The sequence below is a fragment of the Kineococcus sp. AC630 genome (assembly GCF_979255925.1).
In genome coordinates this window covers 1-57,671 of record NZ_CEEDMJ010000022.1, presented here as the reverse complement: position 1 = coordinate 57,671, position 57,671 = coordinate 1, and the positions used below count along the sequence as shown (strand labels likewise).

Here is a 57,671-nt window from a genome sequence, read left to right as displayed (position 1 = left end):
CAGGACGGTGGCGCCCCGTAGGCGGCGAGCTCGTCGGCGACCCCGGACGTCTCGCTCGAGCGACCCCAGCCGCGGTCCTCGTCGATGCCCCCGCCGAGGGTGTACATCACGGAGTCCAGGTCGGGGGAGATCCGCAGCCCGTGCAGGGTGATGTCGTCGGCGGTGTTGCTGATGACCGTGACCTGCGCCTCGCGCCGGGCGGGATCCCCCGAGGAGCGCAGGTGGGCCAGCAGTCCGCGCAGGAACCGGGCACCGCCGACGCCGCCGGCGAGAGCGGTGATCTGCAGGGCCCTGCTCGGTCGGTTCGCGTCGCTCACGGGCGCCATCATCCCCCGTCACCGCACCCGTCACCCGGACGGATCACGGGGAATCGTGGTGTTCGTGTGATGGATGTGGCAGAACCGTTGCAGGGAGACGGGTGAGATACCACGCTGGGCTTGACTCTGAGGGACGACACGCGTGTAATTCCACCAGTGGTGGTCGTAGTGTGACTGGCACAGCACACCGCGTGATCAGGGCGCACGGAGTGACAGACCGAGGCTGTGGGGGCCACCGAATGACTGACGACGACTTCCGGTTCATCGACGACTCCTTCCGTTCGCCGGTCGCCAGCACTGGCGATCCGGTCGGCACGGTGGACACCGTCGTCCCCCTCGACCGCGCCGCGGCCCCGCCGCAGGCCCTGGTCGTGCTGGCCCCGCTCGCGCACGAGGACGCCGACATCGAGGCTGACGACGCTGGCGACGCGGCTGACGACGAGGCCGACGCGGAAGGTCCCCTCGACGCGGACGGCCGCCCGGAGCTCTCGCTGGTGGACCTGACCGGTGGCCTCACCGGCCTCTCGGGTCTGACCCCGGAGGACCCGGGCTGGCAGGAGCTCGCGCTGTGCGCCCAGACCGACCCCGAGGCGTTCTTCCCTGAGAAGGGCGGCTCGACCCGCGAGGCCAAGCGCGTCTGCCAGTCCTGCGAGGTCCGCCAGGAGTGCCTGGAGTACGCGCTGGGCAACGACGAGCGGTTCGGCATCTGGGGCGGTCTCTCCGAACGCGAACGTCGCCGCCTCAAGCGCCGCATCAGCTGAAGGTTCGGCCCCGACCTGCCGAGACCCACGGGTGAGGGGGCCGTCTGCCTCCCGCCGAACTCGGGGAGGTACCGATGAGCCAGTCCATCTGGGAACGTCGCCAGGCCGTCGCCTCGCGGCTCGGGGAGCACGCGCAGCACGACCAGGACGTGCTCGCCGAGGTGGTGACCACCTTCGCGGCCGCGTCGCTGCGCCTCGAGGACGTGGACCCGAGGGGCTGCCTGCGGGCCTCCGTCGCCGCCGTCGCCCAGGTCGCCTCGGGGCGGCCCGGGTTCAACCTGGTGCTCGGTGCCGTCGACTACGGGATCCGCGTCCAGAGCGACGAGCAGGGACACGTCCTGCTGAGCGTCGTCGCCCTGACCGTGGGGGACCCCGCACCGCCGGCGGTCGCCTCGGAGCTCGCGTCGCTGCTCTGGAAGCGCTGAGGCTCCACCGGACCTCCCGGGTTCGACGATCGTTTCGGTACCACGCGTCACACTTTCAGCCGCTCACGGCCGCTTCCCCGCAGGACGACACCTCTTCCAGGACCGGACCGTTCCGGTCGCACGTCACCGATGACTGCTCGTGGACCCACCGGCCCGCCCGGCACCCACGTTGGAAGAGGAGAACGCATGACCTTCTTGCTGCGTCGCGTCCGAGTGGGCGCACGCTTCGCCATCGCCTTCGGGGTGATCCTGGCGCTCACCCTGATCACCGGCGCCGTCGCGTTCGTCGGGAGCCACCAGCAGTCCAAGACCCTGCGGGACGCCCAGGACGCCACGAAGCTCGTCCAGTACGTCAACCAGCAGCGCTACTACGACGCCGACATCAGCGCCTGGCAGAACGCCTACGCGTGGGACACCTACCGCATCGGCGTGGACGCCGCGCTCGCGGACGACAACCGCAACCGCGTCGCCTACCTCGACGACCGCACCACCCTCGTCACGGCCCTGAAGACCGCCCCCACGGGTCTGATGAGCAAGGACGAGCAGGCTATCAACGTCGAGCTCATCGGTCTCTGGGACCAGTTCATCGACTACGACAACCGCGCCGTCATCGCCTACCGCGACGGTCGGACGGCCGACGCCGAGAAGCACATCCTCGAGGGTGGCTACCCGGTCTACCAGCAGATCCTCACCGTGATGGACCGCTTCGAGGCGTCCGTCACGGAGCGCAGCGCCGCGGCCGAGGCCCACGCGACCCGCGTGGCGCACATCGCCCAGCTGCTCATCATCGGCTTCGCCGCCCTCGCCGTCGTGCTGGTCGCGCTCATGCTGATCGCCCTGATCCGCACCGTCGTCGTCCCGCTGCGCGCACTCACCGCCCGCGCCGAGGAGGTCGCCTCCGAGCGCCTGCCCGAGGCCATCGGCGAGATCCGCGTCCTGGCCGCCGACGGCGTGCCGCCGACGCTGCCGGCCTTCGAGGTCGCCACGAAGGACGAACTCGCCGCCCTCGCCGTCGCGTTCAACCACGTCCAGGACAGCGCCCTCGACCTCGCGCTCGAGCAGCACCGCAACGAGGTCGCCGCCGCCGAGATGCTCGTCAACCTCGGCCGCCGCAACCAGAACCTGCTCACCCGCACCCTCGCGTTCCTCGCCGAGCTCGAACGTTCCGAGCGCGACCCGCAGGTCCTCGACAAGCTGTTCCGCCTGGACCACCTCTCCACCCGTGTCCGCCGCAACGCCGAGTCGATGCTCGTCCTCGCCGGCGCGGAGCAGACCCGCACCAAGTCCCGCCCGGTGCCCGTCGTCGGCGTCGTCCGCGCGGCCCTCGCCGAGATCGAGGACTACCCCCGCGTCGACATCACCGAGCTCGACGACGCGACCCTGCACGGCAGCGCCGCGGCCGACGTCACCCACCTGCTGGCGGAACTGCTGGAGAACGCGACCGCGTTCTCGCCCAGCACGACCCGCGTCGTCGTGAGCGGTTCCCCGACCGTCGACGGTGGCTACGCCCTCTCGGTCACCGACTCCGGTGTCGGCATGAGCGACGACGAGATCGCCGTCGCCAACAACCGCATCCAGAACGCGGCGAACACCCGTCCGGACTCGCGTCTGCTCGGTCACCACGTCGTCGGTCTGCTCGCGGCCCGCTGGACCATGTCCGTCCGCCTCTCCCGCGCCCCCGGCTCCGGTGTCGTCGCGACCGTCGTGCTGCCGAACACGCTCGTCGTGCTCGGTTCCCGTGCGGCCGTTCCTGCGGCCCCCGTCGTGGAACCCGTCGTGGCTCCCGTCGTGGAGTCCGCCCCGGAGCCCGAGCTCGCCCTCGTCGGCGCGCCCGTCACCGAGGTCACGGCGGAAGCCGTGGTCGAACCCGTGGTCGAGGCCGCTCCGGTCGCGGCGCGGGTCGAGGTCCCCGTCGCGGCTCCGGTCGCCGAGGTCGTCCCGGTCCAGGCGGTCGCCCCGCTGAAGACGTCGGTCCCGCAGTCCCGCGCCACCTCCGGCGTTCCCTCCACCCGCGTCCGCGGGGCCCAGCTCGCCGACCTCGGCCGCGACCTCGGTCGCACGGCCGAGGAGGGGGTCGGGCCGCAGGTCGCGGCGCTGCCCGCCGACCTGCCGGAGACCGTCGTCCGCACCCGCGTCCGCGGTGCGCAGCTGCCCGACACCGGTGACGCCGCGGCGGCGACCGCGGCCACGTCCCGTTCCGCCGACGAGGTCCGTCGTGGCCTCTCCGGCCTGCAGAGCGGGGTCGCCCGCGCCCGCAAGGAAAGCTCCGCCGACACCTCCGCCGACACCACCACCGAGAGCGAGTGAACCCGATGAGCGTCGACTCCCAGAACCTCGTCAGCCAGACCGCGCAGGACGTCAACTTCCTGCTCGAACGCTTCGTCTCCCAGACTCCCGGTGTGGAGCAGGCCATCGGGGTCTCCTCCGACGGGCTGCTCATGACCATGCGCGCCGACCTCGACCGCGCGGACGCGGACAAGCTCGCCGCGACCGTCTCCGGCCTCACGACGCTGGCCGTCTCGGCCTCGCGGTTGCTGCACAAGGGTCCGCTGAGCCAGGTCATCACCGAGTTCGGCCAGGGGTACCTGCTGGTCTCCTCGATCGCCGGCCGGGCCTGCCTCGGTGTCGTCACCGCCGCCGACTGCGACCTCGGTCTCGTCGGCTACGAGACGACGATGCTCGTGGAGCGCGTCGGGGCGCTGCTGACCCCGGAACTCATCACCGAGCTGAAGACGTCGCTGGAGCTGTGACTCCCCTCGAGCAGTACGGCTCCGAGGAGGAGGACGAGTTCGACGAGTTCGACCGTCCCTTCCTCGGAAGTGCCGCAACGACGTCCGGGGCGGCGGCCACCGCCGCCCCGGTGCCGGCCCACCTCGCGCAGGACCTCCCCGACGAGTTCACCGAGGAGACCGGCTCCGAGGTCCGGGCCTACCTGCTGACCGGCGGACGGACCGGGGGAGGGGCTGCCGGGATCGCGATGGAGACCACGGCCGTGCTCACCCCGCAGGGTGTGGAGGTGGCGGCGAAGCGCTCGCTCGCCTTCGAACTCGGACAGGTCCTCGACGTGTGCGCCGAGGTCCGCTCCGTCGCCGAGGTCGCCGCCCTCGTCGGCATCCCCCTGGGCGTCGCCCAGGTCCTCGTCGGCGACCTCGTCGCCCGCGAACTGCTCATCACGACGTCCACCGCGAAGTCCCTCGCGTTCGACGTCTCGTTCATCGAGAGGTTGATCAACGGTGTCGCTGCACTCTGAGGTCGCGCCCCCGCGGGCGCCCGTGAAACGTCCCCCGATCCCGGTCAAGATCCTCGTCTCCGGCGGTTTCGGCGTCGGGAAGACGACGACCGTCGGGGCCCTGTCCGAGATCGAACCGCTGAGCACCGAGGCCGCCATGACCTCGGCGTCCATCGGGGTCGACTACGCCGGCGAGGCCAGCGAGAAGACCACGACGACCGTGGCCATGGACTTCGGTCGCGTCACGATCGACGAGAGCATCATCCTGTACATGTTCGGCACCCCGGGGCAGGACCGCTTCGGGTTCATGTGGAACGACCTCGCCGACGGTGCGCTCGGCGGGATCATCCTGGTGGACCCCAGCCGGATCGACGACTGCTTCGTGGCCCTGGACTACTTCGAGAAGATCGGCCTGCCGTTCGTGCTGGCCGTCAACTCCTTCGCGAACCGCAGCCAGCTCACCCTGGACCAGGTCCGCGCCGCCGCCAACGTCGACCCCGCCGTCCCCGTGGTGTCCGTCGACGCCCGGGAACGCGAGGGCGTCAAGCGGGTCGTGCTGACGCTGCTGCAGCTGATCCTGTCCCGCGCCCGCAACGCCGCCTGATCTCGGCGTGCGGGTTCGGGTCGTGGACGCCTCGCGCCGCTAGGTTCGGCGCGGGGCGTCCACGACCCCGACGTGGCGACCCCCACCGGGGCGCTCAGTCGGAGTAGCGCGGGTCGACGTCCTCGGGGGGCAGCTCCAGCAGGTGCGCGACCTGCTCGACCACGACGTCGGCGACGAGGTCGTCGAGCTCGTCACCGTCGGCGCGCGTCTCCAGCGGCCGGCGGTACAGCACCACCCGTGCCGGACGGTTACCGTGAGCCGGGAAGAGGCGGCCCAGCGGGACGACGTCGTCCTCCCAGGGCGCCGGGTCGGAGGGCGGGACGTCCTCGACGGCGAACTCCACCCCGGCCAGCTGCTCGGCCCAGCGCCGCTCCAGCAGCTCCACCGCGTCGAGCACCAGGTCGTCGAAGCGTTCGGCCCGGGTGCGCGCAGCGGGCAGCGCAGCGGGCAACAGGGGACCGCGCAGGCCACGACCGTGCCGGTCGCGGCGGCGGCGTGGACGGGTCTGCGCCCGGCGTCGGAGGACCACCGGGCGAGACTACCCACGCGGGGCCCTCCGGAGACACGCTGCGCAGACACTCCGCGGGTGTCCGACCTCACGGGGGACGTGGAGGTAGCGTGCGCGCGTGAGCACCCGCACCCCTGGAACGAACGCCTCCCGCCCGGGAGCCGGCCGCTCCGCCGCGCCCACCGCCCGGCGCTGTTCGCGCACGGCCTGCGGCAAGCCCGCGGTCGCGACGCTCACCTACGTCTACTCCGACTCCACGGCCGTCCTCGGCCCGCTCGCGACGTTCGCCGAGCCGCACTGCTACGACCTCTGCGGCGAGCACGCCGAGCGGCTCACCGCGCCCCGCGGGTGGGAGGTCGTGCGGTTGGCCCCCGACCTCGTCGAGGCCGCCCGCCACCACGACGACATCGACGCCCTCGCGGACTCGCTGCGCGACAAGCCGGCGCCCACCCGGGGCATCGACCCGGACGCGCCGGCGGTGCGGCGGGGCCACCTGCGGGTCCTGCGGGAGAGCTGACCGGCCCCCGGCATCACCCGGACGGACTCCTCAACCGCCGGGGCGACCTGCCGATGAACGGTCGTGCCCGCCGCCAACCCGCCCCGTGCGACCCGTCGCCCCCGCGCCACCCGCAGCGCCCCGCCGCTGGGGTCGCTCACCCAGGCCGCCCACCGCGAGACCGCGGCCTGCACGCACTGCGGGAGCGAGCGCGTCACGCAGCTGTCGATGTCCCTGACCGACGGCACCCCCGTCCGCTTCGTGTCCTGCCACGTCTGCGAGGAACGCAGCTGGATGTCCGCGAGCGGGCCGATCTCCGTCGACGCCGTCCTGGACCGCACCCGCAAGCAGTAGTCGCACCCCTCGTCGGCACCGCGTCCGCGGGGGTGCGCTTGTAGGCTCCGGAGCGTGACCGCCTCTTCCTCCGTTGACCTGTCGTCGTTCATCAAGGCCTACGACGTGCGGGGGACGGTCCCCGACCAGCTCGACGCGGGCGTGGTCCGGGCCATCGGGGCGGCGTTCGCCGAGGTCGTCGTCCTCCCGGAGGCCGCGACCGGCGCGACACCGCGCGCCGTCATCGGCCACGACATGCGTCCCTCCTCCCCGGAACTGTCCCGGGCCTTCGCCGAGGGACTGGCCTCCCGCGGGGTCGACGTCACCCTCATCGGGCTCTGCTCCACCGACGGCCTCTACTTCGCCAGCGGGTTCCTCGACATCCCCGGCGCCATGTTCACCGCGAGCCACAACCCCGCCCAGTACAACGGCATCAAGATGTGCCGGGCCGGCGCGAAGCCCGTCGGCCAGGACTCGGGGCTCTCCGCGATCCGCGACCTCGCCCAGGGCTGGCTGGACACCGCGAGCGTCCCCGAGGGGTCCGGGTCGATCGGCGAGGTGGACGAGCAGGACCTGCTGAAGGCCTACGCCCAGCACCTGCGCACCCTCGTCGACCTCACCGGTGCGCGCCGCCTCAAGGTCGTCATCGACGCCGGGAACGGCATGGGCGGCTTCACCGCTCCCGCGGTCCTCGGCATCGACGCCGGTCTGGCGCCGCTGCCGCTGGACGTCGTCCCGATGTACTTCGAGCTCGACGGGACGTTCCCCAACCACGAGGCGAACCCCCTCGACCCGAAGAACCTCCTCGACCTGCAGAAGGCCGTCCCCGAGCACGGCGCCGACATCGGCCTCGCCTTCGACGGTGACGCCGACCGCTGCTTCGTCATCGACGAGAACGGCGACCCGGTCAGCCCCAGCGCCGTCACCGCGATGGTCGCCCGCCGCGAGATCGCCAAGGAGATCCTCGCCGGCCGCGAACCCGTCGTCATCCACAACCTCATCACCTCCCGGGCCGTGCCCGAGATCATCACCGCCGACGGGGGGAAACCCGTCCGGACCCGCGTCGGGCACTCCTTCATCAAGGAGCAGATGGCCGAGGTCGGCGCCGTGTTCGGCGGCGAGCACTCCGCCCACTACTACTTCCGCGAGTTCTGGTCCGCCGACACCGGCATGCTCGCCGCGATGCACGTCCTCGCCGCGCTCGCCGAGCAGGACCGCCCCCTCTCCGAACTCGCCGCCGAGTACGAGAAGTACGTCGCCAGCGGCGAGATCAACTCCACCGTCGACGACGCCGCGGCCACGACCGTGAAGGTCGTCGACGCGATCACCGAACAGGCTGCGGCGGAGGGGGAGGAACTCGAGATCGACCACCTCGACGGCGTCACCGTGTTCCACCCGGCCTCGGCGGGGCAACCGATGTGGTGGTTCAACCTGCGGGCCTCCAACACCGAACCCCTGCTGCGGCTGAACGCCGAGGGCGCCGACGAGGCCACCATGACCGTGATCCGCGACCGTGTGCTCGAACTCGTCCGGGGGAGCAACTGATGGCGCTCGACGGCTGGGTCCTCGACCTGCTGCGCTGCCCGGTCTCGGGAGAGCCCCTCTCCCCGACCACGGTCGACGGCGCGGAGTTCCTCGTGACGCCCTCGGGCCTGCGCTACCCGGTGCTCGACGGGGTTCCCGTCCTGCTCGCCGACCAGGCGATCCAGCCGGGCGCGAGCGCGTGAACGCCCTCGACGAGACCCTGCTCGCCGACGGCGACCAGCTCACCGGCGCCGACTCCACCGGTGTCCTGCGGGCGCTCGCCAGCGCCGGTGCGCAGGTCCGCGAAGCCCTCGACCTCTCCGCCGAGGCGCGGGTCGTGCGCCTCGCCGAGGACGACCGCCCGCGTGCCGTGGTCATCGCCGCGCTGGCGGGGAGTTCCGTCGTCGCCGACATCGTGCAGTCGCTGGCCGGCCGCGCTTGCCCGGTTCCCGTCGTCGTCCGTCACGGGGGTCCGCTGCCGAGCTGGGTCGGCCCGCTCGACCTCGTCATCGCCGTCTCGTTGTCCGGTCGCGCGCCGGGCCCGGTGGCGCTGGCCGTCGAGGCGTCCCGGCGCGGGGCGCGGGTCGTCGCGGTCGCCGGGGACGGTTCCCCGTTGGCCGAGATCGGTTCCCGCAACGGCAACGTGCACGTCCGGCCCGCCCGCGGGGTCCGCGCCGACGGCGGCGACCCGCGCTCGTCCCGGGTCGCGTTGTGGTCGCTGGTGACGCCCGTGCTGCTGGCCTGCGACGCGATGGGTCTGCTGTCCGCGTCGGCGAGCGAACTCGCCGGGGTCGCGGACCGCCTCGACGCCGAGGCCGAGGCGTGCCGCCCGTGGACGGAGACGTTCGTGAACCCGGCGAAGGTCCTCGCCCTCGAGGTCTCCGGCGCGGTCCCGGTCGTGCTCGGTGACGGTGACCTGATGGCCGCGGCGGCCCGCCGCGCGGCCGGGATGCTGGCCCGCACGTCGCGGGTCCCCGCGGTAAGCGGCGCCCTGCCGGACGACGCGAGCGAGGTCGTCGCCACGTTCGGCGGGCCGTTCGCGGCGGGCGTCGACGACGTGTTCGCCGACCCCTTCGTCGACGGCCCCGCCGGGCCCCGCCTGCAGTTGCTGATGGTCCGCGACTCCCCGCTCGCGGTGTCGGACGAGGACCGCCGGCTCGCGAACGCCGTGGTCACCACCGCGAGCGACGCCGGGGTGCGGGTCTCCGAACTCGTCGCCGACGAGGGAACCCCCGCGCAGCGGCTCGCGCAGCTGATCGCCCGCACCGACTACGCCTCGGTGTACCTGGCGCTGGCGTCCGGGATCGACCCCGAACGCTCGCCGCAGGTCGCCGACCTCAAGGACCGACTGGGCTGAGGTCGACGACCTGCGGGTCGTCGGGTCTCAGCCGGCGAGCCAGGCCAGGACGTCGCGGTGCAGGGCGAGCTGGTAGTCGCCCTGGATGCCGTGCGGGGCACCCTCGTAGACCTTGAGGGTTCCGTCCTTCACCAGGGTGATGGACTTCTTCGCCGCGCCGTCGATGGGCACGATCTGGTCGTCGTCGCCGTGGCAGATGAGGATCGGGACCTCCAGGGCCTCGAGGTCCTGCGTGAAGTCGGTCTCGGAGAACGCCTTCACGCAGTCGTAGGCCGCGACCAGGTTCACCAGCATCCCCTGGCGCCAGAAGTCGTCCTTGTCGCCCTGGGAGACCGCGCGGCCGTGGTTGGCGCCGAAGAAGCTCTCCGACAGGTCCTGGTAGAACTGCGAGCGGTCGGCCAGGACCCCGGCGCGGATCCCGTCGAACACCTCGATCGGCAGCCCGTCCGGGTTGGTGTCGGTCTTCGCCATCAGCGGAGGGACCGCGCCGAACGTGACGACCTTCGACACCCTGCCGTTCGCGTACTTCGCGGCGTACTTGACGACTTCGCCGCCACCCGTCGAGTGACCCATCACGACGACGTCGTGCAGGTCGAGGGACTCGATCAGCGCCGCGAGGTCGCGGGCGTAGGTGTCCATGTCGTGACCGTTCGCGGTCTTCTCGGACCGGCCGTGGCCGCGACGGTCGTGGGCGATGACGCGGTACCCGGCGTCGGAGTACACCTTCAGTTCGACCTGCCAGGCGTCCGAGCTCAACGGCCACCCGTGGCTCAGCACGATCGGTCGGCCGGTCCCGGCCTCGGTGTAGTAGATCTCGACACCGTCGGGAGTGGTGAAGGTGGGCATGGACCTGCCTTTCGTCGACGAGAGCCTCAGCATGGCCTCGAAGATCACCGCCCGTCCAGGGCCTTCACGCGATGTTCAGGACCCGGCCACGACGTCCCGGCCGAGAACTCGCCGGGCCAGTCCGGCGAACCGCGGCGGAACCCCCGAGGCCCGCACCGGGTCCTCCAGGAGTTCCGCCCAGGCCGGTCGGAACCCCGGCGGCCGGGCGGCGAGTTCCACGGCCTCGGGCAGGTCGGGGGAGGAGTACCGCTCCCGCTTCCACCACGTCGGCACCGTGTCGTAGGCCCGCCAGAACGAGACCTCCCCGTCGCGGACCACGACCGCGAAGAACGACCAGCGGCCGTGCTCGGTGCCCTCCGCCCGGCGCAGTTCCCGCAGTGGTCGCAGCACGTCGAGCCGGTCGGCGTCCAGGTCCCCGTGCTGGGTCATCTTCGCCGAGTGCTCGCCCAGCCAGGCGGTGATGGAGCCGCGTCCACCGGGCGGCACCGCCGCGACGACCGGGGCCGCGACCTCGGCCAGCAACGACGAGGGGGCCGGTGTCCGACGCGGCGCCTCGTACCCGGCCCGGGCGGCGGCCTCGGCGACCAGCCACTGCTCCTCCCGCGTCATCACCGGCGCGGAGGGCCGGTCCCGGCCGTCGCCCGGGGCGGCCCAGGTCGGGGTGGTCGGGCCGGCGCCCAGCTCCGGGACGGCGCGCTCGGAGCCCGTCAGCAGCGCGGCCAGCGAGGCGGCGTCCACGAAGCCCGCGGCGGCGGCCGCCAGCACCCGGGCCCGGGGAGCGGCCTGCACGTCGGCCTCGGCCCACTCGTCCTGCACCTCGGCCAGCCCGTCGTCGGGCTCGCGCACCGAGCGCAGCAGGGTCGCCGACCCGTCACCGACGCCGTCCGGGTAGGCCGCCCGCGACCACCCGGTCCCGGGCTCGAACCAGAACGCCCAGCCGAGCTGCTCCTCCGCGACGGGCTGCCGGAGCTCGGCGAAGGGGAGCCAGTCGGGGGACCCTGCCAGCAGGTCGAGCGGCGGCGCGCAGCGGCCGACGTCGTCGTGGTCGAAGCTCGCGTCCCGGTCCCACCCGTGCAACACGGCGCGCCCGCCCTCGACGAGGGTCAACCGCATCCAGCTCCCACCGCCGTCGTCGTGCCCCGCCGCCCCGTCGGGACCCGTCCACCAGACGTCGTCGAAGCCCAGGCACCGCAACGCCGCACTCAGCGCGGCCCACCTCGCCCACAGTTCCCCGGGGGCCGGCAGGTCAGGCGTCACGGTCGGCACCCGCGTAGTCTGGTCGATGCTCCGGCGTCCGGTGATGCCGCAAGGGCCCAGAGGGGCCGCGCCGGGGGAACGTCACGAACCACGAGAGGACTCGCATGTCTTTCGAGTACCAGGTCCGGGACCTTTCCCTGGCCGAAGCCGGACGCCACGAGCTGCGTCTGGCCGAGCACGAGATGCCCGGGCTCATGGCGCTGCGCGCCGAGTTCGGCGAGGCGCAGCCGCTGGCCGGCGCCCGCATCGCAGGGTCCCTGCACATGACGGTGCAGACCGCCGTCCTCATCGAGACCCTCGTCGCCCTCGGCGCCGAGGTCCGCTGGGCCAGCTGCAACATCTTCTCCACCCAGGACCAGGCCGCCTCGGCGGTCGTCGTGGGAACGGGCACCGTCGAGGAGCCCGCCGGCGTCCCCGTCTTCGCCTGGAAGGGGGAGACCCTCGAGGAGTACTGGGCGCTCGCCGACCGGATCTTCGACTGGGGCACCGACGCCGAGGGCCACCGCATCGGCCCGAACATGATCCTCGACGACGGTGGCGACGCCACCATGCTCGTCCTCGAGGGCAAGCGCTTCGAGGCCGCCGGAGCCGTCCCCGCGACGACCGAGGAGGACTCCGAGGAGTACGCGGTCGTCCTCGAACTGCTCCGCAAGAGCATCGCCGAGGACCCCGAGCGCTGGACCCGCATCGCGGCCCAGATCCAGGGCGTCACCGAGGAGACGACCACCGGGGTGCACCGCCTCGCGGAGTACTTCCGCAACGGCGTGCTGCCCTTCCCGGCGATCAACGTCAACGACTCGGTGACGAAGTCGAAGTTCGACAACAAGTACGGCACCCGCCACTCGCTGATCGACGGCATCAACCGCGGGACCGACATCCTCATCGGCGGCAAGACGGCTGTCGTGTTCGGCTACGGCGACGTCGGCAAGGGTTCCGCGGAATCCCTGCGCGGCCAGGGTGCCCGCGTCGTCGTCACCGAGGTCGACCCCATCAACGCCCTGCAGGCCGCGATGGACGGGTACCAGGTCGTCCGCCTCGAGGACGTCGTCGAGGTCGCTGACATCTTCATCACCGCGACGGGCAACAAGGACGTCATCATGGCGGCCGACATCGCCAAGATGAAGCACCAGGCCCTCGTCGGCAACATCGGCCACTTCGACAACGAGATCGACATCGCCGGTCTCGCGAAGATCCCCGGGGTCGAGAAGATCGAGATCAAGCCGCAGGTGCACGAGTGGCGCATCCCGGCGAGCGAAGGCGTTGCCGCGCACAGCATCATCATGCTGTCCGAGGGGCGCCTGCTGAACCTCGGCAACGCGACGGGGCACCCCAGCTTCGTCATGTCGAACTCGTTCACCAACCAGGTCCTCGGCCAGATCGAGGTCTTCACCAAACCCGCGGAGTACCCGGTCGGCGTCCACCGCCTGCCGAAGCACCTCGACGAGAAGGTCGCGCGCCTGCACCTCGACGCGCTCGGCGTGCACCTGACGGAACTCACGAAGTCGCAGGCCGAGTACCTCGGCGTCGACGTCGAGGGTCCGTACAAGTCCGACCACTACCGGTACTGAGTCCTCACCACCGGTGTGACGCCCGGCACCCCTCGCGGGGTGCCGGGCGTCCTCAGTTCCCGGGGACGCGCTCGGTCAGGGTGGGGAACACGTGTCCCGGGTCCTCGCCCTGTTCCAGCACCCGTCCGGCGGGGCCGAGACCGACGATGAGCGGGTCGGGGGTCCCCACGACGTCGAGGTCCTTGTCGTCGTAGGGGAGCATCGCCAGGACGTGGCGCATCGCCTCGATCCGGGCCCGCTTCTTGTCGTTGCTGCGGATCGTCGTCCAGGGCGCGTCGGCGGTGTCGGTGTAGAAGAACATCGCCTCCTTCGCCTCGGTGTAGTCGTCCCAGCGGTCGAGCGACTGCAGGTCCATGTCGGAGAGCTTCCAGCGCCGCACCGGGTCCTCGGCGCGCGACGCGAACCGGGTCCGCTGTTCGGCCCGGGAGACGGAGAACCACATCTTCACCAGCCGGATCCCGCTGCGGACCCACATCCGCTCCAGCTCGGGCACCTGGCGCATGAACTCCAGGTACTCGGTGGGGGAGGCGAAACCCATCACCCGCTCCACCCCGGCCCGGTTGTACCAGGACCGGTCGAACAGGACGATCTCCCCGCCCACCGGCAGGTGCTGGACGTAGCGCTGGAAGTACCACTGGGTGCGCTCGCGGTCCGTCGGCTTCTCGAGGGCGACGACCCGCGCGCCGCGCGGGTTGAGGTTCTCGGTGAACCGCTTGATCGTGCCTCCCTTGCCGGCCGCGTCGCGCCCCTCGAAGAGCAGGACGACCTTCTCCTCGCGCGCCTTGACCCAGCTCTGCAGCTTCAGCAGCTCGATCTGCAGGCCCTGCTTGAGCTTCTCGTACTCCTTGCGGGACATCTTCTCCTCGTAGGGGTAGCCCTCCCGCCAGGTCTCGTCGCCGCCGTCGGCGCTCCCGACCGCCTCTTCCACCTCGTGGTCCTTCACCTCGCGGACGTGCCCCGCGAGCGCCCCCGTGAAACATCCCGGTGCGCGCGAGCGCGCGAGCGCTGGTGGACTGGTGGGGTGAGCCACGTCGTCGAACCGGTCCGGTTGGCGCTCTTCGGCGACTCCCTCGCCGCCGGAGTGGGGGCGACGTCGCGACCGGACACGCTGGGGCCGTTGCTCAGCGCCGACCTCGCGCGCACCGGGGTGGAGGTCGAGCACCGGGTCTACGCGTCCTCGGGAGCCCGCAGCGTCGCGCTGGCCGGACAGGTCGCCACGGCGGGCGGCTGGCCCCGGCTCGCCGTCGTCGTGGTGGGCGCCAACGACCTGACGCACTTCGTGCCGGTCCCGGAGGCCGTCGCGCACCTCGCCGTCGCCCTCGGCGCCCTGCGCCGGGACGGGGTCGAGGTCGTCCTCGTCCCGGCGCCCGACCTCGGTGTCGTCACCCTCGTCCCTCCCGACCTGCGCGGGTACGCCCGGGACGCCGGTCTGGCCCTGCGCACGGCACAACGGCGGGCGGCCGAGGCCGCCGGGGTGCACGTCGTGGACACGTCCGCCGCGTCCGAGCTCTTCGCCGCCGACCCGTCGATGTTCTCCGCGGACCGCTTCCACCCCTCCTCGGCCGGTTACCGCGAGATCGCCGCCGCCGTCGCTCCGGTGTTGCGCACGGCCGCGCGTGCCCTCCGGCAGACCCCCTGAGATCCTGGTGGGGTGAACCTGGAGGACGCCGCGTCGTGGGCCACCATCGCCGGCGGGGTCGCGGTGCTCGCGGCGTTCCTGCGCGGCTGCGTCCTGGTGGCGATGAAGTACCACGCCCGGGAGGTCCGCCGGTGGGAGCGGACCGAGGCGGGGCTGGACTCGGGGAAGTTGCGCTGGTGGAACGGGGTCCGGGCCCGGTGGCGACTGCTGTGGGCCCGCGGCCGGTTGCGCACCCGCCGGGAGGAGCAGGACTAGATCGACTCGCGGGACCCCGGTTTCTGCCCGACGATCTCGGGGTGGACAACAGCACCCCCTACCCCCTCGGCGTGACGATCCGCCAGGACGGGTTGAACGTCGCCGTGTACTCCGAGACCGCCGAGGCGGTCGACGTCGCCGTCTTCGGCGACGACGGCGCCGAGACCCGTCACCGGCTGGCGCAGCGCACCGGTCACGTCTTCCACGGGGTCGTCCCCGGCGGCGCCGGCACCCGCTACGGGTTCCGGGTGCACGGCGAGTGGGAACCTGCGGAGGGCCTGCGGCACAACGCCGCGAAACTCCTGCTGGACCCCTACACCCGGGCCGTCGAGGGTCAGTGGGGCGCCGGCGAGGAGACCTTCGGGCACACCTTCGCCGACCCCGAGCAGCGCAACGACGCCGACTCCGCCCCGTCGGTGCCGCGTTCCGTCGTCGTCGACCCGTCCTTCGACTGGTCCGACGACACCCGACCGCGCACCCCGCTGGCCGACACCGTCGTCTACGAGGTCCACGTCAAGGGTTTCACGAAGCAGCACCCCGACGTGCCCGAGGAGATCCGCGGCACCTACGCCGGCCTCGCGCACCCGGCCGCGATCCAGCACCTCACCGACCTCGGCGTCACCGCCGTCGAACTGCTCCCCGTGCACCAGTTCGTCCAGGACTCCCACCTGGCCGAGAAGGGCCTCCGCAACTACTGGGGCTACAACTCCATCGGGTTCTTCGCCCCGCACAACGAGTACAGCGCGGCCGGCGACGGCGGGGGCCAGGTGCGCGAGTTCCAGGAGATGGTGAAGGCCCTGCACGCCGCGGGTCTCGAGGTCATCCTCGACGTCGTCTACAACCACACCGCCGAGGGCAACCACATGGGCCCGACGCTCTCCCTCAAGGGCATCGACAACGGTTCCTACTACCGCGTGGTCGAGGAGGAGCCAGAGAACTACTTCGACACCACCGGCACCGGCAACAGCCTCAACGTCTCCCACCCCGCGGCGCTGCAGCTGATCCTCGACTCGCTGCGCTACTGGGTGACCGAGATGCACGTCGACGGGTTCCGGTTCGACCTCGCGACGACGCTCACCCGGCAGTGGGGCGACGCGCACGTCCACTCGGCGTTCCTCGACATCGTCCACCAGGACCCGGTGCTGGCCGCGGTCAAGCTCATCGCCGAACCCTGGGACACCGCCGGGTACCAGGTCGGCGGGTTCCCGGCGCGCTGGTCGGAGTGGAACGGGAAGTACCGCGACGACATCCGCGACTTCTGGCGCGGGCAGGGCACCCTCGGCGACTTCACGAAGCGCCTCACCGGCAGCCCCGACGTCTACGAGGCCGACCGCCGGTCCCCGTTGTGCAGCGTCAACTTCCTCACCGCCCACGACGGGTTCACCCTCGCCGACCTCACCGCCTACGACGAGAAGCGCAACGAGGCCAACGGCGAGGACAGCAAGGACGGCGAGAGCGACAACCGCTCCTGGAACTGCGGCGCCGAGGGCCCGACCGACGACGAGACCGTCAACGCGTTGCGCGACCGCCAGCGCCGCAACCTGCTGACCACCCTGCTGCTCTCGGCCGGGGTGCCGATGATCCTGGGCGGGGACGAGATGGCCCGCACCCAGAACGGCAACAACAACGCCTACTGCCAGGACGACGAGATCTCCTGGTTCGACTGGGAGAACGCCGACCGCGAGCTGCTGACGTTCACCCGCGACCTGCTGACGCTGCGCCGGGAGACCTCCGCGCTGCGCGGGGCCTGGTACCGCGGCGACGGTCTCGACGGTTCGCCCGACGCGGTGCTCTCGCTGCGCGCCGACGGTGAACCCATGACGCAGGCGGAGTGGGACGACGGCAACGCCCGCGCCTACGCCGTGCAGTTCAAGGCCGAGGGGTCGCCCACGGTCCTGCTGCTCGTCAACGGGGCCACCAATCCCGTCGAGTTCACCGTCCCGAAGCCGCCCGCCGGCCCTTGGAAGCTCGCCGTGTCCTCCGACCCGCGGCAGGACGTCGGCCGCGAGGTCGAGACCCTGCTCGTGGGGGAGTGGTCGACGACGGTCCTGCGTTCGGCCTGACACCCCTGGCGTGACCTCTCACCCGGCGCGGTGATCGCCGGGTGGGAGTGCACCGCCGACCACCCGCAAGGGACGACGCCCTGCGGTTGCTCTAAACCCGCCCGATCGTCCGTTCGAGTTCCCGGGTCCGTGCCTCACGGCGTTGCATCCGCTCGAACTCGCGGTCGCGACGTTCGACGAGGACGGCCGCGAGGAAGCGTTCCGGGTCGGTCTGCGCGGGCGGGGCGGGGTTCACGAACGGGATCAGCGCCCCGGCGAGCTGGAGGCCCAGCGCGGTCCGCGAGGTCGGGTTCAGGGTGGCCGTGCGGGCGAGGAACTGCCGGGCCGCCGTCGTGGTGTCGAGCGGGAGCCGGCCGATGTCGGCGGTGCGGGCCCAGCCCGCGAGTTCCGGCGGCATCGGCGGCAGCGGGACGTGACGGGCGGAACTGCGTTCGCGCACGACGTAGGTCCCGGCCAGCAGGTCGCCGACCCGCTTGCCCCGCTGGGTGATCAGCGAGCAGATGATCGCCGGGCTGCCCGCCAGGCTCCAGAGTTCAAAGAGCCCCAGGACGGCGCGCACGAGGGAGTGCCGGAAGCGCACCGGGCCGCCGTCGTCGCGCACGACGCGGACGCCCATGACGAGCTTGCCCACCGTGCGCCCGCGGGTCGCGGTCTCGACCGCGACGGGGATGCCGACGAAGCAGAGCACCGTCTCGGCCAGCGTGATCGCCGCGGAGGCGGCCTCGTCGGTGTCGGAGAGCAGCGCCGACGTCCCCCACAGCAGCGCACCGAAGACGAGGCCGACGATCACGGCGTCCAGCAGTGCGGAGAGCATCCGGGACGCGAACGACGCCGCGCGCAGGCCCAGGACGACGGCCTCACCGGTGACGATCTCGCCGACGGGTTCCCCGACCGGGCCAGCAGCACTCACCACCCCACCGTATCCGGGCGGCCCGACCCGGGTGCACGATGCTGGAGTGGACTCGCACGGCTCCTGGACCTCGCCCCTCACCGCCGACGCCGTCGCCGCGGCGGCGCTGCGGCTGACCGCCGTCGCCCTCGACGGGGAGGGGCGCACGTGGTGGTCCGAGGGCCGTCCCGCCGAGGGGGGCCGGGTGGCCGTGATGCGCCGCGACCCCGACGGCGGGGTCGTCGAGGCGACCCCGTCCCTGGACGCGCGGACCCGGGTCCACGAGTACGGCGGGGGCTCCTGGGGGCTGGTCCGGTCCGCGCAGGGCGAGGTCGGGGTCGTCGCGGCCTCGGCGGGCGACCAGCGGTGGTTCCACGTCAGCGCCCCGCACAGCGCGCCGCGTCCGCTGACCCCGGCCGACGGGGTCCGCTACGCCGATCCCGTGCAGGTGGGGGACGGGGTGGTGCTCGTCGCCGAGGACGTCTCCGGTGAGGTCCCCCGGCGTGCCCTCGTGCACGTCCCGCTCGACGGTTCCGGTCCGCGGGAACTCTTCAGCGGGCCGCGGTTCCTGGCCGCGCCGCGGCTCTCCCCGGACGGGACCCGGCTGGTCTGGATCAGCTGGGAACACCCCGACATGCCGTGGCAGGCGACCCTGCTGTGGGAGGCCTCCGTCGTCGACGGGGGGTTGCGCGACGTGCGGGTGCTGGCCGGGCAGGACCGGCGGCAGTCCCTGGTCCACCCGGGGTTCGCCCCCGACGGCACCGTCCTCGTGGTCAGCGACCGCGACGGCTGGTGGAACCTGCACGAGGTCCTCGACGGCGGTCTGCGCCCGGTGCTGCCCGAGGCCGCCGAACAGGGTTTCCCGCCGTGGGTGTTCGCGACGACGTCCTGGGCGGCGCTGGACGCCGAGCGGATCGCGCTGATCCACGCGGCCGACGTCGGCTACCGCCTCGACGTGGTCCACCGGGGTTCCGGGGAACTGCACCGCCTCGACCTGCCGTTCACGGCCTGGACCCCGGTGCTCGCCGCCGCGGACGGCCGGATCGCCGCGATCGCAGCCTCGCCGACCACCCCCGCCGCGGTCGTCCTGCTGGACCCGGCGACCTCGGCCGTGAACGTCGTGCGGTCGGCCGCCGCGGCACCCGACCCCGCCTACCTCCCCGTTCCGCGCCCGCTCGAGGTGTCCAGTTCCGGGCGGACCGTCCACGCCCACCACTACCCGCCGACGCATCCCGACCACGTGGACGGCGGGCCCGGCCCGCACGTCCTGTTCGTGCACGGCGGACCCACCGCGCAGTCGCAGGCCGCGTACTCGCCGGAGATCGCGTTCTTCACCTCCCGCGGCATCGGGGTCGTCGACGTCCAGTACGGGGGGTCCACCGGGTACGGCCGCGCCTACCGCGAGGCCCTCGACGGCAACTGGGGGATCGTCGACGTCGAGGACTGCGCCGCCGTGGCCCGCCGGCTCGTCGCCGACGGTCTCGCCCCGGCCGGGCAGGTGGGCATCCGGGGCGGCAGCGCCGGCGGGTTCACCGTCCTCGCGGCGTTGACCGGGACCGACGCGTTCTCCGCCGGGACCTCCTACTACGGAGTGGCGGACCTGCGGGCGCTGGCCGCCGAGACCCACGACTTCGAGTCCCGCTACCTCGACTCCCTGGTCGGTCCACTGCCGCAGGCCGAGGCGGTGTACGTCGAGCGGGCGCCGCTGTCCCACGTCGACGACCTGTCCTGCCCGGTCCTGCTGCTGCAGGGAGCCGACGACCCGGTGGTCCCGCGGGCCCAGGCCGAGGCGTTCGCCGACGCGTTGGCCCGCAAGGGGTTGCCGCACGCGCTGCTGGTGTTCCCCGGTGAGCAGCACGGGTTCCGCCGGGCCGAGAACGTCGTCGCCTCGCTCGAGGCCGAACTGTCGTTCTACGGGCAGGTCTGGGGTTTCGTCCCGCCCGGCGTCCCGCGGCTGCCGCTGCGCTGATCAGCGCGCCAGGAGTTCCAGGGTGTCGACGACCCGGTTCGAGAAGCCCCACTCGTTGTCGTACCAGGCGACGACCTTGACGTGGCGGCCGTCGACCCGGGTCAGGGCGGAGTCGAACACCGCGGACGCGGGGCGGCCGGTGATGTCGCTGGACACGAGGGGTTCCTCGGAGAACTCGAGGATCCCGTTCAGGGGCCCGTCGGCGGCGGCGCGGTAGGCGGCGAGGACCTGCTCGCGGGTGACGTCGCGGGCCACCGTGGTGTTGAGCTCGACGATCGAGCCGACCGGCACGGGGACCCGGATCGAGTCGCCGGACAGCTTCCCCGCCAGGTTCGGCAGGACCAGGCCGATGGCCTTCGCCGCCCCTGTCGTCGTCGGGACGATGTTCACCCCGGCCGCGCGGGCGCGGCGCAGGTCGCGGTGTGGGCCGTCCTGCAGGTTCTGCTCCTGGGTGTAGGCGTGGACGGTCGTCATGAACCCGTGCTCGATCCCGGCGAGGTCGTCGAGGACCGAGGCCAGCGGGGCCAGCGCGTTCGTCGTGCACGAGGCGTTGGAGACGATCGTGTGGGCCTGCGCGTCGTAGGCGTCGGTGTTCACGCCGTAGGCCAGCGTCACGTCCGCGCCGTCGGCGGGGGCGCTGACCAGGACCTTGCGGGCCCCGGCCCGCAGGTGGGCCTGCGCGGCGCCGGCCGCGGTGAAACGTCCCGTCGACTCCAGGACGAGGTCGACCTCGAGTTCCGCCCAGGGCAGGTCCGCCGGCTCGCGTTCGGCGAGCACGCGCACGCGCCGCCCGTCGACGACGAGGTCGGAACCCTCGACCTCGACGGTGCGGTCGAACCGGCCGAGGGAGGAGTCGTAGCGCAGCAGGTGCGCCAGCGTCCCGGGGGCGCTCAGGTCGTTGACGGCGACGAGTTCCAGGTCGCTCCCGCGGGTGAGGAGGGCGCGCAGGGTGTTGCGGCCGATGCGGCCGAAACCGTTGATGGCGATGCGGGTCATGCCTCGAGGTTCGGTGTTCCGCCGGCGCGCGACCAGTGGCCGCAGCGACACCGGCCGCAAGGATCCCGCCAGGGTCAGGGGGCGAACGTGTGCCGGTAGGCCGTCGGGGAGGTCCCGAGGACCCGCCGGAAGTGCAGCCGCAGGTTCGCGCCGCTGCCCAGCCCGACGCGGTCGGCGATCTGCTCGACGCCGAGGTCGCTGCGTTCCAGCAGTTCCCGGGCCGCGTCGATCCGCGCCCGCAGCACCCACTGCATCGGGGTGTACCCGGTGCCCTCCAGGAACCGGCGCGAGAACGTCCGGGCCGACACCCGCGCGTGACGGGCCAGCGCCTCCAGCGTCAGCGGTTGCTCGAGGTGGCGCAGCACCCACTCCCGGGTGCCGGCGTAGAGGTCGTCGACCGGTTCCGGGACGCTGCGCGGGACGTACTGGGCCTGGCCGCCGCTGCGGTAGGGCGCGGTGACGAGGCGACGGGCGGTGTGGTTCGACAACCCGACGCCGTGGTCGCGCCGGACCAGGTGCAGGCACAGGTCGAGCCCGGACGCCGCGCCGGCGGAGGTGAGGACGCTGCCCTCGTCGACGAAGAGGACGTTCTCGTCGACCCGGACCGCGGGGTGGCGCTGCGCGAGGGCCCGTGCGTAGTGCCAGTGCGTCGTCGCGCGCAGGCCGTCCAGCAACCCGGTGGCGGCCAGGGCGAAGGCGCCGGTGGAGATCGCGGCGAGGCGGGCACCGCGGGCGTGCGCGGCCCGCAACGCCTCGACCACCTCGGGGGCGGGACGGGTCGTCGCGGGGTCGCGGTAGCCGGGGACGAACACGGTGTCGGCCTCCTGCAGCGCCTCCAGACCCTCCGCGACCTGGTAGGCCAGCCCGTCGCCACCGCGGACGGCGCCCGGCCGCGCGCCGCAGACGCGGACCTCGTAGGGCATGCTCGGCCGCCGCGAGAAGACCTGGGCGGGGATCCCGACGTCCAGGGGTTTCGCGCCGTCCAGCACCAGGACGGCCACCCGGTGCGCTCCGCCCGTCCCCGCCACGGGTCGACGGTAGCTTGGGGGGGTGGACGTCGACGCCTTCCGAGCGGTGCACGAGCACGAGTGGACGCGGTTGCGCCGCCTCGTCGGGCAGCGCCACCTCAACGGCCAGGAGGCCGACGAACTCGTCGTGCTCTACCAGCGGACGGCGACCCACCTCTCCTCGTTGCGCTCCGCGCAGTCGGAGCCGGTGCTCCTCGACGAGCTCTCCACCGTGCTGGTCCGGGCGCGGGCGCGCCTCACGGGATCGCGCTACACGGCCTGGCGCCAGGTCGTGCACTTCACGACGCGGGGACTGCCCGCGGCGTTGTGGCGGGTGCGCTGGTGGACGTCCGGTGCGGCCGCGTTCACGATCCTGCTCGCCGTCGTCTCGGGGGTCTGGATGGCCGGGAACCCCGCCGCCCAGGCGAGCCTGTTCGGCTCCGACGAGAACGTCCGCCAGCTGGTGAACTCCGACTTCTCGGGCTACTACTCCGAGTACGGGCACGCGTCCTTCGCCGGGAGGGTCTGGACGAACAACGCCGTCGTCGCCGCGACCTGCGTCGCGCTGGGCATCACCGGGGTCTTCGTCGTGGTCGCGTTGACCCAGAACGCCGTGAACGTGGGGCTGCAGGGCGGCCTGCTCATCGAGAACGGCCGCGGTGAGCTGTTCTTCGGGTTGATCCTGCCGCACGGTCTGCTCGAGCTGACCGCGGTGTTCGTGGCCGCCGGCGCGGGGATGAAGCTGTTCTGGGCGTGGGTCTCTCCCGGTGCCCGCACCCGCTCGCAGTCGTTGGCCACCGAGGGCCGGGCGATGATGGGCATCGCCCTCGGCCTGGTGTTCGTCCTGTTCGTGTCGGGACTCATCGAGGGTTTCGTCACCCCCTCGGGCCTGCCGACGTGGGCGCGGATCGGCGTCGGGGCGCTGGCCGAGGTCGCGTTCCTCACCTACGTCCTCGTCCTGGGCCGGCCCGCGGCCCGGGCGGGGGAGACCGGCGACCTCGAGGAACGCTTCGCCGGCGACACCGCGCCCGTCAGCGCCTGAGCGCCTCGTTGCGGAACTGTCGCGGCGAGGATCCCACCACCCGGCGGAACGCGGTGCTGAACGCGCTCTCGGACTCGTACCCGGTGGCGGACGCGAGTTCCGAGATCGAGCGGGTGCCGCGGCGCAGGGCGTCCCGGGCGAGGCTCATCCGCCACTGGATGAGGTAGTCCAGCGGCGCGTTCCCGACCTGGCGCTTGAACGCGGAGGCGAACGCCGACCGCGACATCAGGCTGATGTCGGCGAGCTCCGCGAGGGTCCACCGGTGGGCGACATCGCCGTGCATCGCGCGCAGGGCGGCGCCGATGCCGTCGTCGCGCAACGCCCCGAGCCACCCGGCGGGACGGGTCGTCGCCTCGGCGTGGGCTCGCAGCATGTGCACGAAGACGATCTGGGCGAGGTGGTCGAGCACCAGCGAACCGCCGACGCCCCGGGTGTCCATCTCGGCCACCAGGAGGGCGCTCAGGTGGGCGAGCGCGCCGCCCCGCGGATCCCCGGCCCGGACCAGCACCACCGGCGGGAGGACGTCGAGCAGGACGCCGGCGTTGTCGTCGTCGAAGCCGAAGTACCCGCCGCAGACGTAGGTGCTCTCCTCCGCCTCGGGTCCGATCCGCAGCGAGCCCTCCCACGAGGAGGTCGCGTCCTGGGGCGGGGCGTCGAGGTCCCCGGCCAGCCGGTAGCGCGGGGGGTTCCCCAGCAGGTAGAAGTCGCCCTCGTGCAGCTGGACGGGTTCGTGCCCCTCCAGGGCGAGCCAGCAGTCGCCCCGCGCGACGACACCGAGTTCCACGTGAGGGGTCGGTTCGAACTGCACGGCCCACGAACCCGTGGCGTGCAGGCCCGCGTGCCCGACGTCGCGCGGTCGCAGGAGCCCGATCGCCGCGGTGATCGGATCCTGGCCGTCGACGGGCGGCCTGGACGATGTGTAAGGAACAATGGACGCCACGTCATGGATCGTAGCTCCGGTGTCGTCCAGGATCGACGTCATGACCACTCCGCAGCAGACCGCGCTCGTCACGGGCGCCAACAAGGGCATCGGGTTCGAGACGGCTCGCCAGCTCGCCCGACAGGGTTTCGCCGTCTGGATCGGCGCGCGGGACCAGGCCCGCGGTGAGGCCGCCGAGAAGGAGCTCTCGGACGCGGGCGACGTCCGCTTCGTGAGCCTCGACGTGACCGACGACGACAGCGTCGCGGCGGCGGCGCGGCGCATCGAGCAGGAGACCGGGCTCGACGTGCTGGTGAACAACGCCGGCGTCGCCTTCGCCGAGGTCGACGGGCGTCCCAGCACCGTTCCGCTGGACGTGCTGCAGCGCACCTTCGACGTCAACGTCCACGGCGCTCTGCGGGTGACGCAGGCGTTCCTGCCGCTGGTGCGGCGCTCGCCGGCCGGGCGCATCGTGAACGTCAGCAGCACGCTGGGTTCGACCGGGACCGTCGTCCACCCGGCGAACCCGTTCGGCCAGGTTCCCTCCTTCGCCTACCCCGCGTCCAAGGCCGCGCTCAACGCGCTCACCGGCTGGCTGGCCGTCGAACTCCGGGACACCGCCGTCAAGGTCAACTCGGTGTGCCCGGGGTTCAACGCCACCGACATGAACGACGGGCCGGGAACCGTCGGGGCGCAGCACCCCGCCGAGGGGGCGAAGGTCGTCGTGCACGCCGCGACCCTCCCGGCAGACGGGCCGACCGGGAGCTTCCTCGACGTCAACGGCGTGGTGCCCTGGTGACCCTCAGCCGCTGCCCAGCAGGCTGCGGGTGAGCGACTCCGCGTCGGAGAGCAGTTCGTCCAGCGCCGCCCGCACGTCCTCGTCGCGGACGTCGTGACCGGCCTCGGCCCCGAACAGGACCGCGCGGCGCAGCAGTTCCTTCGCGAAGCTCGCCGTGACCCCGGCGGTCCGGGCGGCGGCGTCGCGCAGGACCTCCTCCGACACCCCGAGCCCGCGGGCGTAGAGGCGGAACAGCTCCAGGCGGGCGGTCTCGTCCGGCAGCGGGACCTCCACGGCCAGGTCGACCCGGCCCGGGCGTTGCGCCAGCGCCCGTTCCAGCAGGTCCGCCCGGTTCGTCGTGAGCAGGAACGCGACGTCGGCGTCGCCGTCGAGGCCGTCCATCGCGTCCAGCAGCTCGAAGAGCAGCGGCCGCTCGCCGGGGGAGTGGCCGCGGTCCTCGGCGACGAGGTCGCAGTCCTCGAGCACGACGATCGCGGGCTGCATCGCGCGGGCCAGGTGCGCGGCCAGCGTCACGAAACCCAGGGTCTGACCGGCGAGCAGGACGACCGTCGTCCCCTGCGCGCGGGCCACGAGGTGGCGCACGGTGAGCGTCTTGCCGGTTCCGGGCGGGCCGTAGAGCAGGATCCCGCGCTTGAGGTGCTGGCCGGCCCGGGCCAGCTGCTCGGCGTGGGCGCCCACCCCGACGACGTGACGCGCGATGCGTTCCAGCGCACCGTCGGGGAGCACGACGTCGCCGGCCCCCACGGTGGGACGGTGGACGAAGGTGATCCCGGAGTTGTTGTGCTCGTAGGGCGACCCGGAGAACGACAGCACCTGACCGCGCAGGACGCTGTGCTCGATCATCAGCCGGCGGACCTCGGTGATGAACTCCGGGACGAGGCCCTCCTCGGGGCAGGCGACCTCGAACCCCGCCGGGTGCCCGCTGTGCCGTTGCGCCGAGCGCTGCAGCACCGCGACGGGCCGCCCGTCGAAGTGCAGCATCCGCACCCCGAACGCGACGACGCGCCGGGTGCTGTCCGGGCCGGTGGGCAGGTTCACCCGGTCCACGGCACCGGTGCCGAACCGGCCGAAGACCCCGGACAGGAAGTCGGAGAACCCCTGGTGGTTGCGCTGGTCGCCACCGCCGATGCCGACGACCTCCTCCCCGCCGCCGCGTTCCGCCAGCAGCGTCAGGGCGATGTCGAGGTCGACGTACTGGTGCTCGGGGACCTCCTCGCGCACCACCGGGACCTGCTGGGCGGGGACGCCCAGGAAGGCGCCCACCACGTCCCCGACGGAGGGTCGGGACTCGTCCGCGTCGACCTGCTGGGAGTGCACGACGTCGTCCAGGAACTTCCGGATCGACCGGGCCAGGTCACGGGTCTCTGCGTCCATGCCCTGATCGTGTCGGGGGGCTCGGACACTGCGCCACCGACTTCCGGAAACCGGTCAGGTCCACCCGCGAACGGTCCGGGTGGACGCGGTTCGTGAGCAGCACCCGACACGTTCCCCGCACCGGGTCCAGGAGCAGCGACGTCCCGGTGAACCCCGTGTGGCCCAGGTGGTCCGGGGTCGGCATCCAGCTCGGGTCACCCACCCGCAGACCCTCCCCGGAGCTCATCCGCCGCCACGACCCCTCCGAGAGCAGGGTCCGGTCGAGCAGCCCCCGGCCCAGGGCGTGCACCTCCTCGGCGGTGCCGAACAGCCCGGCGTTGCCGGCCGGGCGCTGCAACGAGGCCGCGAACTCGTCGTGCACGACACCCCGCGGGGTACCCGTCTCGGTGGCCGGGACGGGCTCCGCCACCGGCCCGAAGAGCGGCCCGCTCAGTCCCAGGGGGTGCGTGACGAACTCCTCGAGCAGGGAGTCCAGCCCCTGCCCGGTGGCCTCCTCGGCCAGGTGCCCGGCGGTGACGTAGCCGACGCAGGAGTAGCGGAACTCCGCCCCCGGCGCCGACTCCAGCGGCGCGTCCAGGGCCCGCTGCAACCGCTGCGCCGGTCGCAGGTCGGTGCGGCGCCACACGTCGGAGACCGCGGGCAGACCCGAGGTGTGGGCGAGCAGTTGCCCGATCGTGAAACCCCGCTCGGTGGGGCGGTCGAGGTCCAGGGCACCGACCTCGGCCAGGGAGTGCACGACGGTGGCGGTGAAGACCTTGGTCAGCGAGGCCAGGTCGAAGCGGGTGGCCGCGGTGACCGGGGTCGGGTCGTCGTGCGCCAGGGTTCCCGCCACCGCCCGCTCCACGGGAGCGCCGGGGGCCGAGGACACCGCGCTCGCGCCGGAGAACAACCGGTCGCGGAGACCGGCGGCGAGGGCGGCGCTGAGCTCCACGTCGCGATCCTCCCACCCCCGACCCGTGATCCCGCGGGAAATCCCCGCGGGATCAGGGGTCGAGGGTGGTGGGGCGGGACCAGGTGTCCCACAACCGCGCGTAGCGACCGCCGAGTTCGAGCAGTTCGGCGTGGCTGCCCAGCTCGGTCACCTGCCCGCGTTCCACGACGGCGATGGCGTCGCACACCGCCGCCTGGGACAGCCGGTGCGCGACGACCAGCGCCGTCCGCCCCGCCACGACCGCCACCGCGGACTGCTCCAGGTCCCGCGCACCCGCGCTGCCCGCCTCGGCGGTGGCCTCGTCCAGCACCACGACGGGCGGGTCGCGCAGCACGATCCGGGCCAGGGCCAGCTGCTGCTGCCGGGCGGGGGACAGGGGGAGCTCCCCCGGCCCGACCCGCGTGCCCAGCCCGTCGGGCAGCGCCTCGACCCAGTCCTGCGCGCCGACCACGGCCAGCGCCCGGTGCAGGTCGGCGTCCGTGGCGTCGGGGCGGGCCAGCGTGAGGTCCTCGCGCAGCGTGCCGGTGAAGACGTGGGACTCCTGGGCGATGACCCCGATCCGCTCCCGGACCGCGACGGCGTCCAGTTCGTCGAGGTCGGCGGCGCCGGACCGGCCCACCAGGGTGATGGTCCCGCCGCTCGCGGGGAACACCCCGCCGACGACCGCGGCGAGCGTCGTCTTGCCGGCCCCGCTCTCGCCGACGACGGCCAGCGAGGTCCCCGCGGGGACGTCGAGGTCGATGCCGCGCAGGACGAGGTCCTCGTCGGCACCGGAGTCGGAGTAGCTGTGCCGGACACCGCGGATGCGCAGCGAGACCGCTTCGCGGGGAGCCCGGGCCAGGGCCGCGGGATCGGCGTCGGGTTCGACGGGCAGGTCGGTGACCCCCACCAGGCGCCCCAGCGCAGCGGCCGCGCGCTGCACGTCGTCGAAGCTCAGCAGCAACGACCCCAACGGCCCGAAGAGCCGGTGGAAGAGCAGGGCCGCGGCCGTCACGTCACCGACGCTGACGTCCCCGCCGCGGACGAGGAGGAACCCCGTGAGCAGCAGGCTGCAGAGCCCGACCGCCTCCGCGCCGTTCATCGAGACCGACAACCGGGCGAAGGTGGCGAGCGCGGCCAGCGACGCGCCGATCGTGCGTTCGGAGGCGACCTCCACCCGGGCGCCCTGCAGCTGCGCCATCTCGTAGGCGTGCACCGTCGAGGCGCCGTGGAAGGACTGCAGGACGACCGTGGAGCGCTGCGCGGCCACGGCCCGTTCCCTCGCGTAGAGCGGTCCGGCCTTCGGGAGGTAGCCGCGCAGGCTCAGCGCGTAGACCGGGAAGACCACGCAGAACGCGAGGGCGAGGCGCCAGTCGAGGGAGACGAAGCCGACGGCGGAGAGCAGGACCGTCAACGCCGAGGCCAGCACCGTCGCGCCGAGCTGGACGGAGGAGGTGAACAGCTCGACGTCCTCGGTGACCCGGGAGGCGACGTCGCCGGAACCGGCGCGTTCCAGGACGCGCGGCGACATCCGCAGCGAGCGCTCCACGACCTGCTCGCGCAGGTCGGCGGCGATGCTCGCGCCGAGGCGCTCGGCGTCGCGACGGGCCAGGGCGGTCACGACCGCGGTGGCGACCGCGGTCACGGACAGCCACACCAGGACGGGCGTGAGCGACGTGCCCGTCCGCACGACGTCGACGGCGCGACCCAGCAGCAGCGGCAGCGCGACCGTCCCGGCACTGGCCAGCGTCGTGGTGACCAGGGCCGCCGCGAGCTCACGGGGGTTGCGTGTGGCCGCGCGGGCCAGCACGGCGGCGCTGCGCCGACCGGTGGCGACGGGCAGGGCGTGCGGGGTGCTCACCGCGCCACCGCGCTCGCGTAGTCGGGGTCGGTGAGCAGCTCGGCGTGGCTGCCGGTGCGGTGCCGGCCGTCGCCGGTCAGCAGCACCACCCGGTCGCAGCGGGCCAGCAGCAGCGGGGACGTCGTGACGAAGACCGTCGTCCCGGTGCCGGCCCGCAACCGGCGGATCCCGGCGGCGACGCGGTCCTCGGTGACGGCGTCGAGGGCCGTCGTGGGGTCGCGCAGGACGAGGACCTCGCGGTCGGCGGCCAGCGCCCGGGCCAGACCGATGCGCTGGCGCTGACCCCCGGAGTAGTTGCCCCCACCGTCGGTGAGCGGGGTGTCGAGGTCGTCGGGGGCGGCCGCGGCGTCCAGCGCGAGCGCCAGGGCGACACCGCGGCCGGCCGGGGCGGGCCCGGAGTCGAGGGCGTCGGCGAGGGTGTCGCCCAGCAGGTGCGTCTGGGCGGGCTCCACCAGTGTGCCCGCCCCCGCGGCGAGCGCGGCCGTCACGGCGTCGGCGGTCGCGGTGTCCGTGGTCACCACCCCGAGGACCTCTCCGGGCACGGTCCGCACGCCCCGTACCGTCGTCGCCGCGGTCGGGGGTGCGGGGGCGCTCGCGGGCACCTCGAGGATCGAGGCGACCCGACGCGCGCTCGCCCGGGACACCGCGAGCTGCTGGACGCACGAGCTGACGTTGCGGACGGGGTCGGCCAGGAAGCTGGCCATGCCCACGACGGTGACGAACTCACCCACGTCGAGGCGACCCTGCTGGACGAACGTCCCGGCGACGGCGGCGGTCGCGACCAGGACCGCGCCGGTGGCCAGGGTGCTGACGCCGACGACGACCGAGGTCCCCGTCGCGGCCTGGACCGCCGCGTCCCGCGAGGTGCGGCTGGCGAGGTGGTAGCGGCGGACGGCCTCGGGGACCCCGCCGAAACCGCGCAGCGGCCGCAGCCCGTTCAGCAGGTCCGCGGCGACGGCGGCGGCCAGACCGGCGCTGCGCTGGCGGGTGTGCATCTGCTTCTCCAGCCGCGGGGCGAGGGCCTGCAGGCCGAGGACCAGGACGGGGACGCAGACCAGGAGCCCCAGGCCCAGGGCGAGGTCGATGCGCAGCAGCACCACGGCCGAGACGAGCATCCCGAAGCAGCCCGCGGTGCCCCAGCTGACCAGGGCGAGGGACTCCGCCGCGTGCCGGGTGTCCGACGTCGCGATCGAGAGGGCCTCCCCGACCTGGCGTTCCCGCAGGACGGCGGGCTCGCGCAGGACGGCGCGGGCCACGGCGGTGCGCAGGAAGTGCGCCTCGGCGAACTCCGCCCGGTCGATCGTCCAGAACGCGAAGGTCCCCGCACTGGTGAGGACCGCGAACAGCGCCAGCACCGCCGCGATCGACACGACGATCGAGCGGGTGTCCCCGGTGCGCACGGCGCCGTCGACGACGGCGCCGATGGCGACCGGGACGAGGGCCTCGCAGGTCTGGTGCAGCATCGAGGACCCGCAGCCGATCGCGGCTGCGCGGGGGTGCCGTCGGAGGACGTCGACGACGGGGCGGGAGGACACGAGGGGTGACGCTAATCCACCCGCACCCGGGGTCACTCCACCTCGGCCGCCGCGCCGGAGAACTGAGCGTCGTGCAACCGCGCGTACGGCCCGCCCGCGTCCACCAGGTCGACGTGGCGACCCTGTTCCACGACCCGACCCGACTCCATGACGAGGATGAGGTCGGCGTCGCGGATCGTCGAGAGCCGGTGTGCGATGACGAGGCTCGTGCGGTCGGCCCGCAACGCCGCCATCGCGTGCTGGACCACGCGTTCGGTGCGGGTGTCCACCGAGGAGGTCGCCTCGTCCAGCACCAGCACGTGGGGTTTCGCCAGGTAGGCCCGGGCGATCGTGATGAGCTGCTTCTCGCCGGCGCTGATGCGTCCCGCGTCGTCGTCCACCAGCGTCTGGAAACCGTCGGGCAGGGTCTGCACGACGGTGTCCACGGAGGCGGCCCGGGCGGCCTCGAGGACGTCCTCCTCGCTCGCCGAGGGACGCGCGTAGGCGATGTTCTCGGCGATCGTGCCCTGGAACAACCAGGTGTCCTGCAGCACGATCGCGGCCCGCGAGCGCAGGTCGGACCGCGACATCGTCGCGACGTCCACCCCGTCGAGCAGGATCCTGCCCGCGTCCAGCTCGTAGTAGCGCAGCAGCAGGTTCACCAGCGTCGTCTTGCCCGCGCCCGTCGGTCCGACGATCGCGACGGTGTGCCCGGGTTCGGCGACGAAGGAGAGGTCCTCGATGAGGGGCTTCTCGGGGGAGTAGCGGAACGACACGTGCTGGAACTCGATGCGGCCCGGGCCGGAGGGCCTCGGCCCGTCCACCGGGTCCGGCGACATCGTCGGGGCGTCGAACAGTTCGAAGACGCGTTCGGCGGAGGCGACCCCGGACTGCAGCATGTTCGCCATCGACCCCAGCTGGGCCAGCGGCTGGGTGAACTGGCGGGAGTACTGCACGAACGCCTGCACGCCGCCGATGGTGAGGGTCCCCCCGGTCACCATCGTGGCGCCGACGACGGCGACGGCGACGTAGACGAGGTTCCCGACGAGCATCGTCGAGGGCATGATCGTCCCGGAGAGGAACTGCGCGCCCGAGCTCGCCGTGTACAGCTCCGCGTTCTTCGCGGCGAAGCGGTCCCGGACCTCCTCGCGGCGCCCGAACGCGGTGACGACGTCGTGGCCGGTGAAGGCCTCCTCGATCTGCGCGTTCAGCTGGCCCGTCTCGCGCCACTGGTTCACGAACAGCGGCTGCGACCGCTTCGCGATGACCACCACGATCCCCAGCGTCAGCGGGATCGCGACCAGGGCGAGCAGCGCGAGCTCCCAGGAGATCGTGAACATCATCGCGACGACGCCGATGACGGTGAGGACCGACACCAGCGCCTGCGACACCGTCTGCTGCAGGCTCTGGGAGATGTTGTCGATGTCGTTGGTGACCCGGCTCAGCAGCTCCCCGCGGGGGGTGGAGTCGACGTGGGAGAGCGGCAACCGGTGGATCGTGGCCTCGACGTCGGCGCGCAGCCGGAACACCGTGCGCTGCACCACGCGGTTCAGCAGGACGCCCTGGACGTAGGCCAGCACCGCGGACCCCACGTAGACGGCCACGGCCTGCAGGACGACGTCGCGCAACCCGTCGCGGTCCAGCGGCTGCCCGCCGAACGCGGTGGCGACGACGAAGTCGGTGGCCCGCCCCAGGAGCTTGGGGCCCGTGACGTTCAGGCCGACGCTCGCCACGGCCAGGACCAGGACGAGGACGAGCCGGGGCAGGTCCGGGCCCATGCGGCGCAGCAACCGCTTCGCCGAGGGGAGGAAGTCCACCGACTTCTGCGGCGGCCCCGCCATCCGCATCGGTCCTCCGCGCCCGCTCACGCGGCCACCTCCAGCTGGGAGCTGACGATCTCCAGGTACGTGGGGCAGGTCTCCAGCAGTTCCCGGTGCCGGCCCCGGCCGACGACCTTCCCCGCCTCCAGGACGACGATCTCGTCGGCGTCGACGATGGTCGAGACCCGTTGCGCCACCACGAGGATGGCCGCGTCGGGCAGGGTCCGCGCCAACGCCGTCCGCAACCGGGCGTCGGTGGCGGTGTCCAGCGCCGAGAACGCGTCGTCGAAGACGTGCACGGCGGGGGACTGCACCAGCATCCGGGCGATGGACAACCGCTGGCGCTGCCCGCCGGAGACGTTCGTCCCGCCCTGGGAGATCGGGGCCTGCAGGGCACCGGTCATCTCCCGCACGAAGTCCGCGGCCTGCGCCGTCGTCAACGCGGCCCACAACTCCTCGTCGGTGGCGTCGGGGCGGCCGAAGCGGAGGTTCGAGGCGACGGTCCCCGCGAAGAGGTAGGGCCGTTGCGGCACCAGGCCGACGCGTCGCCGCAGGTCGACGTCGGAGAGCTCGCGCAGGTCCACCCCGTCGAGCAGGACCGCGCCCGCGGTCACGTCCGCGAGCCGGGTGGCCAGGTTCACGACCGTCGTCTTGCCGGACCCGGTGGAGCCGATCACGGCCGTCGTGCGGCCGGGCAGGACGTCGAAGGTGACCCCGTCCAGGACCGGGCGGTCCGCGCCCGGGTAACTGAACCCGACGTCGCGGAACTCCATCCGTCCGCCCGAGGTGACCTCGACGGGTTTCCCGCTGTCGTGCACGGAGGGGGCGGTCTGCAGGACCTCGCCGATGCGCCCGGCCGACACCGCCGCGCGGGGACCCATCACGGCCAGGAACGTCGTCATCATGACGCCGGTGAGGATCTGCACGAGGTAGGACAGGAACGCGATGAGGGCCCCGACCTGCAGTTCCCCCGACTCCACCCGCGCGGCGCCGAACCAGACGACCGCGGCGCTGGCCAGGTTCACCACCAGCGTGACGAAGGGGAAGACGACGGCGAAGAGCCGCCCGGTCCGCATCGCGACGTCGGTGAGTTCCTCGTTGGCCCGCCCGAAGCGGGCCTGTTCGGCGTCCTCGCGGACGAAGCCCCGGATGACCCGCAACCCCGTCAGCTGTTCGCGCAGCACCCGGTTCACGGTGTCCAGCCGCTTCTGCAGCACCCCGAACAGCGGCCCGAGGCGCACCATGATCACCGCCATCACCGCCACCAGCAGCGGGACCGCCACGACCACCAGCCAGCTCAGCCCGACGTCCTCGCGCAGCGCCATGACGATGCCGCCCACGCAGAGGATCGGCGCCGAGACGATCATCGTGCAGGTCATCAGCACGAGCATCTGCACCTGCTGCACGTCGTTGGTGCCGCGGGTGATGAGCGAGGGGGCACCGAAGCGGCCGACCTCGGCCTTGGAGAAGGACAGGACGTGCTCGAAGACGGCGCCGCGCAGGTCGCGGCCCATGGCCATGGCCGCTCGCGCCCCGCACCACACGGCCGCGATCGTCGCCACCACCTGGACCAGCGTCACCCCGAGCATCAGCAGACCGGTGTGGACGATGTAGCCGGTGTCCCCGGTCGCCACACCCCGGTCGATGATGTCGGCGTTGAGACGGGGCAGGTACAACGAGGCCACGGTCTGCAGGACCTGCAGGACCAGGACCCCGATCAACAGCCCGCGGTGCGGGCGCAGGTGCTCTCGGAGCAGGGGGAACAACACGAGGTTCAGGTCTAGCAGCCGCTGGGCCCGGTGACATCAGACTTTCGTGTCCCCGTCGAACCTGCTGCTAGAGGCGCCCCGCGGCCTTGAGCGCGAGGTAGCGGTCGGCCAGGGCGGGGGCCAGCCCGTCCGGGTCCGCGTGCACGACCTCGACGTCGAGCCGGGTCAGCAACCGGGCCGTGCGGTCGCGTTCGGCCGTGGCGGCCTCCGCGGCGGCGGCGGTGTAGACCGCCTCGGCGTCGGAGCGACCGCGGGCCAGCTGCGCCAGCGCGGGGTCGTCGACCGCGGCGAGGACGACGGTGTGCCGGGTCGCGAGCTGCTCCAGCACCCCGAGCAGCCCCGAGTCCAGGACGGAGGAGTCCAGGGCGGTCAGCAGCACGACGAGCGAGCGTTGGCGGGCCGTGGTCCGGACCTCCGTCGCCACGGCGTCCCAGTCGGCCTCCACGAGCGAGGGTTCGAGCGGGGCGAGCGCCTCCACGAGCGAGGGCAGCAGGTCCCCGCGGGTGCCGCCCCGCACCCGCGCGCGGACGCGGCGGTCGTGCGCGACGAGGTCGACGCGGTCACCGGCCCGGGCGGCGAGCGCCGCGGTCAGCAGGGCCGCCTCGATCTGCGCGTCCAGGCGGACGCTGACCTCGCCGCTCAGCGAGCCCCCCGCGTCCAGGCGGGCCGCGGAGGTGCGGGAGGTGTCGAGCACGAGCAGCACCCGGCGGTCGCGCTCGGGACGCCAGGTGCGCACGACGACGGCCTGCCGGCGCGCGCTGGCGCGCCAGTCGATGGAGCGGACGTCGTCGCCGTCGACGTACTCCCGCAACGAGTCGAACTCCGTGCCCTGACCGCGGTGCTGGACGGCGCTGCGGCCGTCGAGCTCGCGCAGCCGGGCCAGGCGGGACGGCAGGTGCTTGCGGGACGTGAACGGCGGCAGCACCCGCAACCGCCCGGGGACGGGGGTCGAGCGCTGCCGGGCGGCGAGGCCGAGCGGGCCGGCGCAGCGCAGGGTGACCCGGTCGCTGAGGCGGTCCCCGCGTCGGGTGGGGACGAGGACCGTCGTGACGCGGCGGCGTTCCCCGGCGGGGAGGTCCAGGCGGTGCCGAGAGGAACGGGCCCCGGCGGAGGGGACCCAGGCGTCGCGCAGGAGCCCCCGCACCCGCTTGCCGCCGGTGTTGTGCACGAGCAGTTCCGTCTCGCGGGGTTCGCCGAGACGCACCGCGCTCAACGGCGGCCGCTGCACCTGCAGCGAGCGCGGCGACGGCGCGAGGACGACGTCGAGGACGACCAGGACCACGCTGAGGGTGCACCAGAGCCAGACCGCGGCCCACCCCGGCCAGGCCACGACGAGGACCAGCCCCGCGAGGACGAGCAGCACGGCCCGTCCGGTCAGCGCCATGTCAACCCCATGTCACGGCCCGATCAGCGGGGGACGGGGACGGAGCCGAGCACCGAGTCCAGGACGGCGTCGACGCTCACCCCGTCCAGCTCGGCCTCGGGGCGCAGCTGCACGCGGTGGCGCAGCGTCGGGCGGGCGAGCGCCTTCACGTCGTCGGGGGAGACGTAGTCCCGCCCCGAGAGCCACGCCCAGGCCCGCGCCGTCGCCAGCAGCGCCGTCGCCCCGCGGGGGGAGACGCCCAGCGCCAGCGACGGCGAGCTGCGGGTGGCCCGGCAGACGTCGACGACGTAGCCGAGGACCTCGCGCGAGCACTGCACCCGGCGCACGGCGGCGGCCGCGATCGCGAGCTGCTCGCGGGTCGCGACGGCCCGGACCCCGGCGGCGGCCAGGTCGCGCGGGTCGAACCCCGTGGCGTGGCGCACCAGGACCTCGATCTCGTCCTCGCGCGGGGGCAGCGGCAGGGTCAGCTTCAGCAGGAACCGGTCCAGCTGCGCCTCGGGCAGCGGGTAGGTGCCCTCGTACTCCACCGGGTTCTGGGTGGCGGCGACGATGAACGGGTCGGGCAGCGGACGGGCCTCACCCTCGACGGAGACCTGCTTCTCCTCCATCGCCTCCAGCAGCGAGGCCTGCGTCTTCGGCGGGGTCCGGTTGATCTCGTCGGCGAGCAGGATGTTGGTGAACACCGGGCCCTCGCGGAAGGAGAACCGCGAGCTCTGCGCGTCGTAGACCAGCGACCCGGTGACGTCGCCGGGCATCAGGTCCGGGGTGAACTGCACGCGTTTGGTGTCGAGGGCGAGAGCGGCCGACAACGTCCGCACCAGCAGCGTCTTCGCCACGCCCGGAACGCCTTCGAGCAGCACGTGGCCGCGGCAGAGGACGGCGATCACCAGCCCGGTGACGGCGGCGTCCTGGCCGACGACGGCCTTGGCGACCTCCTGGCGGACCGCCCGCAGCGCCTGCCGGGCGTCCTCGACCTCGGGGCCCTCGCTCGCGCGGGCCACGGGTGCTGCCGTCTCGGGGGTTTCCGGTTCGCTCACTTCTCGGCCTTCCTCGGGGTGGATCCGCGCACGTCGTCCTCCAGGGTGTCCAGTTCGAGGGCCAGCCGGACCAGCGCGGGGTCGTCGCGCGGGGAGGTCCCGGCCAGCAGTTCCTGCACGCCCGTCGCCGCTCGCCCGGTCAGCCACGCGACCTGGTCGGCCACGTCGTGCACGGGGGCCTGCGGGTCCAGGCCCACCGAGGCGCGCAGCCGGCGGGTGGTCGCGCCGCGCAGGACGTCCGCGGCCCGACCCGAGGCCCCGGCGCTCGCGTAGAGCCGGCCGTGACCTTCGACGGTCTCGGCCGCGCGGACGACGACGGGCAACGGTTCGCCCACCAGGCGACCCAGCCGGCGTCCGCGCCAGAAGAGCCCCACGAGGGTCGCGACGAGCAGCAGCGCGATCGCCGGGGCGAGCCAGCGCGGGACCAGGTTCAGCAGCGGCACGGTCGGGGAGTCGGTGTCCAGCGGGTCCGGCAGGTACCAGACGAGGGACGGGTCGGCGCCGAGCGTGCGCAGCGCGAGCGTCCCGTTGCCCTCGCGGTCGGCCCAGCGGTTCGTGAGCAGCGCCGGCTGGCCCAGGACGGTCAGCGAGGCCTCCGACCCGCCGACCCCGGACTCGACGCGCACGTAGGACCCGCCGTAGCAGGAGCGCGCGTCGCCCTCCGTCGTGTAGGTCAGCCCGCCCGCGCGGGCCCGTCCCGCCGCCACGGCCGCGGCCACGGTGCACCCCGGGTCGCGGTCCAGCGCCGCCTCCGAGCCCGTCTCGCGCACGTCGGGGGTCAGCGCCTCCAGCGTGTCGTCGCTGGGCCGCAGCAGCACCAGGTCCGCCCCCGAGGCGACGAGCACCTGCAGGCGCTGCGCGGAGAGCAGGTCGGGGTCGGTGACCAGCAGCGTCACCCCGCCGGTCCGGTTCTCGTCGAGGGCCCGGGTCGCGGCGTCGAAGGAGCGGGCCTGCGTGAGGCTCACGCCCTGGTCCTGCAGGACCCGCGCGAGCGCGCGGGCGCCGCTGGGGGAGACGGAGTCCGGGGCGAGGGCCTCCTCGCTGGTGCGCGGCGTGAGCAGGCTCAGCAGCAGCACGACCGCGACGACGACCACCCCGAGGGCGACGATCCCGCGCCAGCGGCGCCACGCCCCGCCCACCTCGGGTCGCGCGCTGCGGGTCTCGAACCCGAGCGCGCTCACGCCGCGACCACCGGTCGTGCGGCCGCGACGGCGGCGACCACGGCCCGCAGGTCCTCGTTCGTCGCGGCCCCGGCGCTGCGGCCGCCGTAGCGGATGTCGTCGAAGGTCCGCGCGGCCCGGGTCAGGGCTCCGGCGCAGTCGGGCAGCGTGGCCCCGGCCTGTCCGGCGATCTCGCCGGCGGTCCGCCCGGCGCGGGAGTCGATGATCGTCCGTTCCTCCAGCGAGCGGACCAGACCACGGAAGCGTTCGGCGACGGCGAGGTCCCAGTCGCCCGCGGTGGCCGCGGCGTCGGCGCGGGCGAAGTGGGTGGCCGACGGTTCGGGGCCGGCGTCGAAGACCGCGTCGGGTTCGCGCTGGCGGGCGCTGCGCCGCAGCGGACCCCCGACGAGGAAGACCACCGCGACGACGGCCGCCAGCAGCAGCACGACCACGACGACGGCGGTCCAGTTCGTGCCCAGACCCGGCACCCGCACCTGCGAGAGCCAGTCCTGCAACCAGGCCCACGCCCGCGCCAGCCAGGACCCCTGCGCCTCGCGGTACTCCGGACCGGCGAGCTCGCGCGCCAGCCACTCCCGGCCCTGAGCGCGGTCGGGGTCCAGCGGGACCCCGGCGAGGAGGATCACTGGCCGCTGGCCCGGTGCAGTTCGACGTCGAGACCCTCGCGGCGCATCCGCAGGTCCACGTAGACCAGGGCGGTCACCGAGGCGAGGAAGGGGTAGGCGACGACGCTGCCGATCACCGAGCCGAGGGTCGAGACGGTCTGGCTCAGCGCGAGCCCCCACGTCCCGTCGCCGACGGCGACGGCCAGGACCTGCCCGACGGCGCTGAACGGCACCGACACGGCCGCCACCACGGCGTAGACCACGACCGCGGTGAGCAGCAGGATCCCGAACGTCCGCCAGAACGTGCGGGCGGTGAGGCGGTACGAACGCCTCAGGGCCGCGCGGATCCCGAGGTCCTCCAGCAGCATCGCCGGGGTGGCCATCGACCACTTCACCCACAGGAACGCGCCGGCGACCAGCCAGGCGAGCAGACCGAGCAGCAGGGCGGCCACGCCGATCCCGGTGACCGTCGTGGAGTCGGCCTGCCAGACGACCAGCGCCCCCGGGGCCAGGGCGAGCGCGCCGACCGCGAGCGTGCCGAGGGTGATGACCAGCGACAGCCCGACGAGGGGCAGGACCCGGCGGGCGCAGGTGCGCCACAGCTCCCCGAACCCGATCGTGCGCCCGAGCACCGCGCGGCTCACGCTGACGATGAGCATCCCGTTGAGGACGAGGACCGCCACCGACTGCAGCACGGTGCTGAAGAGCAGCAGCGGCACCCCGCGCTGGACGGAGGAGAACAGGTCGTCGAAGGAGCCGTCGGCGGCCTCGAGCCGGTTCACCGCCCCGACGAGGTCGCGGGTGGTGACGTAGCTGGCGATCAGCGTCACGACCGAGGTGATGACCACGACGATCGCGGAGAGACCGACCATGACCCGCGGGTTCTGCCGGAAGGCGCGGAACGCGCCGTCCCAGATCTCACCCAGGCCCAGCGGCCGCAACGGCACGATCCCCGGCCGCGGGGCGCTCGGACGGCCCCAGGCGGGCGGCGGTGCGCCGGTCGGGCCCGGCTGCGGCTGTCCCCAGCCCGTGGGCCCGGCCGGGTCCGGAGTGCCCTCGTCCGGCCGCTGCCACTGGTCCGTCCCCATCGCCCGTACGCCCCCGTACCGCCAAGATCCACCCGTTGCCGGTGGCCCATGCTGCCAGAGGACGGGTGCCGAGCGGGGTCACGGCGTGGTGATCAGCCCCGATCACCTGCTGTACGGGCAAGATGACCCCATGAGGGGACGTGTCCTCGTGGTGGACGACGACACCGCGCTGGCCGAGATGCTGGGGATCGTGCTGCAGGGCGAAGGGTTGGAGACCCGCTTCTGCGCGAACGGGGACGAGGCGCTGGGCGCCTTCCGGGCCACGCGGCCCGATCTGGTGCTGCTGGACCTGATGCTGCCCGGGACGGACGGCATGGAGGTCTGCCGCCAGATCCGCGCCGAGTCGGGCGTGCCCATCGTCATGCTCACGGCGAAGAGCGACACCGTCGACGTCGTGCTCGGGCTCGAGGCCGGCGCAGACGACTACGTCGTCAAGCCGTTCAAGCCCAAGGAACTCGTGGCCCGGGTGCGGGCGCGGTTGCGTTCCGCCGGCGACCGCCCGCCCGAGACGCTGCGCATCGGCGACCTGACCATCGACGTCGCCGGGCACTCCGTGCGTCGCGACGGCCGGTCCCTGCCGCTGACCCCGCTGGAGTTCGAACTGCTGGTCACCCTGGCCCGCAAGCCCTGGCAGGCGTTCACCCGCGAGCTGCTGCTGGAGCAGGTCTGGGGCTACCGCCACGCCGCCGACACCCGGCTCGTGAACGTCCACGTCCAGCGGTTGCGCTCCAAGATCGAGGTCGACCCCGAGCACCCCGAGATCGTGGTGACCGTCCGCGGGGTGGGGTACCGCGCCGGTCCGCTCTGATGGGCCCGTTCTGATGGGTCGGGTGCTGGCCCGCTGGCGGGCCTCCCTGCAGTTGCGGGTCGTCGTCCTCACCACCCTGCTCGGGCTCGCCGTCGTCGTCGGGGTCGGCTCGTTCCTGCTCGACGGGATCGCCGACGGGCTGGTGGCGGAACGCCAGGAGGTCGCCCTCGCCGACGCCGCCCGCAGCGCCCAGACCGCGCAGCAGCAGTTCGACGCCTCCACGACCACGAACTCCGCCGAGGTCGAGCAGCTCGCCGGCGACGTCGTGTCCTCGCTGGAGGGCGCCGGTCCCGACCGGGTCCGCGGGGTGGTCCTGCTGCGCGCCATCGGCTCCCCGGACACCAGCGGCAGCGGGCAGGTCATCGTCCGCGACATCGCCTCCGAGGGGCTGGAGGCCGGCGACGTCCCCGTGGCGCTGCGCGAGGCCGTCGTCGACTCCGACGTCCAGCAGATGCAGATCGTCGACCTGCCCGACGCGGGCACCGCGCCGTCGCTCGTCGTCGGCTCCACCGTCACCCTGCCGCGGGCGGGGGAGTACGAGATCTACTTCGTCTACTCCCTGGCCAGCGAGGAGTCGACCGTCTCGCTGGTGCGCACGACGTTCGTCGGCGGCGGCATCGCCCTCGTCCTGCTCGTCGGGGCCGTCGCCTGGGTCGTGGCCCGGATGGTCGTCGAACCCGTCCGCGAGGCCGCCGGCACCGCCGAACGACTCACCGGCGGTCACCTCGACGAACGCATGCGGGTCCGCGGCAGCGACGACCTGGCCCGCCTGGCCCGGGCGTTCAACGAGATGGCCGCGGGGATGCAGCAGCACATCGAGCAGCTCGAGGAGCTCTCCCGGGTGCAGCGCCGCTTCGTCTCCGACGTCAGCCACGAACTGCGCACCCCGCTGACGACGATCCGGATGGCCGGGGAGGTCCTGCACGACGCCCGCGCGGGTTTCGACCCCGCCGTGGCGCGTTCCTCCGAACTCATGCTGACCCAGCTCGAACGGTTCGACTCCCTCCTCGCCGACCTGCTCGAGATCAGCCGCTTCGACGCCGGAGCCGCTGCGCTGGAACCCGATCCGCAGGACGTGCGGGCGCTGGTGCACCGCGTCGTGGAGTTCGCCTCCACCCTCGCCGAACGGCGCGGCTCGCAGGTGCTGCTCTCCGAGCCGGCCTCCCCGTGCACCGCCGAGGTCGACTCCCGGCGCATCGAACGGGTCCTGCGCAACCTGCTGGGCAACGCCCTCGAGCACGGGGAGTCCCGGCCCATCGAGATCACGGTCGTCTGCGACGAGCACGCCGTCGCCATCGGCGTCCGCGACCACGGGGTCGGCCTCGAACCAGCCCAGCTGCCGCGGGTCTTCGACCGCTTCTGGCGCGCCGATCCCGCCCGCGCCCGCACCACCGGCGGCAGCGGGCTCGGGCTGGCGATCGCGCTGGAGGACACCCGCCTCCACGGCGGCTGGCTGGAGGTGTGGGGTCGCCCGGGACAGGGGTGCCACTTCGTCCTGACCGTCCCGCGCACCGCCGGCCGGGCGTTGCGCTCCTCCCCGCTGCCCGTCGTCCCCCTGGGCTGGCGCGAACCCGTCGCGGCGCTCACCGCCGGACGGTCCCGCCCGTCCCCGGACCTCCCGTGAGACGCCGCGCCGCGCTCGCGCTGGCGCTCGCGGGCGTCCTCGCCGGGTGCGGTGGGGTGCCGCGCTCCAGCGACGTCGTCAGCGGTCAGCGCATCGAGGACGATCCCCGGATCGGTCTGCTGCAGGTCATCCCGGACGGCCCCGTCCAGGACGCCGCCGCCGTCGACGTCGTCCGGGGGTTCCTGCTCGCCGCGTCCTCCTCGGAACAGGACCACGCGGTCGCGCGGCAGTTCCTCGGCGCCGGGACGGCGCAGACGTGGCGCCCCGACGCGGGGACGACGATCGTCACGACCAGCCCCGACCTCGAGCTGCTGCGCCAGGACGCGGACACGGCCGTCGTCGCCGTCACCGCGCCCGTCGACGCGCTCGTCGACGCTGACGGGCACTACACCGAGCAACCCCCGGCCTCCACGTACACCCGCTCGCTGAACCTGGTCCGGGAGGAGGGGCAGTGGCGCGTCACCGACCCCGGCGACGGTGTCGTCATCACCACCCTCGACGCCTCCCGCACCCTGCGGCCCTTTCCGGTGTACTTCGCGACGTCGGGGCCCGCCACCCAGCTCGTCGGCGACGTCCGCTGGTTCGGTTACGACTCCTCCACGGCCACCCGGATCGTCCGCGCGCTGCTGGCGGGACCGTCGGCATGGCTGGCCCCGGGGGTCGACTCCGGGGCGCCGGTGGGCACGGAACTGCGGGTGGGGACGGTCCCGGTGGCGGCCGGGACGGCGACCGTCGACCTCACCGACACCGCCCTGGACGCCGACCCCACCCAGCGCGGTGTGCTGCTAGCCCAGCTGCGGGCCAGCCTCACCGGCCTGCCCGCCGTCGGCGACGTGCAGGTCAGCGTGGACGGCGCGGAACTGACCCGCGGGTCGGAGACCGCCGGCACCGACGTGCCGCGGGCCAGCGCACCGAGCGACAGTCGGCTGGTGGCGCTGGGGCCCCAGGGGATCTCGCGCTGGGACCGCAGTCAACTGCGCGCCGTCGCCGGCACCGGGCCGGGGCTCGAGGCCGCCGGTGCCGCCTCGCACCCCGCGGTCGCGGCCGACGGCAGCGTCTTCGCGGTGCTCACCGACGCCGGGAAGGTCGCCCGCACCCAGCGCACCGGCGGTCAGCTGGAACCCGCGGTGACCGGTCAGGGCAGTCTCGTCCCGCCCTCGATCGACCGCTTCGGCTGGCTCTGGACCGCACCGACGACGGCCGGGCAGCCTCCCCTCGTCGTCCCCACGGGAACCCCGCAGACCCCCGCCGTGCCGGTGGAACCGCCCGCCGACGGGCTGGGGGCCCTGGTGTCCGTGCGGGTCTCCCGGGACGGCGCGCGGCTGCTGGTGGTGGGCCGCGACGCCGCCGGGGCCGTGCACGTGCGCGTCCACGGCATCGTCCGCGACGCCGGCGGGAAACCGCTGCGCCTCGGCGTCGGGACGCCCGACCTCGTCCCCGGCGTCGCCGACGTCGCCGACGCCGCCTGGCTCGTCGACGACGAGCTGGTGGTGCTGACCCGTCCGCCCGGCGGCGACCCGGTGCCGGTGCTCGTCCGGGTCTCCGGTCCCAGCACCCGGCTGCCCGCCGTGCCGGGGGCCGTGACGATCGCCGGTGGCTGGAGCGAGCGCGACCTCGTCGTCGGCACCGCCGACGGACGCCTCCTCACCCGCAGCGGTGCGAGCTGGATCGTCCTCGCCGACGGTCGTGACCCCTCCTACCCCGGCTGAGCGGCTGACCGGCTGTCCACAGCCCCCGGGCCGACGCCCCGCCGGGGCCGAGCTGTGGACGGGTACCGGTGGGTGCCGCCGGGGGAGGTGATGCTCTGCCGGTGCCGCCCGTGACCTCGTTCCTGACCGCCGCCGCCGACCTCGTCTGGCCCGCCGACTGCGCGGGGTGCGGGCGGACGGGCACCGTCTGCTGCGTCCCCTGCGGACGGGCGCTGCGCGGCGGCGCCGGCTCGGAACTGCCCGACGGGACCCCGGTCCGGGCCTGCGCCACCCACGACGGCCCGGCCCGCCAGCTGCTGCTGGCGGTGAAGGAACGCGGCCGGGCCGAACTCCGCGGCCGCCTCGCCGGGGCGCTGGTCCCCGCCCTCGCCGACCTCGTCCCGCGCGGCCCGCTGGACCTCGTGCCCGTCCCGACGCGTCGCGCGAGCCGACGCGCCCGGGGCGGGGACCTCGTCGCCGACCTCGCGGCCCGCACCGCCGAGGTCGCGCGCCGCCGGGGGCGCGACGTGGGGGTGGCCCGGTCGCTGCGGGTGGTGCGACGGGTGGCGGACCAGACCGAGCTCGACGCGGCCGGTCGCCGGGCCAACCTCGCCGGGGCCTTCGCGCTGGCCGGCCCCGCCCCGGGCCGCCCCTGCGTGGTCCTCGACGACGTCGTGACGACCACGGCCACCGCGGCCGAAGCCGTGCGGGCGTTGCGCGCGGGGGGCGTCCGGGTGATCGGCGTGCTCTGCGTGACGCTGGCCTGAGCCGCGGGGGCGGATCCGCTGGGCGTTCACCGGGAAACGCGCGTCACACCTGGGCACCGGAGGGGGAGGGGGTCTAGCGTGTCTGCATGGCAGCCCTCACCGGCACCGTGGCCGACCTCGCGTCGGCCCTCGCCCCGGCGGAGTCCAAGGACGGACCCGCTCACCGGGGGACACGGTCCTGCCGGATGCTGCCCGCTCACCGTGCGCTCCCCCCGGGGGTGGTGCACGGCACGAGGTGACGGTCCGAGGCGGGCCGGCCCCACGTGCCGGCGCCGCCAGTTCGAACGAGGGAGGCATCCCGTGGAAGTTGTGGTCACCGGACGGCACACCGACGTCAAGGAGAGGTTCCGGCGCCACGTCGAGGACAAGCTGGAGAAGGTCACCCAGTTCGCCCCGCGCGCCCAGCGCATCGACGTCGAGGTTTCCCACGAGAACAACCGCCGACAGGCCAGCAACTGCGAACGCGTCGAGATCACGGTGCGGGACAAGGGACCCGTGGTGCGGGCCGAAGCCTGCGCGGACGATCCCTACGCCGCCCTGGACCTGGCGACCACGAAACTCTTCGAACGGCTGCGCAGGGCGCGCGACCGTCGCAAGGTCCACCACGGTCGGCACCGGCCGACGTCGGTGGCCCAGGCGACGGCCGGGTTGTCCGACGAGGTCCTGACGGGTTCCTTCGACCCCGCCCGACCGCTCGCGGAACAGGTGGAGCACACCGTGGCGGACGGTTCGCCGGTGCCGACGCCCGCCGTCATGGCCGGGACGAAACCCCCGACCGCGGAACCCGTCGGGTCCGGCTCCGACGCGGCGCTCGAGGACGCCTCGCCGGTCGTCATCCGAGAGAAGACCCACGACGCCGAGCCGATGACGCTGGACCAGGCGTTGTACGAGATGGAACTCGTCGGGCACGACTTCTACCTCTTCGTCGACGCCGCCACGAGTTCCCCGAGCGTGGTCTACCGCCGGCGCGGTTGGGACTACGGCGTGATCCACCTCGACCTGCAGGGCGGCGCCACGCCGCTCGAGACGGGATCCGCGGACCGGCGCAGCGCCGGTGACGCCGCCCTGACCGCCGTCGTGGCAGCCGCCATGCGCTGAGTCCGGACCGGAGCAGAGGGCGCCGCTCCCCGCCGCGGGGAGTGGCGCCCGCTGCTGCCCGTGCCAAGATCGCCGGAGAGCAGAACGGCACGCGGAGGGGGAACGGACGAGGATGACCGATCAGCCGGGCGAACGCACGAGCGGCGAGGCGATCCGCGTCGTCGTCGTGGACGACCACTCGCTGTTCCGGCGCGGGCTGCAGATGGTCCTCTCCGTCGAGGACGACATCGACGTCGTCGGCGAGGCCGGTGACGGCGCCGACGCGCTGGCCCGGGTCGAGGAGCTGCTGCCCGACGTCGTCCTCATGGACGTCTGGATGCCGCGCCGCTCGGGGATCGACGCCTGCGCCGAGATCAAGGCCGCCGCCCCCTCGACGAAGATCCTCATGCTGACCTCCTCGGAGGAGGAGGACGACCTCTTCGGGGCCGTGCGCGCCGGGGCCAACGGCTACCTCCTCAAGGACGTGCCGGCCGAGGAGGTCGCCGACGCGATCCGCGCGGTCATGACCGGGCAGTCGCTCATCACCCCGAAGATGGCCGGCCTGCTCCTCGGTGAGTTCAACGCCATGCGACGACGCGACGAGGAACGCGCCCTGGGGCTGCCCGGCGCCCCGCGGCTCTCGCCCCGCGAGCTCGACGTCCTGCGGCTGCTGGCGCGCGGGATGGCCAACCGCGAGATCGCCGGTTCCCTGGGCATCAGCGAGAACACCGTCAAGAACCACGTCCGCAACATCCTCGAGAAGCTGCAGCTGCACTCGCGGATGGAGGCCGTCGTCTACGCCGTGCGGGAGAAGATCGTGGAACTGTCGTGACCGCCGCCCTCCCCGTCCCGGTGGAGGAGATCACGGCGCGCCAGGCCCGGCGCGCGGCGCTCGCGGCCCAGGGCTTCAGCCGCCGCCGACCCGCCACCGTCACCGCGGCCGGGATCGCCCGCGTCGTGGACCGGCTCGGGATCGTCCAGATCGACAGCGTCAACGTGCTGTGCCGCAGCCACTACCTGCCCTTCTTCTCCCGGCTCGGGCCCTACGGCACCGACCTCCTCGACCGGGCCGCGAACCGCGGTCCCCGTCGCCTGGTGGAGTACTGGGCCCACGAGGCCAGCTACGTCGCGCCCGCCACCCACCGGCTGCTCCGCTGGCGGATGGACCGGGCCGCGGACGACGCCTGGGGCAGCGTGCGCAGCATCGCCCACGAACGCCCCGACCTGCTCGAGGCCGTCGTCGAGCACCTCGCCGTGCACGGCCCGAGCACCGCGCGCGTGCTCGAGGCGCAGCTGGCCCCCGGCGCCGTCCGCACCAGGGACAACTGGGGCTGGAACTGGTCGGACGTCAAACGCGCCTGCGAGCACCTCTTCTTCGCCGGCCGGATCTCCGCCGCCGGCCGCAACCAGCAGTTCGAGCGCCGCTACGACCTCACCGAGCGCGTCCTGCCGCCCGCCGTGCTGGCCCTGCCGGTCCCCGACCCCGCCGACGCCGTCCGCGAGCTGGTCCGGATCGCGGCGCGCGCCACCGGGGTGGCCACCGAGGCCAGCCTGCGCGACTACTTCCGCCTCCGGCCGGAGCAGTCGAAGGCAGCCGTCGCCGACCTCGTGGAGGCCGGTGAGCTGGAACCCGTCCGGGTCCGCGGCTGGGCCGCCCACCGACCCGCCTACCGCCTCCCCACCACCCCGACGCCGCGGGTCCGCGCCCGGGCCCTGCTCACGCCGTTCGACCCCCTGGTCTGGCACCGCGCCCGCACCGAGGAGGTCTTCGGCGTCACCGTCCGGCTGGAGTTCTACGTCCCGCGCGAGAAGCGCGTCCACGGCTACTACGTGCTGCCGTTCCTGCTGGGCGAGGACATCGTCGGCCGGGTGGACCTCAAGGCCGACCGGAGCGGCAGCGGCGTGCTGCGCGTCGAAGCCGCGTGGGCCGAACCCGACGCGCCGCCCGAGACGGCCGAGGAGCTCGCCGCCGAACTGGGCGACCTCGCCCGCTGGCTGGGCCTCGACGACGTCGTCGTGCTCGGCCCCGGCGACCTGGCGCCCGCCCTGGCCGGCGCGTTGAGGCGTTCGGGTCACTGACCCCCTCACCGCCTCAACATCACGTCCCCGCAGGCCGAAGCACCTGACGTGGACGTCGCCGCTCTCTCGCCCGAACAGCTCGGGCACGCCAGCACGTTGCTCGAGCACGTCCTGACGGAGCTCAGCGCCGGGGCGAGCGAACGCGACGTCCTCAACCGTTCCGCCGCCCTCGTCGCCGACCTCGTCGACGCCGACGTCGTCGCCGTCTGCGAGGGCGCCCACGTGCACGGCGGGGTCGGCCTCGGTCAGCGCTTCCTGCCCGAACGCGGTCTCGCCCGCGTGGTCCGCGACGGGGGCGGGTCCTTCGCCGTCCCCGGCCTCGGCCGGGTCCGCGCCACCGTCGTCGAGGTGCCGGCCCTCGAGGGCGTGCACATCGTCGTCGGGTGGGCGGAGGCCACCGAGACCCCGGAAGGCGTCCTCGCCACCGCCACCCTCGTGGCCCGCGTCCTCGGGCTCGTCGTCCTGGGCCGCCACGGGCGCGAACGGGAGCGCTGGCACCGCCAGCAGGGTGCGCAGGGGGTGGCCGAGCGCAACCGGCTGCAGCAGGCCCTGCGCCAGCGCGAGCAGGTCCTGACCACCTCGGTCCGCTTCCAGCGCGCCGTCTCCAGCCGTCGTCCCCTGCCGGAGCTGCTGGTCCAGATCGCCACGAGCTCCTCCGAACTCATGGACGGCCGCGCCGTCACGCTGGTGCTCGCCGACCCGCGCTCGCAGATGCAGATGCGCGTCGTCGCGGCCGTCGGTGACCCGCAGCTCGCCCCCGAGCTCGCCCTCGCCGCGACGAGCGCGCTCGGCGGTTTCGGCGTCGCCACCGGCGACGCGCACGTCCCCGCCGCGGCGGCCGTGCACATCAACGGCCGCAGCGTCGGCGCCCTCGTCCTCGACACCCTCGCCAGCGGCCCGCTCGACCCCGTCGGCACTACCGTCCTGCGCGCCTTCGCCGAGCACGCCAGCATGGCGCTGAGCCACGCGGACACCGTCCGCGCCGTCGAGGCCGCGTCGTCGGACTCCCTCACCAACCTGCCCAACCGGGCCACGCTGCTGCGCCACCTCGAGGTCTCGCTGCGCGTCACCGAGTCCGACGGCATCGGCACCGCGGTGCTCTTCGTGGACCTCAACGGGTTCAAGAGGATCAACGACACCCTCGGCCACGCCGCCGGCGACGAGGTCCTCTCCCGCATCGCGCGCCGCCTGCGCCGCTGCCTGCGCGGCGACGACCTCGCCGCCCGTCTCGGCGGCGACGAGTTCGCCCTCGTCGTCCGCGACGTCGAACCGGCCCGCGCCGCGGCCCGCATCGCCGCCCGCGTGCAGGCCGACGTGTCCCAGCCCCTGGAGACCCACGGGCAGTCGGTCCGCGTCGGCGCCAGCATCGGCATCGCGGTGGCCGAACCCGGCGTCGGTGCCGCCGAGATGCTGCGCCGCGCCGACAGCGCCATGTACCGCGCCAAGGCCGAGTCCCACGCCCTGGGCACGGGGTCCTCCGACACGAGCCAGAGCGCCCGGGAAGGTGTCGTGGCCGGCCGCGTCGTCCTCTTCGAGGCCGACATGCACGACGCCGACCGCCTGCGCAGCCAGCTCGAGCACGACCTGCTGCGCGCGGTCGGCGACGACGAGTTCGAGCTCGCCTACCAGCCCATCGTCCGTCTCGGCGACGGCGCGGTCGTCGGGGCCGAGGCGCTGCTGCGCTGGCGCCACCGCACCCGCGGGCTGCTCGAACCGGGTGCGTTCCTGGCCGGCGCCGAACGCTCCCCGGCCGTGGAGGAGCTCTGGCGCTGGGTCCTGAGGACCGCGTGCGCCCAGGCCGCCGCCTGGCGCGAGCAGGTCCCCGACCTCTCCATCACCGTCAACCTCTCCGCCGCCCACGTCATGACCCGCGGGGTGTCCGACGACGTCCGCAACGCTCTCACCGCGGCGTCGCTGGACCCCACGGCCCTCGTGCTGGACATCCCCGCCGACCTGCTCGGCGAGGACCCGGACATGCTCGCCGCGCGGCTCAAGAAGCTGCGCGCCACCGGGGCGCGGATCCTCCTCGACGACTTCGCCACGCTGCGCCCCGACGGCGACAGCGACGTGCTCGTCAACCACTCCCTCGCGCCGCTGCGCCAGTTGCCGGTGGACGGCGTCAAGCTGGACCGCACCCTGATCGCCGAGATCGACGGTCCCGACGGGGCCGACGCGCTCGCCGCGGTCCGCACCCTCTGCGAACTCGGCGCCGCCCTCGACCTGGGGGTCGTCGCCGAGGGTGTGGAGCGCACCGAGCAGGTCCTGCTGCTGCAGGAGGCCGGCTGCTCCGTCGCCCAGGGCATCCTGCTCGGCGCGCCGCGCTCGGTGGCCGAGCTCGGGGCCGAGCTGACCGCCGGCGAGCTGGGCCCGGTCGAGAAGCTGGCGACCGTCCCGGCGCTCGCCGACCTCGCCGACCTCGCCGGTCTCGCCGACTTCACCGGGGACCCCTTGGAGGGACCGGGGGAGGACGGGGACGACGCCGAGGCCGCGCTGGACGCGCAGTCGCTCTTCGCCCGGGAGTTCGGGCCGGTCGGGGTGGCGCGCGAGGGGGCCGTGGCCGTCCCGGTGCAGGGTGGCCCGGGGGAGGCACCCGTGCCCGTCCCCATCAGCGGTGTGCGCCCCACGGACCTGCGCAGGATGCTCGACCGCTCGCGCTGACGCCACGTCGCGAGACCACTGCATTCCGTAGAGGCACCGTCACGCGACGTTGCGCCGCTAGAGTGACGGGGTGCCAGCGATCGTCGAAAAGGTCCTCCGCGCCGGTGAGGGCCGCGTGGTCAAGCGCCTGCACCGCATCGCGGAGCAGGTGAACGCCCTCGAAGGTGACTTCGAGGCGATGAGCGACGAGGAGCTGCGGGGCGAGACCGACCGCTTCCGGCAGCGCATCGCCGACGGCGAGACGCTCGACAGCCTGCTGCCCGAGGCCTTCGCCGTGGTGCGCGAGGCCGCGCGCCGGACGCTGGGCCAGCGCCACTTCGACGTGCAGCTGATGGGTGGCGCGGCGCTGCACCAGGGCAACATCGCGGAGATGCGCACCGGTGAGGGCAAGACCCTCGTCGCGACGCTGCCGGCCTACCTCAACGCCCTGTCCGGCAAGGGCGTCCACGTCGTCACGGTCAACGACTTCCTGGCCGAGTACCAGAGCGAGCTCATGGGGCGCGTCTTCCGCTTCCTGGGCATGACGAGCTCCTGCATCCTCTCCTCGATGCGCCCGGACGAGCGGCGCGAGGCCTACGCGGCCGACGTCACCTACGGCACGAACAACGAGTTCGGCTTCGACTACCTGCGCGACAACATGGCGTGGAACACCGAGGAGATGGTCCAGCGCGGCCACAACTTCGCGATCGTCGACGAGGTCGACTCGATCCTCATCGACGAGGCCCGCACGCCGCTGATCATCTCCGGCCCCTCCGACTCCCCGACCAAGTGGTACGGCGAGTTCGCCAAGATCGTCCGCCGGCTCACCGTCGACGTCGACTACGAGGTGGACGAGAAGAAGCGCACGATCGGGATCCTCGAGGCCGGCATCGAGAAGGTCGAGGACCTGCTCGGGATCGAGAACCTCTACGAGAGCGTGAACACCCCGCTCATCGGGTTCCTGAACAACGCGGTCAAGGCCAAGGAGCTGTTCAAACGGGACAAGGACTACGTCGTCTCCCCGAACAACGAGGTCCTGATCGTCGACGAGCACACCGGCCGCATCCTGGCCGGTCGCCGCTACAACGAGGGCATGCACCAGGCCATCGAGGCGAAGGAGGGCGTGCCCATCCAGAACGAGAACCAGACGCTGGCGACGATCACCCTCCAGAACTTCTTCCGCATGTACGACAAGCTCTCCGGGATGACCGGTACGGCCATGACCGAGGCCGCGGAGTTCCACCAGATCTACAAGCTCGGCGTCGTCTCGATCCCGACGAACCGCCCCGCGGTGCGGATGGACCAGCCCGACCTCGTCTACAAGAACGAGCAGGCCAAGTTCAACGCCGTCGTCGAGGACATCGCCGAGCACCACGCGAGCGGTCAGCCCGTCCTCGTGGGCACGACGAGCGTCGAGAAGAGCGAGTACCTCTCGACCCTGCTCACCAAGGCCGGCGTCGAGCACACCGTCCTCAACGCCAAGCAGCACGAGCGCGAGGCCTCGATCGTCGCGCAGGCCGGTCGCAAGGGTGCCGTGACGGTCGCGACGAACATGGCGGGCCGCGGGACGGACATCATGCTCGGCGGCAACGCGGAGTTCCTCGCCGTCGCCGCGATGAAGGACAAGGGGCTCGACCCCGACGAGGCCCCCGAGGCCTACGAGGCCGCGTGGCCCGAGGTCGTCGAGCAGGCCAAGGCGTCCGTGCAGGCCGAGCACGACGAGGTCCGCGACCTCGGTGGGCTCTACGTGCTGGGGACCGAGCGCCACGAGTCGCGTCGCATCGACAACCAGCTGCGCGGTCGTTCCGGTCGCCAGGGTGACCCGGGGGAGTCCCGGTTCTACCTGTCGCTGACCGACGACCTCATGCGCCTGTTCAACGCCGCGCTGGTGGAGTCCTTCCTGACCCGCACGGGCATCCCCGAGGACGTCCCCATCGAGTCGAAGATGGTCTCCCGCGCCATCCAGAGCGCGCAGGGTCAGGTCGAGGGCCGCAACTTCGAGATCCGCAAGAACGTCCTCAAGTACGACGACGTCCTGAACCGCCAGCGCGAGGTCATCTACGCCGAACGCCGCAAGGTGCTCGAGGGGGAGGACCTGCACCTGCAGATCCGCCACTTCCTCGACGACGTCGTGACCGCCTACGTCACCGAGGCCACGGCCCGCGGCTTCGGGGAGGACTGGGACCTCGAGGAGCTCTTCGAGGCGTTGCGCAGCCTCTACCCGGTCTCCGTGACGCCGGCGGAGGTCGTCGAGGCCGCCGGGGGTCGCGGGAACCTCACCGTCGAGCGGCTCGTCGAGGAGATGCGTGGCGACGCGCAGGCCTGCTACGACGTCCGCGAGGTGGAGCTGGGCGAGGGCGTCGTGCGCGACCTCGAACGCCGTGTGGTGCTGTCGGTGCTGGACCGCAAGTGGCGTGAGCACCTCTACGAGATGGACTACCTCCAGGAGGGCATCGGATTGCGCGCGATGGCCCAGCGCGACCCGCTCGTGGAGTACCAGCGCGAGGGGTACCAGCTCTTCGGGGCGATGACGGAGGCCATCAAGGAGGAGTCGATCGGCTACCTCTTCTCGCTGCAGGTCCAGCCGGCGACCCAGCCGGGGGCCGCGGCGACCGCCCCGGGGTTCGGCGCGCCCCCGCCGCGTCAGCAGCTGCAGTACTCGGCCCCGACGGCCGAGGGTGACGTCGAGGTCCACGCCGGCGACGCCGCGGCGACGGACGCCGAGACCGGCAACCGGGCCCAGCGTCGCGCGGCCCAGCGCAGCCAGGACGACTGAGCGCAGCTCACGTGGGGCGGGTCACCCGAGTTCCAGCGCGGTGACCCGCCACCGCTCCCCGGAGCGGTCGGTGCAGCGCTCGATGCGCAGCGCCGCGGCGCGCACCCGGTCCGACTCCCTCAGCACGGCCCCGACCTCGGCCACGTCCGGGCGGGGGAACGACACCCGCAGCGTCCCGACCTGCGGTCGCACCGTCCGTCCGGTCCGGGCGCGCAGCCGGGCCTGCAGCGCCGCCCGCCGCTGCACCCCCGCGTAGATGTCGGCGGCGGACCACCGCAGCAGCTGCTGGGTCGGCCGCTGACCGGTGAGGACCTCGAGCAGGACGACGAGGTAGCGCCGCGTCCACGCCGTCACCTCCGGCAGCTCCGAGGGCGGTAGCAGCCGCGGGTCGACGATCGCGAGTTCGAGGACGCCCTGGTCGGGGCTGAGGTGGCTGAGGACGGGCCCCTCGGGACCGAAGGCGTCCTCACGTTCGTCGATGTAGGGCGGCAGCCCGTAGGGCAGGGGTACCCGTCCGGTGTCCGGCGTGAGGTCGTCGAGCAGGGCGGCGGTGGAGCTGGTCACGCGGAGGTCTCCTGGGTGCGGTGGCGAACGGGTGGCCGAACGGGTGCTCGGACGGGGGTCAGGGCAGGCGCAGGACCTGGCCGGGCAGCAGCAGGTCGGGATCGGCGCCGATGACGTCGACGTTGGCGGTGTGGAGGCGGTGCTGCTCGGCCATCACCTCACCGGCGGTGGCGTCGGGACCGCACCGTTGCGCGGCCAGCGACCACAGGCTGTCCCCGCGGTGGACGACGATCTCGCCGTCGACCTCCCGGGGTGCGGGGGGAGTGCTCGCCGTGGTGGTCTCCGGGACGGCGGCCCAGCCGAGGTCGAGGGTCGGTGCCGAGGTGGCCTGCAGCGGTGCGGAAGCGGCCCAGCCGAGCTCGGGGACCGCGGTCGCCGAGCCCCGTTCGGCCGCGCCGGCGGAGAGGGCGGCCGATCCCAGCACCAGGCCCACGACGAGCGCGACGACCCGGCGGACGGTCCGCGGGACGCCGGGGGAGGGCCGCACGGCGAGTCGCGGGTGACTGCGGGCCCGGACCTCGTCGGCGACGGCCACCAGGACGGTGAGCGCCAACCACCCCAGGAGCAGGGCGCCCACGACGGAGCACCCGCCGACGAGCAGGTCGGCGACCGTCGCGGTGCCCGACTGCGCGGTGCGCAGCGCCGGTGCCGCCAGCGCGAGGAGCCCGGCGCCGGCCAGAGCGGGCACGGCGGCCAGCCCGGCGCCGACGGTGAACGTCAGCAGGTGCCGAAGTCTGTGCACGGTAACCACCCTCGTGATCGCACGGCCCCAGTTGGACCAGTTGAGTCCTTCTGGGTGTCGTTTGGTGTCGTTTGCTGCGCCATGTCTAGCGACCACCTGTGCGCGGGGCCAGGAACTCCCGTGACATGCGCCCGATCGGAGGGCAGCGCCTGACGGTGGGTGAAGACGGGTGACGGGCGACCCGACGGGTGGTCACCGCGACGTAGCGTTGGGTCGTGCGCTGGGACGACCTCTTCGACGACCTCGCCGCCCGGGCGGAGCACGCCCACCGGCTCGAGCGGGACGAGGAGGTCGCCGACCGGATCCGCCGGGACGAGGCGACCGTCACGCTCGCCGCCCGCGTGCGCGCGGCGACCGGGGCCGTCACCTTCGTGCTGCGCGACGGCACCACGCTGAACGGGCGGGTCGAGGGGGTCGGACCGGACTGGTTCCTGGTCCGGGAGGCCGCGGCGTCGCGGCAGGTCCTGCTGCCGGCCGCGGCCGTGCTCGCACTGCGGGGGGTCCCCGGACGCAGTGCGGCGCCCTGGGGCGCGGTCGCGGCGCGGCGGACCCTGCTCCTGGCGGTCCGCGCGCTGGCCGGAGCCGGTGTGCACGTCGTCGTGCGCACGGGTGGTGTCGACGTCCGGGGCACGGTGGGTCGGGTGGGCGCCGACCACGTCGACGTCGTCGACCTCGACGACGTCGCCGAGGGTCAGCGTGCGGACAGCGGTGCGCGCACCACGACGGTGCCGTTCTCGGCGTTGCTCAGCATCACCGAGGTGGTCTGACCGGCAGGTCGGCCGGTGGGGTCGGTGAGCGGGTCAGTCGGTGTGGTCCTCGCCCGCGAGGACGCTCTCGCGGGTCTGGGTGTACATCCGCTGGATGTAGTCCTCGAGCTCGGAGTCCTCGACGCGCCACTGCCCCCGCCCGCCGACCTTGATGGCCCGCAGTTCTCCCGTGCGGACCAGGGCGTAGGCCTGGGCCGAGCTGATCGCGAGCGTCTCGGCGACATCCGCGAGCGGGACGAAACGGGCGGGCACGGGGTCTCCTGGAGGGCGTCGTCGGAGCTGTTCCTGGCGGGTGTCCGCATCCTCGCACGACGTCACCCTGGCGCATCGGCCGTTCGGGTGGCCTGTGGACAACCGCGGACCCCCGCCGCTCAGGAGCCTCACCATGGTCTCGACCACAGCGCCTGGAGCCCGGGAAGTGCCCGGACCTCCACGTGTCGGACGACGGAGGGCCCACCAGTGCGGACAGCGGTACGAGCGGTACGCGGACGTGACGTGCCGCCGGTGTCGGTCGTCCGGCGGGTGAGTGCCCCCTCGTGGCGCGATCCGCGGTTGCTGATCGGCCTGGCCCTCGTCCTGGCCAGTGTCGTGCTGGGCGCGCGGGTGGTCGGTGCCGCCCAGGCGACGGTGGGCGTGTGGGCGCTGGCCCGTGACGTCGGCGCGGGGCAGTCGCTGACCGCCGCCGACCTGCGCGTGGTCGAGGTGCACCTCGACGAGGGGACGGGGACGGCCTACCTCGAAGCCTCCACCGGCGCGCTCGACGCCGACCTGGTCGCTCTGCGGGGCCTGCGCGCCGGCGAACTGCTCCCGCTGTCCGCCCTGGGACGGAGCGGAGACCTCACGTCGCGACCCGTGACGGTGCCCGTCGCGGGGAACGTCCCGCAGGGTGTCCAGGTCGGTGCCCTCGTCGACCTCTGGGTCGTCCGGGCGGCCGGGGCCGGCGCTGTCGAGGACGCGGTCGAGCCGGAACGCCTCGTCGAGACCGCCGAGGTGTCGGCGGTCGTCACCGGCGGGGGTGCGCTCGGTGCCCGGTCGGGGGCCGACGTTCAGGTGGTCGTCCCGGAGTCCGCCATGCCCGCTGTCCTGCAGGCGGTCTCGAACGACGACGACCTGGTCCTGGTGCCGGTCCCCGGTGCCGGAGGTGCTCGCCCGTGACGCTGCCGGTGGTCGTCTCGGTGCCTGGGCCGGCCGAGGCGAGGCTCCTCGCGGGCTGGGAACCGTTGCGACGCGAGCTCGTCGTCGTGCGCCGTTGCCCGGACGTGGCCGACCTGCTGGCGGCCGCCGGGGCCGGTCTCGCCCGCGCCGTGGTGGTCGGGGCGGACCTCCCGGGGTGTGACAGCGAGACCGTCGAGGCGTTGCGGCGGTGGGGGGTCGCACTCCTCGTCCTGGTGCCGGAAGGACCCGAAGGGGAGGCGGCCGAACGACGCTGGCGCGCGGTGGGGGCGACGAGGTTCGCCCTCGAGGGACGGTCTCCCGGCGACCTCGCGCGGGACGTGGCGATGGCCGTCGAGTCGCTCGGCCGGGTGGACGAACCAGGCCCGGTGCCTGCGCTCGAACCGGTCGCCCAGGCCGTCCCGGGGCGCACCGTCGCGGTCTGGGGACCGCATGGTTCCACGGGACGCACCACGGTCGCCGTGAACGTCGCGTTCGAGCTCGCGTTGGCCGGGCAGGAGGTGCTCCTGGTCGACGCGGACACGCGGGGAGCAGCGGTGGGCCAGACCCTCGGTCTCCTCGACGAAGCGCCCGGTCTGCTCGCGGCCGTGCGCTCCGCGGCGGACGGCCGGTTGGACGTCGCCGCGTTGCAGCGGCACACCGCCGTCGTCGCCACCGGGCTGGGGGTCCTGACCGGTGCGACCGACCCGTTGCGTTGGAGCGAGGTACGTCCGGCGGCGTTCCGCCGGGTGCTCGAGGTCGGCGCGACAGCGCACGACTGGAGCGTGCTGGACCTCCCCGGCGGTCTGGAGGACCCCGTGCAGGGGGCGGGAGAGGGGCGCAGCCGGGACGCGATCACCACCACGGCGCTCGAGGCCGCCGACGTGGTCCTGGTCGTGGGTGCGGCGGACCCCGTGGGGTTGCAGCGCTTCGTCCGCGCCTGGGACCGCCTGCGGGAGGTGGCGCCGGACGCGCTCGTGGTGCCCGTCCTCAACCGGGTACGGGCCTCGGCCGTGGGGCCCCCCGCTGCCCGACGGACGAGGTCGACGCTCCGGCGCTTCGGTGGGGTGGAGAACCCCGTGCTGCTGGACGAGGACGCCGCGGCGGACGCTGCGTCGCTGGCCGGCCGCGCCCTGGCGGAGGTGGAACCGCGCAGCGGCCTGCGCCGCTCGCTCAGCGAACTGGCGATGCAGGTGGAGGCGGTGGTCGACCTGCCGCCGGACCCGGTGGAGGCGCTCGTGGGGGCAGGATTTGACCCGCTGCTGGCCCGCAGTTAACGTAGTTGTCACACCGCAGGACGGGGAGGAACGGACGGGAAACCGGCCGGTCTCCGGAGGCGGGGGACAGCTCCGAAGAGTTTCACCAGTTGCAGGCGCTCAACTGCGCCCGTCGACTGCCGATGAAACTGGAGCGTCCCGACCGGGCCTGAAAGTCCGGTAAGCTGGACGAACTACCGCAGACGAGAAGCCGCCGAAAAGCGGTCGACAGTCGTGCGTCCGGTTCTTGAGAACTCAACAGTGTGCCAAAAATGTTGATGCCATATATGTATCAACCCCCAATCGGCTGTCATTGCGCTGCGTTTTCTGCGTGGGTGGGTGATGGTTTGGGGTTCCTTTGGGATTGATCCTCGCCTCTTTCACGCCAGTG

At 73.4% G+C, this 57,671-nt stretch carries 54 protein-coding genes (1 of these 54 running past the window's edge); 31 read left to right on the top strand and 23 right to left on the bottom strand.

All coding sequences use genetic code 11. From position 1 onward, the window contains the following. Positions 1–287 carry the 5' end (the start) of a 2-phospho-L-lactate transferase gene (gene cofD / locus AC0I8G_RS20835; protein ID WP_471731668.1) on the bottom strand. Its footprint begins 697 nt before the window's first position, so 287 of the gene's 984 nt are visible here — the first part of the coding sequence; the start codon lies at positions 285–287; the stop codon falls past the left edge of the window. Between the two features lie 521 nt (positions 288–808). Between cofD and AC0I8G_RS20830 the strand changes: the two genes are divergently transcribed. From AC0I8G_RS20830 to AC0I8G_RS20805, 6 genes are all read left to right on the top strand, one after another. Then, the gene (locus AC0I8G_RS20830) at positions 809–1,078 is read left to right on the top strand and encodes a WhiB family transcriptional regulator (protein WP_380162206.1); all 270 of its coding nucleotides are present in this window, start codon (positions 809–811) and stop codon (positions 1,076–1,078) included. A gap of 74 nt (positions 1,079–1,152) precedes the next feature. Continuing rightward, positions 1,153–1,503 carry a hypothetical protein gene (locus AC0I8G_RS20825; RefSeq protein WP_380259426.1) on the top strand — a complete coding sequence of 117 codons (351 nt, stop codon included), beginning with the start codon at positions 1,153–1,155 and terminating at the stop codon, positions 1,501–1,503. Positions 1,504–1,689: 186 nt separating this feature from the next. Continuing rightward, entirely contained in the window at positions 1,690–3,810 is a 2,121-nt protein-coding gene (locus tag AC0I8G_RS20820; RefSeq protein WP_471731637.1) for an ATP-binding protein, read from the top strand. A gap of 5 nt (positions 3,811–3,815) precedes the next feature. Then, a complete protein-coding gene (locus AC0I8G_RS20815; RefSeq protein ID WP_328294930.1) occupies positions 3,816–4,253 on the top strand; it encodes a roadblock/LC7 domain-containing protein in 438 nt (145 codons plus the stop codon). Continuing rightward, positions 4,250–4,753, top strand: coding sequence for a DUF742 domain-containing protein (locus AC0I8G_RS20810; RefSeq protein ID WP_471731636.1), 504 nt, complete (start codon positions 4,250–4,252; stop codon positions 4,751–4,753). The genes AC0I8G_RS20815 and AC0I8G_RS20810 overlap by 4 nt, the downstream gene beginning before the upstream one ends. Next, the gene (locus tag AC0I8G_RS20805) at positions 4,737–5,336 is read left to right on the top strand and encodes a GTP-binding protein (protein ID WP_380259429.1); all 600 of its coding nucleotides are present in this window, start codon (positions 4,737–4,739) and stop codon (positions 5,334–5,336) included. The genes AC0I8G_RS20810 and AC0I8G_RS20805 overlap by 17 nt, the downstream gene beginning before the upstream one ends. A gap of 94 nt (positions 5,337–5,430) precedes the next feature. On the opposite strand, the gene AC0I8G_RS20800 is transcribed toward AC0I8G_RS20805, so the two are convergent. After that, entirely contained in the window at positions 5,431–5,865 is a 435-nt protein-coding gene (locus AC0I8G_RS20800; RefSeq protein WP_471731635.1) for a metallopeptidase family protein, read from the bottom strand. Between the two features lie 97 nt (positions 5,866–5,962). Between AC0I8G_RS20800 and AC0I8G_RS20795 the strand changes: the two genes are divergently transcribed. The 5 genes from AC0I8G_RS20795 (at position 5,963) to AC0I8G_RS20775 (ending at position 9,554) form a co-directional block, all read left to right on the top strand. Beyond that, positions 5,963–6,361 (top strand): DUF3499 domain-containing protein, encoded by a 399-nt coding sequence (locus tag AC0I8G_RS20795; RefSeq protein ID WP_471731634.1) that lies wholly within the window; start codon positions 5,963–5,965, stop codon positions 6,359–6,361. A gap of 63 nt (positions 6,362–6,424) precedes the next feature. After that, entirely contained in the window at positions 6,425–6,694 is a 270-nt protein-coding gene (locus tag AC0I8G_RS20790; protein ID WP_328294935.1) for a hypothetical protein, read from the top strand. A gap of 54 nt (positions 6,695–6,748) precedes the next feature. Further along, a complete protein-coding gene (locus AC0I8G_RS20785; protein ID WP_471731633.1) occupies positions 6,749–8,218 on the top strand; it encodes a phosphomannomutase/phosphoglucomutase in 1,470 nt (489 codons plus the stop codon). Next, entirely contained in the window at positions 8,218–8,400 is a 183-nt protein-coding gene (locus tag AC0I8G_RS20780; protein WP_471731632.1) for a Trm112 family protein, read from the top strand. The genes AC0I8G_RS20785 and AC0I8G_RS20780 overlap by 1 nt, the downstream gene beginning before the upstream one ends. Next, positions 8,397–9,554, top strand: a complete 1,158-nt coding sequence (locus tag AC0I8G_RS20775) for an SIS domain-containing protein (protein ID WP_471731631.1) — start codon at positions 8,397–8,399, stop codon at positions 9,552–9,554. The genes AC0I8G_RS20780 and AC0I8G_RS20775 overlap by 4 nt, the downstream gene beginning before the upstream one ends. 27 nt (positions 9,555–9,581) lie before the next feature. On the opposite strand, the gene AC0I8G_RS20770 is transcribed toward AC0I8G_RS20775, so the two are convergent. Further along, positions 9,582–10,400, bottom strand: coding sequence for an alpha/beta fold hydrolase (locus tag AC0I8G_RS20770; protein ID WP_471731630.1), 819 nt, complete (start codon positions 10,398–10,400; stop codon positions 9,582–9,584). Positions 10,401–10,475: 75 nt separating this feature from the next. Beyond that, positions 10,476–11,666 carry a hypothetical protein gene (locus AC0I8G_RS20765; protein ID WP_471731629.1) on the bottom strand — a complete coding sequence of 397 codons (1,191 nt, stop codon included), beginning with the start codon at positions 11,664–11,666 and terminating at the stop codon, positions 10,476–10,478. Between the two features lie 95 nt (positions 11,667–11,761). Between AC0I8G_RS20765 and ahcY the strand changes: the two genes are divergently transcribed. Next, on the top strand, positions 11,762–13,225 hold the full coding sequence (gene ahcY / locus AC0I8G_RS20760; protein ID WP_471731628.1) for an adenosylhomocysteinase: 1,464 nt from the start codon (positions 11,762–11,764) through the stop codon (positions 13,223–13,225). A gap of 52 nt (positions 13,226–13,277) precedes the next feature. Here ahcY and ppk2 read toward each other — a convergent pair whose 3' ends face one another. Next, the gene (ppk2, locus tag AC0I8G_RS20755; RefSeq protein WP_380259437.1) at positions 13,278–14,168 is read right to left on the bottom strand and encodes a polyphosphate kinase 2; all 891 of its coding nucleotides are present in this window, start codon (positions 14,166–14,168) and stop codon (positions 13,278–13,280) included. A gap of 78 nt (positions 14,169–14,246) precedes the next feature. On the opposite strand from ppk2, the gene AC0I8G_RS20750 reads away from it, so the two are divergent. The 3 genes from AC0I8G_RS20750 to glgX are packed head-to-tail and all read left to right on the top strand — an operon-like array spanning position 14,247 to position 17,182. Next, a complete protein-coding gene (locus AC0I8G_RS20750; RefSeq protein ID WP_471731627.1) occupies positions 14,247–14,864 on the top strand; it encodes an SGNH/GDSL hydrolase family protein in 618 nt (205 codons plus the stop codon). Positions 14,865–14,876: 12 nt separating this feature from the next. Then, a complete protein-coding gene (locus AC0I8G_RS20745; protein WP_471731626.1) occupies positions 14,877–15,119 on the top strand; it encodes a hypothetical protein in 243 nt (80 codons plus the stop codon). 41 nt (positions 15,120–15,160) lie between these two features. Beyond that, entirely contained in the window at positions 15,161–17,182 is a 2,022-nt protein-coding gene (gene glgX / locus AC0I8G_RS20740; protein WP_471731625.1) for a glycogen debranching protein GlgX, read from the top strand. A 91-nt stretch (positions 17,183–17,273) separates the two neighbouring features. Here the strand turns inward: glgX and AC0I8G_RS20735 are convergent, their stop codons facing one another. Next, positions 17,274–18,092: an RDD family protein gene (locus AC0I8G_RS20735; RefSeq protein ID WP_471731624.1), complete on the bottom strand. Its 819-nt coding sequence runs from the start codon at positions 18,090–18,092 to the stop codon at positions 17,274–17,276. 46 nt (positions 18,093–18,138) lie between these two features. Here AC0I8G_RS20735 and AC0I8G_RS20730 point away from each other — a divergent pair, with 46 nt between their 5' ends. Next, the gene (locus AC0I8G_RS20730) at positions 18,139–20,040 is read left to right on the top strand and encodes a S9 family peptidase (RefSeq protein ID WP_471731623.1); all 1,902 of its coding nucleotides are present in this window, start codon (positions 18,139–18,141) and stop codon (positions 20,038–20,040) included. Here the strand turns inward: AC0I8G_RS20730 and gap are convergent, their stop codons facing one another. Next, a complete protein-coding gene (gap, locus tag AC0I8G_RS20725) occupies positions 20,041–21,036 on the bottom strand; it encodes a type I glyceraldehyde-3-phosphate dehydrogenase (RefSeq protein ID WP_471731622.1) in 996 nt (331 codons plus the stop codon). It abuts the gene before it with no gap. Between the two features lie 74 nt (positions 21,037–21,110). Continuing rightward, a complete protein-coding gene (locus tag AC0I8G_RS20720; protein ID WP_471731621.1) occupies positions 21,111–22,064 on the bottom strand; it encodes a GlxA family transcriptional regulator in 954 nt (317 codons plus the stop codon). A 22-nt stretch (positions 22,065–22,086) separates the two neighbouring features. On the opposite strand from AC0I8G_RS20720, the gene AC0I8G_RS20715 reads away from it, so the two are divergent. Next, positions 22,087–23,085, top strand: a complete 999-nt coding sequence (locus AC0I8G_RS20715) for a stage II sporulation protein M (protein ID WP_471731620.1) — start codon at positions 22,087–22,089, stop codon at positions 23,083–23,085. Here AC0I8G_RS20715 and AC0I8G_RS20710 read toward each other — a convergent pair. Next, entirely contained in the window at positions 23,075–24,025 is a 951-nt protein-coding gene (locus tag AC0I8G_RS20710) for an AraC family transcriptional regulator (protein WP_471731619.1), read from the bottom strand. The genes AC0I8G_RS20715 and AC0I8G_RS20710 overlap by 11 nt on opposite strands. A 40-nt stretch (positions 24,026–24,065) precedes the next feature. Here AC0I8G_RS20710 and AC0I8G_RS20705 point away from each other — a divergent pair, with 40 nt between their 5' ends. Next, positions 24,066–24,803, top strand: coding sequence for an SDR family oxidoreductase (locus AC0I8G_RS20705; protein ID WP_471731618.1), 738 nt, complete (start codon positions 24,066–24,068; stop codon positions 24,801–24,803). A 3-nt stretch (positions 24,804–24,806) separates the two neighbouring features. Here the strand turns inward: AC0I8G_RS20705 and AC0I8G_RS20700 are convergent, their stop codons facing one another. From AC0I8G_RS20700 to AC0I8G_RS20650, 11 genes are all read right to left on the bottom strand, one after another. Next, positions 24,807–26,177: an AAA family ATPase gene (locus tag AC0I8G_RS20700; protein WP_471731617.1), complete on the bottom strand. Its 1,371-nt coding sequence runs from the start codon at positions 26,175–26,177 to the stop codon at positions 24,807–24,809. Continuing rightward, positions 26,158–27,108 carry a serine hydrolase domain-containing protein gene (locus AC0I8G_RS20695; RefSeq protein WP_471731616.1) on the bottom strand — a complete coding sequence of 317 codons (951 nt, stop codon included), beginning with the start codon at positions 27,106–27,108 and terminating at the stop codon, positions 26,158–26,160. Before AC0I8G_RS20695 ends, AC0I8G_RS20700 begins: the two co-directional genes overlap by 20 nt. A 52-nt stretch (positions 27,109–27,160) precedes the next feature. Beyond that, positions 27,161–28,948: an ABC transporter ATP-binding protein gene (locus AC0I8G_RS20690; RefSeq protein ID WP_471731615.1), complete on the bottom strand. Its 1,788-nt coding sequence runs from the start codon at positions 28,946–28,948 to the stop codon at positions 27,161–27,163. Next, entirely contained in the window at positions 28,945–30,483 is a 1,539-nt protein-coding gene (locus AC0I8G_RS20685; RefSeq protein WP_471731614.1) for an ABC transporter transmembrane domain-containing protein, read from the bottom strand. Before AC0I8G_RS20685 ends, AC0I8G_RS20690 begins: the two co-directional genes overlap by 4 nt. Positions 30,484–30,515: 32 nt before the next feature. After that, positions 30,516–32,330, bottom strand: coding sequence for an ABC transporter ATP-binding protein (locus AC0I8G_RS20680; RefSeq protein WP_471731613.1), 1,815 nt, complete (start codon positions 32,328–32,330; stop codon positions 30,516–30,518). Continuing rightward, entirely contained in the window at positions 32,327–34,051 is a 1,725-nt protein-coding gene (locus AC0I8G_RS20675) for an ABC transporter ATP-binding protein (protein WP_471731612.1), read from the bottom strand. Before AC0I8G_RS20675 ends, AC0I8G_RS20680 begins: the two co-directional genes overlap by 4 nt. Positions 34,052–34,118: 67 nt before the next feature. After that, positions 34,119–35,435 carry a DUF58 domain-containing protein gene (locus tag AC0I8G_RS20670; RefSeq protein WP_471731611.1) on the bottom strand — a complete coding sequence of 439 codons (1,317 nt, stop codon included), beginning with the start codon at positions 35,433–35,435 and terminating at the stop codon, positions 34,119–34,121. Positions 35,436–35,458: 23 nt separating this feature from the next. Beyond that, positions 35,459–36,436: an AAA family ATPase gene (locus tag AC0I8G_RS20665; protein WP_380162204.1), complete on the bottom strand. Its 978-nt coding sequence runs from the start codon at positions 36,434–36,436 to the stop codon at positions 35,459–35,461. 32 nt (positions 36,437–36,468) lie between these two features. Then, on the bottom strand, positions 36,469–37,653 hold the full coding sequence (locus AC0I8G_RS20660; RefSeq protein ID WP_471731610.1) for a DUF4350 domain-containing protein: 1,185 nt from the start codon (positions 37,651–37,653) through the stop codon (positions 36,469–36,471). After that, the gene (locus tag AC0I8G_RS20655; RefSeq protein ID WP_471731609.1) at positions 37,650–38,276 is read right to left on the bottom strand and encodes a DUF4129 domain-containing protein; all 627 of its coding nucleotides are present in this window, start codon (positions 38,274–38,276) and stop codon (positions 37,650–37,652) included. The genes AC0I8G_RS20660 and AC0I8G_RS20655 overlap by 4 nt, the downstream gene beginning before the upstream one ends. Next, entirely contained in the window at positions 38,273–39,343 is a 1,071-nt protein-coding gene (locus tag AC0I8G_RS20650; protein ID WP_471731608.1) for a glycerophosphoryl diester phosphodiesterase membrane domain-containing protein, read from the bottom strand. Before AC0I8G_RS20650 ends, AC0I8G_RS20655 begins: the two co-directional genes overlap by 4 nt. Before the next feature lie 130 nt (positions 39,344–39,473). Here AC0I8G_RS20650 and mtrA point away from each other — a divergent pair, with 130 nt between their 5' ends. The 10 genes from mtrA to secA all read left to right on the top strand — a co-directional run bounded on the left by mtrA (position 39,474) and on the right by secA (position 52,799). Next, complete coding sequence (gene mtrA, locus AC0I8G_RS20645; RefSeq protein ID WP_380157984.1) at positions 39,474–40,151, top strand: MtrAB system response regulator MtrA; 678 nt, start codon at positions 39,474–39,476, stop codon at positions 40,149–40,151. Positions 40,152–40,164: 13 nt separating this feature from the next. Further along, on the top strand, positions 40,165–41,775 hold the full coding sequence (gene mtrB, locus AC0I8G_RS20640) for an MtrAB system histidine kinase MtrB (protein WP_471731607.1): 1,611 nt from the start codon (positions 40,165–40,167) through the stop codon (positions 41,773–41,775). Continuing rightward, positions 41,772–43,484, top strand: a complete 1,713-nt coding sequence (locus AC0I8G_RS20635; protein WP_471731606.1) for an LpqB family beta-propeller domain-containing protein — start codon at positions 41,772–41,774, stop codon at positions 43,482–43,484. Before mtrB ends, AC0I8G_RS20635 begins: the two co-directional genes overlap by 4 nt. Before the next feature lie 101 nt (positions 43,485–43,585). Next, positions 43,586–44,230, top strand: coding sequence for a ComF family protein (locus AC0I8G_RS20630; protein WP_471731605.1), 645 nt, complete (start codon positions 43,586–43,588; stop codon positions 44,228–44,230). Positions 44,231–44,316: 86 nt separating this feature from the next. Beyond that, complete coding sequence (locus AC0I8G_RS20625; protein ID WP_380157977.1) at positions 44,317–44,469, top strand: hypothetical protein; 153 nt, start codon at positions 44,317–44,319, stop codon at positions 44,467–44,469. A gap of 61 nt (positions 44,470–44,530) precedes the next feature. Beyond that, on the top strand, positions 44,531–45,328 hold the full coding sequence (hpf, locus tag AC0I8G_RS20620; RefSeq protein WP_471731604.1) for a ribosome hibernation-promoting factor, HPF/YfiA family: 798 nt from the start codon (positions 44,531–44,533) through the stop codon (positions 45,326–45,328). A 112-nt stretch (positions 45,329–45,440) separates the two neighbouring features. Then, entirely contained in the window at positions 45,441–46,139 is a 699-nt protein-coding gene (locus tag AC0I8G_RS20615) for a response regulator (RefSeq protein WP_380259462.1), read from the top strand. Continuing rightward, positions 46,136–47,386: a winged helix-turn-helix domain-containing protein gene (locus tag AC0I8G_RS20610; RefSeq protein ID WP_471731603.1), complete on the top strand. Its 1,251-nt coding sequence runs from the start codon at positions 46,136–46,138 to the stop codon at positions 47,384–47,386. Before AC0I8G_RS20615 ends, AC0I8G_RS20610 begins: the two co-directional genes overlap by 4 nt. A gap of 48 nt (positions 47,387–47,434) precedes the next feature. Beyond that, the gene (locus tag AC0I8G_RS20605; protein ID WP_471731602.1) at positions 47,435–50,044 is read left to right on the top strand and encodes a putative bifunctional diguanylate cyclase/phosphodiesterase; all 2,610 of its coding nucleotides are present in this window, start codon (positions 47,435–47,437) and stop codon (positions 50,042–50,044) included. A gap of 70 nt (positions 50,045–50,114) precedes the next feature. Further along, positions 50,115–52,799, top strand: a complete 2,685-nt coding sequence (secA, locus tag AC0I8G_RS20600) for a preprotein translocase subunit SecA (protein WP_471731601.1) — start codon at positions 50,115–50,117, stop codon at positions 52,797–52,799. A 21-nt stretch (positions 52,800–52,820) separates the two neighbouring features. On the opposite strand, the gene AC0I8G_RS20595 is transcribed toward secA, so the two are convergent. Both AC0I8G_RS20595 and AC0I8G_RS20590 read right to left on the bottom strand, forming a co-directional pair. Next, complete coding sequence (locus tag AC0I8G_RS20595; protein ID WP_380259466.1) at positions 52,821–53,363, bottom strand: Rv3235 family protein; 543 nt, start codon at positions 53,361–53,363, stop codon at positions 52,821–52,823. Positions 53,364–53,421: 58 nt separating this feature from the next. Next, entirely contained in the window at positions 53,422–54,105 is a 684-nt protein-coding gene (locus AC0I8G_RS20590) for a LysM peptidoglycan-binding domain-containing protein (RefSeq protein WP_471731600.1), read from the bottom strand. Positions 54,106–54,320: 215 nt separating this feature from the next. On the opposite strand from AC0I8G_RS20590, the gene AC0I8G_RS20585 reads away from it, so the two are divergent. Then, positions 54,321–54,872, top strand: a complete 552-nt coding sequence (locus AC0I8G_RS20585; protein WP_471731599.1) for a hypothetical protein — start codon at positions 54,321–54,323, stop codon at positions 54,870–54,872. Positions 54,873–54,905: 33 nt separating this feature from the next. Here the strand turns inward: AC0I8G_RS20585 and AC0I8G_RS20580 are convergent, their stop codons facing one another. Then, the gene (locus AC0I8G_RS20580) at positions 54,906–55,124 is read right to left on the bottom strand and encodes a helix-turn-helix domain-containing protein (RefSeq protein WP_328294983.1); all 219 of its coding nucleotides are present in this window, start codon (positions 55,122–55,124) and stop codon (positions 54,906–54,908) included. A 270-nt stretch (positions 55,125–55,394) separates the two neighbouring features. Between AC0I8G_RS20580 and AC0I8G_RS20575 the strand changes: the two genes are divergently transcribed. Together AC0I8G_RS20575 and AC0I8G_RS20570 are read left to right on the top strand one after the other, a co-directional pair. Continuing rightward, a complete protein-coding gene (locus AC0I8G_RS20575; protein WP_471731598.1) occupies positions 55,395–56,027 on the top strand; it encodes a hypothetical protein in 633 nt (210 codons plus the stop codon). Further along, positions 56,024–57,301: an AAA family ATPase gene (locus tag AC0I8G_RS20570; protein ID WP_471731597.1), complete on the top strand. Its 1,278-nt coding sequence runs from the start codon at positions 56,024–56,026 to the stop codon at positions 57,299–57,301. Before AC0I8G_RS20575 ends, AC0I8G_RS20570 begins: the two co-directional genes overlap by 4 nt. Positions 57,302–57,671 lie beyond the last annotated feature (370 nt).

Bases quoted from the DNA above. Each gene is read 5' to 3' on its own strand.
- AC0I8G_RS20670 (WP_471731611.1), bottom strand. From the start codon at position 35,435: ATGGCGCTGACCGGACGGGCCGTGCTGCTCGTCCTCGCGGGGCTGGTC.
- AC0I8G_RS20770 (WP_471731630.1), bottom strand. From the start codon at position 10,400: ATGCCCACCTTCACCACTCCCGACGGTGTCGAGATCTACTACACCGAG.
- AC0I8G_RS20825 (WP_380259426.1), top strand. From the start codon at position 1,153: ATGAGCCAGTCCATCTGGGAACGTCGCCAGGCCGTCGCCTCGCGGCTC.
- gap (WP_471731622.1), bottom strand. From the start codon at position 21,036: ATGACCCGCATCGCCATCAACGGTTTCGGCCGCATCGGCCGCAACACC.
- ahcY (WP_471731628.1), top strand. From the start codon at position 11,762: ATGTCTTTCGAGTACCAGGTCCGGGACCTTTCCCTGGCCGAAGCCGGA.
- mtrA (WP_380157984.1), top strand. From the start codon at position 39,474: ATGAGGGGACGTGTCCTCGTGGTGGACGACGACACCGCGCTGGCCGAG.
- AC0I8G_RS20780 (WP_471731632.1), top strand. From the start codon at position 8,218: ATGGCGCTCGACGGCTGGGTCCTCGACCTGCTGCGCTGCCCGGTCTCG.
- AC0I8G_RS20625 (WP_380157977.1), top strand. From the start codon at position 44,317: ATGGCAGCCCTCACCGGCACCGTGGCCGACCTCGCGTCGGCCCTCGCC.
- mtrB (WP_471731607.1), top strand. From the start codon at position 40,165: ATGGGTCGGGTGCTGGCCCGCTGGCGGGCCTCCCTGCAGTTGCGGGTC.
- AC0I8G_RS20815 (WP_328294930.1), top strand. From the start codon at position 3,816: ATGAGCGTCGACTCCCAGAACCTCGTCAGCCAGACCGCGCAGGACGTC.
- AC0I8G_RS20705 (WP_471731618.1), top strand. From the start codon at position 24,066: ATGACCACTCCGCAGCAGACCGCGCTCGTCACGGGCGCCAACAAGGGC.
- AC0I8G_RS20615 (WP_380259462.1), top strand. From the start codon at position 45,441: ATGACCGATCAGCCGGGCGAACGCACGAGCGGCGAGGCGATCCGCGTC.
- AC0I8G_RS20650 (WP_471731608.1), bottom strand. From the start codon at position 39,343: ATGGGGACGGACCAGTGGCAGCGGCCGGACGAGGGCACTCCGGACCCG.
- AC0I8G_RS20820 (WP_471731637.1), top strand. From the start codon at position 1,690: ATGACCTTCTTGCTGCGTCGCGTCCGAGTGGGCGCACGCTTCGCCATC.
- AC0I8G_RS20700 (WP_471731617.1), bottom strand. From the start codon at position 26,177: ATGGACGCAGAGACCCGTGACCTGGCCCGGTCGATCCGGAAGTTCCTG.